General features: G+C 70.2%; 54 protein-coding genes and 4 pseudogenes (1 of these 58 only partly in view). 32 read left to right on the forward strand and 26 right to left on the reverse strand.

The annotated features are described in order from the left end of the window. Both FPZ47_RS04855 and ipdE1 read right to left on the reverse strand, forming a co-directional pair. Nucleotides 1-219: pseudogene (locus FPZ47_RS04855) on the reverse strand (hypothetical protein); the annotation flags it as partial. Next, nucleotides 216-1364, reverse strand: coding sequence for an acyl-CoA dehydrogenase IpdE1 (gene ipdE1 / locus FPZ47_RS04860; protein WP_144946572.1), 1149 nt, complete (start codon nt 1362-1364; stop codon nt 216-218). The gene ipdE1 and the pseudogene FPZ47_RS04855, both read right to left, overlap by 4 nt. An 83-nt stretch (nt 1365-1447) precedes the next feature. On the opposite strand from ipdE1, the gene fadD3 reads away from it, so the two are divergent. Genes fadD3 through FPZ47_RS04885 form a run of 5 tightly spaced genes read left to right on the forward strand, consistent with a single transcriptional unit; the run spans nt 1448 to nt 7185 of the window. Further along, nucleotides 1448-2983, forward strand: a complete 1536-nt coding sequence (gene fadD3 / locus FPZ47_RS04865) for a 3-((3aS,4S,7aS)-7a-methyl-1,5-dioxo-octahydro-1H-inden-4-yl)propanoate--CoA ligase FadD3 (protein ID WP_144946575.1) — start codon at nt 1448-1450, stop codon at nt 2981-2983. Next, nucleotides 2983-4128, forward strand: coding sequence for an acyl-CoA dehydrogenase family protein (locus FPZ47_RS04870; RefSeq protein WP_144946578.1), 1146 nt, complete (start codon nt 2983-2985; stop codon nt 4126-4128). The genes fadD3 and FPZ47_RS04870 overlap by 1 nt, the downstream gene beginning before the upstream one ends. Beyond that, complete coding sequence (locus FPZ47_RS04875; RefSeq protein WP_144946581.1) at nt 4125-5069, forward strand: acyl-CoA dehydrogenase family protein; 945 nt, start codon at nt 4125-4127, stop codon at nt 5067-5069. Before FPZ47_RS04870 ends, FPZ47_RS04875 begins: the two co-directional genes overlap by 4 nt. Further along, a complete protein-coding gene (gene ipdE2 / locus FPZ47_RS04880; protein ID WP_144946584.1) occupies nt 5066-6022 on the forward strand; it encodes an acyl-CoA dehydrogenase IpdE2 in 957 nt (318 codons plus the stop codon). Before FPZ47_RS04875 ends, ipdE2 begins: the two co-directional genes overlap by 4 nt. 44 nt (nt 6023-6066) lie before the next feature. Further along, nucleotides 6067-7185, forward strand: coding sequence for a pyridoxal phosphate-dependent aminotransferase (locus FPZ47_RS04885; protein ID WP_425461730.1), 1119 nt, complete (start codon nt 6067-6069; stop codon nt 7183-7185). Here the strand turns inward: FPZ47_RS04885 and FPZ47_RS04890 are convergent. Continuing rightward, nucleotides 7182-8009 (reverse strand): arylamine N-acetyltransferase family protein, encoded by an 828-nt coding sequence (locus FPZ47_RS04890; RefSeq protein WP_144946590.1) that lies wholly within the window; start codon nt 8007-8009, stop codon nt 7182-7184. The genes FPZ47_RS04885 and FPZ47_RS04890 overlap by 4 nt on opposite strands. 69 nt (nt 8010-8078) lie before the next feature. On the opposite strand from FPZ47_RS04890, the gene FPZ47_RS04895 reads away from it, so the two are divergent. Continuing rightward, complete coding sequence (locus tag FPZ47_RS04895) at nt 8079-8690, forward strand: mycothiol-dependent nitroreductase Rv2466c family protein (RefSeq protein ID WP_144946598.1); 612 nt, start codon at nt 8079-8081, stop codon at nt 8688-8690. Nucleotides 8691-8994: 304 nt separating this feature from the next. On the opposite strand, the gene FPZ47_RS04900 is transcribed toward FPZ47_RS04895, so the two are convergent. Further along, nucleotides 8995-11904 (reverse strand): AMP-binding protein, encoded by a 2910-nt coding sequence (locus tag FPZ47_RS04900; RefSeq protein WP_144946600.1) that lies wholly within the window; start codon nt 11902-11904, stop codon nt 8995-8997. Between the two features lie 471 nt (nt 11905-12375). Here FPZ47_RS04900 and FPZ47_RS04905 point away from each other — a divergent pair, with 471 nt between their 5' ends. From FPZ47_RS04905 to FPZ47_RS04920, 4 genes and pseudogenes are all read left to right on the forward strand, one after another. Then, a complete protein-coding gene (locus FPZ47_RS04905; protein WP_144946602.1) occupies nt 12376-13767 on the forward strand; it encodes a wax ester/triacylglycerol synthase domain-containing protein in 1392 nt (463 codons plus the stop codon). A 140-nt stretch (nt 13768-13907) separates the two neighbouring features. Beyond that, nucleotides 13908-14636: pseudogene (locus FPZ47_RS04910) on the forward strand (HAD-IB family hydrolase); the annotation flags it as partial. A 178-nt stretch (nt 14637-14814) separates the two neighbouring features. Further along, nucleotides 14815-15363 (forward strand): redoxin domain-containing protein, encoded by a 549-nt coding sequence (locus tag FPZ47_RS04915; RefSeq protein ID WP_144946606.1) that lies wholly within the window; start codon nt 14815-14817, stop codon nt 15361-15363. After that, nucleotides 15360-16271 carry a cytochrome c biogenesis CcdA family protein gene (locus tag FPZ47_RS04920; protein WP_144946608.1) on the forward strand — a complete coding sequence of 304 codons (912 nt, stop codon included), beginning with the start codon at nt 15360-15362 and terminating at the stop codon, nt 16269-16271. The genes FPZ47_RS04915 and FPZ47_RS04920 overlap by 4 nt, the downstream gene beginning before the upstream one ends. Here FPZ47_RS04920 and FPZ47_RS04925 read toward each other — a convergent pair. The 6 genes and pseudogenes from FPZ47_RS04925 to hsaA all read right to left on the reverse strand — a co-directional run bounded on the left by FPZ47_RS04925 (nt 16234) and on the right by hsaA (nt 20598). Next, nucleotides 16234-17169, reverse strand: coding sequence for a M56 family metallopeptidase (locus FPZ47_RS04925; protein ID WP_144946609.1), 936 nt, complete (start codon nt 17167-17169; stop codon nt 16234-16236). The two genes, FPZ47_RS04920 and FPZ47_RS04925, sit on opposite strands and share 38 nt — an antisense overlap. Next, nucleotides 17166-17543, reverse strand: coding sequence for a BlaI/MecI/CopY family transcriptional regulator (locus tag FPZ47_RS04930; protein WP_144946611.1), 378 nt, complete (start codon nt 17541-17543; stop codon nt 17166-17168). The genes FPZ47_RS04925 and FPZ47_RS04930 overlap by 4 nt, the downstream gene beginning before the upstream one ends. A 66-nt stretch (nt 17544-17609) precedes the next feature. Next, nucleotides 17610-18173, reverse strand: a complete 564-nt coding sequence (hsaB, locus tag FPZ47_RS04935) for a 3-hydroxy-9,10-secoandrosta-1,3,5(10)-triene-9,17-dione monooxygenase reductase subunit (RefSeq protein ID WP_144946613.1) — start codon at nt 18171-18173, stop codon at nt 17610-17612. 14 nt (nt 18174-18187) lie between these two features. Next, entirely contained in the window at nt 18188-19090 is a 903-nt protein-coding gene (gene hsaC / locus FPZ47_RS04940) for an iron-dependent extradiol dioxygenase HsaC (RefSeq protein WP_144946616.1), read from the reverse strand. After that, nucleotides 19090-19317: pseudogene (locus tag FPZ47_RS04945) on the reverse strand (alpha/beta fold hydrolase); the annotation flags it as partial. The gene hsaC and the pseudogene FPZ47_RS04945, both read right to left, overlap by 1 nt. A gap of 96 nt (nt 19318-19413) precedes the next feature. Then, nucleotides 19414-20598 (reverse strand): 3-hydroxy-9,10-secoandrosta-1,3,5(10)-triene-9,17-dione monooxygenase oxygenase subunit, encoded by a 1185-nt coding sequence (gene hsaA, locus FPZ47_RS04950; RefSeq protein WP_144946619.1) that lies wholly within the window; start codon nt 20596-20598, stop codon nt 19414-19416. A gap of 157 nt (nt 20599-20755) precedes the next feature. On the opposite strand from hsaA, the gene FPZ47_RS04955 reads away from it, so the two are divergent. Continuing rightward, entirely contained in the window at nt 20756-21838 is a 1083-nt protein-coding gene (locus tag FPZ47_RS04955) for a ferredoxin--NADP reductase (RefSeq protein ID WP_145039338.1), read from the forward strand. Nucleotides 21839-21887: 49 nt separating this feature from the next. After that, nucleotides 21888-22415 (forward strand): hypothetical protein, encoded by a 528-nt coding sequence (locus FPZ47_RS04960; protein WP_144946625.1) that lies wholly within the window; start codon nt 21888-21890, stop codon nt 22413-22415. An 80-nt stretch (nt 22416-22495) separates the two neighbouring features. Here FPZ47_RS04960 and FPZ47_RS04965 read toward each other — a convergent pair whose 3' ends face one another. After that, nucleotides 22496-24634, reverse strand: coding sequence for an acyl-CoA dehydrogenase family protein (locus FPZ47_RS04965; RefSeq protein WP_144946628.1), 2139 nt, complete (start codon nt 24632-24634; stop codon nt 22496-22498). A gap of 269 nt (nt 24635-24903) precedes the next feature. On the opposite strand from FPZ47_RS04965, the gene kstR reads away from it, so the two are divergent. Then, nucleotides 24904-25506 carry a cholesterol catabolism transcriptional regulator KstR gene (gene kstR, locus FPZ47_RS04970; RefSeq protein WP_144946737.1) on the forward strand — a complete coding sequence of 201 codons (603 nt, stop codon included), beginning with the start codon at nt 24904-24906 and terminating at the stop codon, nt 25504-25506. On the opposite strand, the gene FPZ47_RS04975 is transcribed toward kstR, so the two are convergent. Then, nucleotides 25503-26582 carry an Rv3575c family transcriptional regulator gene (locus tag FPZ47_RS04975; protein ID WP_144946631.1) on the reverse strand — a complete coding sequence of 360 codons (1080 nt, stop codon included), beginning with the start codon at nt 26580-26582 and terminating at the stop codon, nt 25503-25505. The two genes, kstR and FPZ47_RS04975, sit on opposite strands and share 4 nt — an antisense overlap. Nucleotides 26583-26746: 164 nt before the next feature. Between FPZ47_RS04975 and FPZ47_RS04980 the strand changes: the two genes are divergently transcribed. The 6 genes from FPZ47_RS04980 to FPZ47_RS05005 are packed head-to-tail and all read left to right on the forward strand — an operon-like array spanning nt 26747 to nt 32285. Continuing rightward, nucleotides 26747-27652, forward strand: a complete 906-nt coding sequence (locus tag FPZ47_RS04980) for a metal ABC transporter solute-binding protein, Zn/Mn family (protein ID WP_425461728.1) — start codon at nt 26747-26749, stop codon at nt 27650-27652. Then, a complete protein-coding gene (locus FPZ47_RS04985; RefSeq protein ID WP_210419835.1) occupies nt 27649-28479 on the forward strand; it encodes a metal ABC transporter ATP-binding protein in 831 nt (276 codons plus the stop codon). Before FPZ47_RS04980 ends, FPZ47_RS04985 begins: the two co-directional genes overlap by 4 nt. Then, nucleotides 28476-29339 (forward strand): metal ABC transporter permease, encoded by an 864-nt coding sequence (locus FPZ47_RS04990; protein ID WP_144946636.1) that lies wholly within the window; start codon nt 28476-28478, stop codon nt 29337-29339. Before FPZ47_RS04985 ends, FPZ47_RS04990 begins: the two co-directional genes overlap by 4 nt. Nucleotides 29340-29348: 9 nt before the next feature. Then, nucleotides 29349-30107 carry a LamB/YcsF family protein gene (locus FPZ47_RS04995; RefSeq protein ID WP_144946639.1) on the forward strand — a complete coding sequence of 253 codons (759 nt, stop codon included), beginning with the start codon at nt 29349-29351 and terminating at the stop codon, nt 30105-30107. Continuing rightward, nucleotides 30107-31030: an MBL fold metallo-hydrolase gene (locus FPZ47_RS05000; RefSeq protein WP_144946642.1), complete on the forward strand. Its 924-nt coding sequence runs from the start codon at nt 30107-30109 to the stop codon at nt 31028-31030. Before FPZ47_RS04995 ends, FPZ47_RS05000 begins: the two co-directional genes overlap by 1 nt. Before the next feature lie 13 nt (nt 31031-31043). Beyond that, nucleotides 31044-32285, forward strand: a complete 1242-nt coding sequence (locus FPZ47_RS05005; RefSeq protein WP_144946646.1) for an SLC13 family permease — start codon at nt 31044-31046, stop codon at nt 32283-32285. On the opposite strand, the gene FPZ47_RS05010 is transcribed toward FPZ47_RS05005, so the two are convergent. The 6 genes from FPZ47_RS05010 to carD are packed head-to-tail and all read right to left on the reverse strand — an operon-like array spanning nt 32282 to nt 37307. Further along, nucleotides 32282-33253, reverse strand: coding sequence for a glycerophosphodiester phosphodiesterase (locus FPZ47_RS05010; protein ID WP_144946649.1), 972 nt, complete (start codon nt 33251-33253; stop codon nt 32282-32284). The two genes, FPZ47_RS05005 and FPZ47_RS05010, sit on opposite strands and share 4 nt — an antisense overlap. Further along, nucleotides 33254-34186, reverse strand: coding sequence for a 23S rRNA (guanosine(2251)-2'-O)-methyltransferase RlmB (gene rlmB / locus FPZ47_RS05015; RefSeq protein WP_144946652.1), 933 nt, complete (start codon nt 34184-34186; stop codon nt 33254-33256). Further along, the gene (gene cysS, locus FPZ47_RS05020; RefSeq protein WP_144946655.1) at nt 34187-35605 is read right to left on the reverse strand and encodes a cysteine--tRNA ligase; all 1419 of its coding nucleotides are present in this window, start codon (nt 35603-35605) and stop codon (nt 34187-34189) included. A 49-nt stretch (nt 35606-35654) separates the two neighbouring features. Further along, entirely contained in the window at nt 35655-36134 is a 480-nt protein-coding gene (gene ispF, locus FPZ47_RS05025) for a 2-C-methyl-D-erythritol 2,4-cyclodiphosphate synthase (protein WP_144946658.1), read from the reverse strand. Then, nucleotides 36131-36805 (reverse strand): 2-C-methyl-D-erythritol 4-phosphate cytidylyltransferase, encoded by a 675-nt coding sequence (ispD, locus tag FPZ47_RS05030; protein WP_425461729.1) that lies wholly within the window; start codon nt 36803-36805, stop codon nt 36131-36133. The genes ispF and ispD overlap by 4 nt, the downstream gene beginning before the upstream one ends. A 13-nt stretch (nt 36806-36818) precedes the next feature. Further along, entirely contained in the window at nt 36819-37307 is a 489-nt protein-coding gene (carD, locus tag FPZ47_RS05035; RefSeq protein ID WP_007166539.1) for an RNA polymerase-binding transcription factor CarD, read from the reverse strand. A gap of 338 nt (nt 37308-37645) precedes the next feature. On the opposite strand from carD, the gene FPZ47_RS05040 reads away from it, so the two are divergent. From FPZ47_RS05040 to disA, 3 genes are read left to right on the forward strand one after another with little or no spacing between them, the layout of a single operon-like run. Beyond that, nucleotides 37646-38179 (forward strand): copper chaperone PCu(A)C domain-containing protein, encoded by a 534-nt coding sequence (locus FPZ47_RS05040; protein WP_144946664.1) that lies wholly within the window; start codon nt 37646-37648, stop codon nt 38177-38179. A 58-nt stretch (nt 38180-38237) separates the two neighbouring features. Further along, nucleotides 38238-39662, forward strand: a complete 1425-nt coding sequence (gene radA / locus FPZ47_RS05045; protein ID WP_144946667.1) for a DNA repair protein RadA — start codon at nt 38238-38240, stop codon at nt 39660-39662. Between the two features lie 27 nt (nt 39663-39689). Beyond that, nucleotides 39690-40763 carry a DNA integrity scanning diadenylate cyclase DisA gene (gene disA / locus FPZ47_RS05050; RefSeq protein WP_144946670.1) on the forward strand — a complete coding sequence of 358 codons (1074 nt, stop codon included), beginning with the start codon at nt 39690-39692 and terminating at the stop codon, nt 40761-40763. 4 nt (nt 40764-40767) lie between these two features. On the opposite strand, the gene FPZ47_RS05055 is transcribed toward disA, so the two are convergent. Both FPZ47_RS05055 and FPZ47_RS05060 read right to left on the reverse strand, forming a co-directional pair. After that, on the reverse strand, nt 40768-41574 hold the full coding sequence (locus tag FPZ47_RS05055) for a hypothetical protein (RefSeq protein ID WP_144946673.1): 807 nt from the start codon (nt 41572-41574) through the stop codon (nt 40768-40770). A gap of 125 nt (nt 41575-41699) precedes the next feature. Next, nucleotides 41700-42317, reverse strand: coding sequence for a carbonic anhydrase (locus FPZ47_RS05060; RefSeq protein WP_144946676.1), 618 nt, complete (start codon nt 42315-42317; stop codon nt 41700-41702). Between FPZ47_RS05060 and FPZ47_RS05065 the strand changes: the two genes are divergently transcribed. From FPZ47_RS05065 to FPZ47_RS05100, 8 genes and pseudogenes are all read left to right on the forward strand, one after another. Continuing rightward, nucleotides 42316-43227, forward strand: a complete 912-nt coding sequence (locus FPZ47_RS05065; RefSeq protein WP_144946680.1) for an HhH-GPD family protein — start codon at nt 42316-42318, stop codon at nt 43225-43227. The genes FPZ47_RS05060 and FPZ47_RS05065 overlap by 2 nt on opposite strands. Before the next feature lie 59 nt (nt 43228-43286). Further along, on the forward strand, nt 43287-43427 hold the full coding sequence (locus tag FPZ47_RS28260) for a hypothetical protein (protein ID WP_168209365.1): 141 nt from the start codon (nt 43287-43289) through the stop codon (nt 43425-43427). A 206-nt stretch (nt 43428-43633) separates the two neighbouring features. Further along, nucleotides 43634-45169 (forward strand): proton-conducting transporter transmembrane domain-containing protein, encoded by a 1536-nt coding sequence (locus tag FPZ47_RS05070; RefSeq protein ID WP_168209366.1) that lies wholly within the window; start codon nt 43634-43636, stop codon nt 45167-45169. A 74-nt stretch (nt 45170-45243) separates the two neighbouring features. Then, nucleotides 45244-46593, forward strand: a pseudogene (locus FPZ47_RS30175) (putative inorganic carbon transporter subunit DabA); the annotation flags it as partial. A gap of 220 nt (nt 46594-46813) precedes the next feature. Further along, nucleotides 46814-47899 carry a putative inorganic carbon transporter subunit DabA gene (locus FPZ47_RS30180; protein WP_428321241.1) on the forward strand — a complete coding sequence of 362 codons (1086 nt, stop codon included), beginning with the start codon at nt 46814-46816 and terminating at the stop codon, nt 47897-47899. Then, nucleotides 47890-48213, forward strand: a complete 324-nt coding sequence (locus FPZ47_RS05090; RefSeq protein WP_144946689.1) for a P-II family nitrogen regulator — start codon at nt 47890-47892, stop codon at nt 48211-48213. The genes FPZ47_RS30180 and FPZ47_RS05090 overlap by 10 nt, the downstream gene beginning before the upstream one ends. Before the next feature lie 25 nt (nt 48214-48238). Continuing rightward, entirely contained in the window at nt 48239-48871 is a 633-nt protein-coding gene (locus tag FPZ47_RS05095; RefSeq protein ID WP_144946692.1) for a carbonic anhydrase, read from the forward strand. Between the two features lie 9 nt (nt 48872-48880). Next, complete coding sequence (locus FPZ47_RS05100) at nt 48881-49744, forward strand: DUF6671 family protein (protein WP_144946695.1); 864 nt, start codon at nt 48881-48883, stop codon at nt 49742-49744. Between the two features lie 55 nt (nt 49745-49799). Here FPZ47_RS05100 and FPZ47_RS05105 read toward each other — a convergent pair whose 3' ends face one another. Both FPZ47_RS05105 and FPZ47_RS05110 read right to left on the reverse strand, forming a co-directional pair. After that, a complete protein-coding gene (locus FPZ47_RS05105; RefSeq protein WP_144946698.1) occupies nt 49800-50123 on the reverse strand; it encodes a helix-turn-helix transcriptional regulator in 324 nt (107 codons plus the stop codon). Between the two features lie 75 nt (nt 50124-50198). Further along, on the reverse strand, nt 50199-50969 hold the full coding sequence (locus FPZ47_RS05110; RefSeq protein WP_144946702.1) for an alpha/beta fold hydrolase: 771 nt from the start codon (nt 50967-50969) through the stop codon (nt 50199-50201). Between the two features lie 63 nt (nt 50970-51032). On the opposite strand from FPZ47_RS05110, the gene mhuD reads away from it, so the two are divergent. Together mhuD and FPZ47_RS05120 are read left to right on the forward strand one after the other, a co-directional pair. Beyond that, a complete protein-coding gene (gene mhuD, locus FPZ47_RS05115; protein WP_144946704.1) occupies nt 51033-51353 on the forward strand; it encodes a mycobilin-forming heme oxygenase MhuD in 321 nt (106 codons plus the stop codon). Further along, complete coding sequence (locus tag FPZ47_RS05120; protein WP_144946707.1) at nt 51328-52692, forward strand: serine hydrolase; 1365 nt, start codon at nt 51328-51330, stop codon at nt 52690-52692. Before mhuD ends, FPZ47_RS05120 begins: the two co-directional genes overlap by 26 nt. Nucleotides 52693-52709: 17 nt before the next feature. Here the strand turns inward: FPZ47_RS05120 and FPZ47_RS05125 are convergent, their stop codons facing one another. The 4 genes from FPZ47_RS05125 to lysS form a co-directional block, all read right to left on the reverse strand. After that, entirely contained in the window at nt 52710-53081 is a 372-nt protein-coding gene (locus tag FPZ47_RS05125; protein ID WP_144946710.1) for a YbjQ family protein, read from the reverse strand. A gap of 75 nt (nt 53082-53156) precedes the next feature. Continuing rightward, nucleotides 53157-55703, reverse strand: a complete 2547-nt coding sequence (gene clpC1, locus FPZ47_RS05130; RefSeq protein ID WP_144946713.1) for an ATP-dependent protease ATP-binding subunit ClpC — start codon at nt 55701-55703, stop codon at nt 53157-53159. A 262-nt stretch (nt 55704-55965) separates the two neighbouring features. Next, nucleotides 55966-56307, reverse strand: a complete 342-nt coding sequence (gene lsr2 / locus FPZ47_RS05135) for a histone-like nucleoid-structuring protein Lsr2 (protein WP_144946716.1) — start codon at nt 56305-56307, stop codon at nt 55966-55968. Between the two features lie 123 nt (nt 56308-56430). Then, nucleotides 56431-57138: the 3' portion of a lysine--tRNA ligase gene (lysS, locus tag FPZ47_RS05140; protein ID WP_144946719.1), read on the reverse strand. The gene runs 807 nt beyond the window's last position; 708 of the gene's 1515 nt are visible here — the last part of the coding sequence; its start codon lies beyond the right edge, outside the window; the stop codon is at nt 56431-56433.

The following is a 57138-nucleotide window of genomic DNA, read 5'->3' on the forward strand; positions in this document are numbered from 1 at the left end:
CCCCCCCCCCCCCCTCCCCCCCCCCCCCCCCCCGGCGCGGGGGGCCCCCCCCCCCGGGGGGGGGGGGTCCCCGCTCACCCCCACGTCGGCACCCTCGGCCAACGCCCGCCGCGCGGTCGCCGAACCGATGCCGGTGCCGGCGGCGGCGGTGACGATCACCACCTTGCCGTCCAGAAGCCCGTGTCCGGCAATCTCTTTCGGCGCTTCGGACAGCGTCATCCCTTCACCTCTCGGGGCAGGCCGAGCACCCGCTCGGCGATGATGTTGCGCTGAATCTCGTTGGACCCGCCGTAGATGGTGTCGGCGCGGGTGAACAGGAACAGCCGCTGCCATTCGTCGAACTCGCCGTCAGCCAAAATCACCGAAGACCTGCCGACCACGTCCATCGCCAGCTCGCCCAGGGCGCGATGCCAGTTGGCCCACAACAACTTCGACACGCTGTCCTGGCCGGGCTGCTCAACGTCCATGGTGGCCAGCGCGTACGAACGCATGGCCCGCAGCCCGGTCCACGCCCGGGTCAGGCGCTCCCGGATGAACGGGTCCTCGGCTGCGCCGTTGCGCTGCGCGAGCTCGGCAAGATTGGAAAGCTCTCGGGCATAGACGATCTGCTGCCCGAGGGTGGACACCCCGCGCTCGAACGTCAGCGTTCCCATCGCGACCCGCCAGCCGTCACCCGGCTCGCCGACCACCATCGAGGCGTCGGTGCGCGCGTCGTCGAAGAACACCTCGTTGAACTCCGCGGTGCCGGTGATCTGGACGATCGGCCGGACCTGTACGCCCGGCTGGTCCAGCGGCACCAGCAGGTACGACAGACCGGCGTGCCGCTTGGAGCCCTTCTCGGTGCGCGCGAGCACGAAGCACCACTGCGACAGGTGCGCCAGAGACGTCCACACCTTCTGGCCGTTGATCACCCACTGGCCGCCGTCGAGTTCGGCGGTGGTGGCCACGTTGGCCAGGTCGCTGCCCGCGCCCGGTTCCGAATATCCCTGGCACCACAGCTCGGTGACGTCGAGGATGCGCGGCAGGAACCGCTGCCGCTGCTCGGGGGTCCCGAACGCGATCAGCGTCGGACCGAGCAGTTCCTCGCCGAAGTGGTTGACCTTGTCCGGGGCGTCGGCGCGGGCGTACTCCTCGTAGAACGCCACCCGGTGCGCGGTGGAGAGCCCCCGGCCGCCGTGTTCGACCGGCCAGCCGAGGCAGGTCAGGCCGGCCTTGGCGAGATGCTGGTTCCAGGCGCGCCGTTCCTCGAACGCCTCGTGCTCGCTGCCCGGGCCGCCCAGACCCTTGAGAGCTGCGAATTCGCCGACCAGATTGTCGGCGAGCCAACCGCGGACCTCCGCCCGGAACTCCTCGACGTCCTGCATGCCCTGTAGGCTAACCTACCAAGCACTTGCTTTGTTAGGCCGCCGGTGCCGCGCGCCGCGGACCGGACACCGAGGAGCATCCGATGACCAACGATCCGCGCACGGTGCCCGCGGCGCTCGATCGTTTGGCGCTCCGGCTCCCCGACCACCCGGCCCTGATCACCGACGACCGGTCGTTCACGGCCGCCGCGCTGCGCGACGAGGTGCACCGCGCCGCCGCCGCCCTGATCGCGCTGGGCGTCCGGCCCGGCGACCGGGTGGCCATCTGGTCGCCGAACACCTGGCACTGGGTGGTGGCCTGCCTGGCGATCCACCACGCCGGTGCCGCCATGGTGCCGCTGAACACCCGCTACACCGCCGAGGAGGCCACCGACATCCTGGGCCGCACGCGCGCGCCGGTGTTGTTCGCGATGGGCCGGTTCCTGGGCGCGGACCGGGCCGCCGCGCTGGACCGGGGCGCGCTGCCCGCGCTGCGCCACGTCGTCCGGATCCCGATGGAAGCGGCAGACGGCACCTGGGACGACTTCGTGGCCCACGGCACCGATGCCGCCGCCGTGAGCGCCACCGCCGCCGCGGTCCGGCCCGACGACGTCAGCGACATCCTGTTCACCTCCGGGACCACCGGGCGCAGCAAGGGCGTGTTGTGCGCGCACCGCCAGTCGTTGTCGGCGTCGGCGTCATGGGCGGCCAACGGCAAGATCACCAGCGACGACCGCTACCTGTGCATCAACCCGTTCTTCCACAACTTCGGCTACAAGGCCGGCATCCTGGCCTGCCTGCAGACCGGCGCGACGCTGATCCCGCACGTCACGTTCGACCCGCTGGCCGCCCTGCAGGCCATCGAGCGCAGGCGCATCACCGTGCTGCCCGGTCCGCCCACCATCTACCAGATGCTGCTGGACCATCCGGCGCGCGGCGACTACGACCTGAGCTCGCTGCGGTTCGCGGTGACCGGGGCGGCCACCGTGCCCGTCGTGCTGGTGGAGCGCATGCAGACCGAGCTCGACATCGACATCGTGCTGACCGCCTATGGGCTGACCGAGGCCAACGGCATGGGCACCATGTGCCGCGCCGACGACGACGCGGTCACCGTGGCCACCACGTGCGGCCGCCCGTTCGCCGGCTTCGAGCTGCGCATCGACGCCGCGGCCGGATCGGAGTCCGGCGAAGTGCTGTTGCGCGGACCCAACGTGATGCTGGGCTACCTCGACGACGCGGCGGCCACCGCCGCCGCCATCGACCCCGACGGCTGGCTGCACACCGGCGACATCGGCGCCCTCGACCGGGCCGGCAACCTGCGCATCACCGACCGGCTGAAGGACATGTACATCTGCGGCGGTTTCAACGTCTATCCCGCCGAGGTCGAGCAGGTGCTCGCCCGGATGCCGGGGGTGGCCGACGCCGCGGTGATCGGGGTTCCCGACGAGCGCCTCGGCGAGGTCGGGCGTGCATTCCTGGTGACCCGGCCCGGCGCCGAGCTCGACGAGGAGTCGGTGATCGCCTACAGCCGTGAACATCTGGCGAACTTCAAGGCCCCACGGTCGGTGCGGTTCGTCGACACGCTGCCGCGCAACGCGGGCGGCAAGGTGGTCAAATCACAACTGCGGGAGCTGGCCTGATGGACCTGGACCTGGACGACGAGACACTGGCCTTTGCGGCCGAGGTGCGGAAGTTCTTGGCAGACAACGCCGATTCGATCCCGACGAGGTCCTACGACAACGCCGAGGGCTTCGCCCAGCACCGGCGCTGGGACCGGGTGCTCTTCGACGCCGGCCTGTCGGTGATCACCTGGCCGCAGAAGTACGGCGGCCGCGACGCGCCGCTGCTGCACTGGGTGGTGTTCGAGGAGGAGTACTTCCGCGCCGGGGCGCCCGGCCGGGCCAGCGCCAACGGCACCTCGATGCTGGCCCCGACGCTGTTCGCGCACGGAACCTCCGAGCAGCTGGACCGCATCCTTCCGAAAATGGCCAGCGGCGAACAGATCTGGGCGCAGGCGTGGTCGGAGCCCGAATCCGGCAGTGATTTGGCGTCCTTGCGGTCCACCGCGACCCGGACCGACGGCGGCTGGCTGCTGGGCGGACAGAAGATCTGGAGCTCGCGGGCACCGTTCGCCGAGATGGGGTTCGGGCTGTTCCGGTCCGACCCCACCGCCGAGCGGCATCACGGGCTGACGTATGTCATGTTCGACCTCAGGGCCGACGGCGTCACCGTGCGCCCGATCGCCCAACTCGGCGGCGACACCGGCTTCGGGGAGATCTTCCTCGACGACGTCTTCGTGCCCGACGCCGACGTGATCGGCACCCCCGGCGACGGCTGGCGCGCGGCGATGAGCACCGCCGGCAACGAACGCGGGATGTCGCTGCGCAGCCCGGCGCGTTTCATGGCGGCGGCCGAGCGGTTGGTGCGGCTGTGGAAGGACCTCGGGTCCCCACCGGCGCTCGCCGAGCGGGTCGCCGACGCGTGGATCGACGCGCAGGCCTACCGGCTGCAGACCTTCGGCACGGTGACCAGGCTCGCCGCCGGCGGCGAACTGGGCGCGGAATCCTCGGTGACCAAGGTGTTCTGGTCCGACCTCGACGTGTCCATACACCAGACCGCGCTCGACCTCCTGGCGGCCGACGGCGAGCTCGCGGGGCCCTGGACCGACGGCCTGCTGTTCGCGCTGGGCGGCCCGATCTACGCCGGCACCAACGAGATTCAGCGCAACATCATCTCCGAGCGGCTGCTGGGCCTGCCTCGCGAGAAGTCGGGGGGCAGGAAGTGAGATTCGCGCTCGACCAACAGCAGCGGGACTTCGCGGCCAGCATCGACGCGGCGCTGGGCGCCGCGGACCTGCCGGCCGCGGTGCGGGCGTGGTCCGCGGGCGATGTCGCGCCCGGGCGCAAGGTGTGGCAACGACTGGCCGAACTCGGCGTCACCGCGCTTGCCGTGCCGGAGCGGTTCGACGGCCTGGACGCCCATCCGGTGGACCTGGTGGTCGCGCTGGAACGCCTCGGGCGCTGGTGCGTGCCCGGACCGGTGGCCGAATCGATCGCCGTGGCACCGGTTTTGCTGGCCACTGAAGGCCAAGCTGACCGCTGCGCTCAGCTGGCGTCCGGCGAGCTGATCGCCACCGCGGCGCTGCTGCCGCACCAGCCGCGCGCCGTGGACGCCGGGGCGGCCGGGCTGGTGCTGCTGGCCACCGAGAACGGCGTGAGCGCGGCCGAACCCGGCCGACAGCACGAGTCCGTCGATCCCAGCCGGCGCCTCTACGACGTGGCGGCGACCGGCGAGGTCTGGCAGGCAGACATCCCGCGCGCCTACGAGTTCGGGGTGCTGGCCACCGCCGCCCAACTCGTCGGTGCCGCCGAGGCGCTGCTGCACGCCGCGGTCGACTACGCCAAGCAGCGGACCCAGTTCGGCCGGGTGATCGGCTCCTACCAGGCGATCAAGCACAAGCTCGCCGACGTGCACATCGCGGTCGAGCTGGCCCGCCCACTGGTGTACGGCGCGGCCCTGTCGCTGGCGCCCCGCGAGGTCAGCGCGGCCAAAGCCGCTGCCGCCGAGGCGGGACTGCTGGCGGCGCGCTCGGCGCTGCAGACCCACGGCGCCATCGGCTTCACCCAGGAGCACGACCTGTCGCAGTGGCTGCTGCGGGTGCAGGCATTGCGCTCGGCCTGGGGTACCCCGGAGGCGCATCGACGGCGGGTGCTGGAGGCGTTATGACCATCACGAAAGAACGGGAGATGCTGCGGCAGAGCGTGGCCGCGCTGGTCGCCAAGCACGCGACGCCGCCGGCGGTGCGCGCCGCGATGGAGTCCGAACGGGGCTACGACCCGTCGCTGTGGCGGCTGCTGTGCGAGCAGGTCGGCGCCGCCGCACTGGTGATACCCGAGGACCTGGGTGGCGCTGGCGGCGAGTTGGCAGACGCGGCAACGGTTTTGCAGGAGCTGGGTCGGACCCTGGCGCCCTCGCCGCTGCTGGGCACCACGCTGGCCGAGCTGGCGCTGCTGGCCGCGCCCGAGCCGGACACCGACGCGCTGGAACGCCTCGCCGAAGGCAGCTCGATCGGCGCGGTGGTCCTCGACGCCGACTACGTGGTCAACGGCGACGTCGCCGACGTCGTCGTGGCGGTGGCCGACGGGCAGCTGAGCCGGTGGACGCGATTCAGCGCCGCGCCCGTCGCCACCCTGGATCCCACCCGCCGCCTGGGCCGGATCCGGCCCGAGCAGACCGAAGGCATCGGCCCCGACCCCGGCCTGGCCGACGCCGCGGCCATCCTGCTGGCCGCCGAGCAGATCGGCGCCGCCGAACGCTGCCTGGAGCTGACCGTCGAGTACACCAAGAACCGCGTCCAGTTCGGCCGGCCGATCGGCAGCTTTCAGGCGCTCAAGCATCGGATGGCCAACCTCTACGTCGCCGTGTCCGCGGCCAAGGCGGTGGTCTCCGACGCCTGCACCGACCCCGGCCCGGCCAACGCCGCCACCGCGCGGCTGGCCGCCACCGAGACGCTGTGCGCCGTGGCCGGGGAGGGAATCCAGCTGCACGGCGGCATCGCCATCACCTGGGAACACGACATGCACCTGTACTTCAAGCGCGCGCACGGCGCCGCGCACCTGCTGGCCCCGACGCGAGAGCTGCTGCGCCGACTGGAATCCGAGGTGCTGACGACCCCGTGAACGGCCACGTCTCGCTGCGCGCCGGCATCCCGCCGTTCTATGTGATGGACGTGTGGCTCGCCGCCGCAGCGCGCCAGCGCAGCCACGGCGACCTGGTCAACCTGTCCGCCGGCCAACCCGGCGTGGGCGCGCCCGAGCCGGTGCGTGCGGCCGCGGCCGCCGCCCTGCACCTCAACCAGCTCGGCTACACCGTGGCGTTGGGGCTGCCCAAACTGCGTGCCGCGATCGCCGCGGACTACCGGCGCCGGCACGGAATCGAGGTGGAGCCCGACGCGGTCGTCGTCACCACGGGCTCGTCGGGTGGGTTTCTGCTCGCCTTCCTGTCGTGTTTCGACGTCGGCGACCGGGTGGCGCTGGCCAGTCCCGGGTATCCCTGTTACCGAAACATTCTGTCGGCGTTGGGCTGTGAGGTGGTGGACATCCCCTGCGGGCCGCAGACCCGCTTCCAGCCCACCGCACGGATGCTCGCCGAGCTCGACCCGCCGGTGCAGGGCGTGATCGTCGCCAGCCCGGCCAACCCGACCGGCACGGTCATCCCGCCGGACGAACTGGCCGCGATCGCGTCCTGGTGCGAGGCCTCCGGCGCCCGGCTGATCAGCGACGAGGTTTACCACGGCCTGGTCTACGACGGGGCGCCGCAGACCAGCTCCGCATGGCAGACGTCGCGAAATGCTCTGGTGGTCAACAGCTTTTCCAAGTACTTCGCGATGACGGGCTGGCGGCTGGGCTGGTTGCTGGTGCCGCCCGAGTTGCGGCGCGCGGTGGACTGCCTCGCCGGCAACTTCACGATCTGCCCGCCGGTGCTGTCGCAGATCGCCGCGGTCGCCGCGTTCACCCCGGAGGCGATCGCCGAGGCCGACGGCCACCTGCGGCAGTACGCGATCAACCGGTCGCGGCTGCTCGACGGGCTGCGCCGAATCGGGCTCGACCGGCTGGCCCCCACCGACGGTGCGTTCTACGTGTACGCCGACGTCTCGGGCTTCACCGACGACTCGCTCGGGTTCTGCTCGAAGTTGCTGAGCGACACCGGCGTTGCGATCGCGCCGGGCATCGACTTCGACACCGCGCGCGGCAACGCGTTCGTCCGGCTGTCGTTCGCCGGGCCCACCGCCGACATCGACGAGGCGCTGCGGCGCATCGGCCCCTGGCTTGCGGCGCGCTAGTCGAGAAGCCCGCGCAGGCGCGCCTCAAGAGCGGACCGGTCGCCGACGCCGGCCACGTCGATGCCGAACCGGTCGCGCAGGGCGTCGACGACGGCGGCCGCGTCGGGTAGTTCGATCTTCTCGCTGCCGTCGGCCCGGTGCCAGGTGAGCTCGCGACCGGCCAGGCTCAGCCGGCCGTCGTCGGTGACCAGCGCGGCCATCAGCCCGGTCACGAAGATCGACGACGGGTGCGTCGAGACGAACCAGCTGCCCACCTGCAGGTCGACATCCGGCTCGGTCCGCGTGCCGAACTCGTAGAGCGGTTGCCATGCGTCGCGGACCATGGCCTGCAACAACAGCCCGTCGCCACGGTCCTGAAGCCGGTACGGCTCGTGCGCGGTCTGCTGCACGCCGCCGGTCTCCATGCGCAGCGGCGAGGTCGGCGTCTGGCCGCCGAAGCCGACGTCGACAAGATAGGGCCCGCGGGCGCCCGGGAACCGCACCGCCAGCAGCGTGTGCGTGCGCGTCGGGTACGGCGCATCGGGCGGGCGCATCCACACCACCCGGGCGCCCAGGCGCCGCACCCGGAAGCCGAGTTCGGCCAGCACGTATCCCATCAGCCCGTTCTGCTCGTAGCAGTAGCCGCCGCGCCGCCGGCGGACCAGCTTGTCGTAGAGGGCCGCCGCGCTCAGGTCGTCGACGGGCATCCCCAGCAACGGATCGAGGTTTTCGAACGGGATCGCCCGCGTGTGGGCGGTCACCAGCTCCTGCAGCACCTGCAGGCCCGGCTCGGCAGGGCCCCGATAGCCGATGCGGTCGAAGTACCCGTGCAGGTCCAGAGTCATGGAGCCATTCTGCTGCCGGCACCGGCGGACCGCTTCGACAGCTGATACCCGTGGGGGTATTATCGGGACATGCCTGACGTCGACCTCTATCTCGATCCGGTATGCCCGTTCTCCTGGGTCACCTCGCGCTGGCTGCTGGACGCCGCGCACACCACCCACACCCCGGTCACCCTGCGGCAGATGAACCTGGCCGTTCTCAACGAGGGCAAAGACCTGCAGGACAAGCAAAAGCGCATGATGGAAAAGTCACGGCGGTTGGGCCGGCTGTTCGCGGCGGTCGCCGGCAAGCACGGCCCGGACGGGTTCGCCCGGCTGTACGACGCCCTGGGCACCCGCATCCACGTGCAGGACGAGGAGATGACCGCCGGCGAGATCGAGGAGATCCTCGGCGCGTGCGGCCTCGAGGAGTCACTGTGCGAGGCGCTCGAGGACAGCGGCCTCGACGAGGAGGTCGAGCGTGCCCACCAGGCCAGCCAGGACGCACTCGGCGGCTCCGCCGGCAGCCCCATCATCGCGGTGGACGGCCGCGGATTCCACGGCCCTGTCATGACGCGCATCCCCGGCCACGAGCACGGCGTCCGCCTGCTCGACGCGGTGCTCGTCGCCGCCCAGACACCCGAATTCGCCACCCTGCAACGGCCCGTCCAGGGCCCGCCGACACTCGAGGAGGCCCCCCGCTGATGTGCCACCCCGTCAAATGCCGCACCTGCGGAAAAACAACGTGGTCCGGGTGCGGAGCGCACGTGGAACAGGTCCGCCGGACCGTACCGGCGGCGCAGTGGTGCCCGGGTCACCCGAAGGAGCCCGGGCAACGCTGGTGGCAGCGCGGCCGGAGCTGACCGGATCATGCGGCGAACGGCCCCTGCCGACCGCCCGCCGCATGTCGCATTTCCGGCTACGTGACCTGTTGTCCGGAAGTACCGGTGGCGGCTCGCTCGATCTCGTGCATCGCCTTCGGCGGGCCGCAGGCCCCGGTCGCGTTCCCCTAACGCGACCGGGTCCCTCTCCGGCCGCCCCAGGTGGTGAATCGGGTGGCGACGGAGTCCCTGACAGCCGGCTTCGTGAAGCCGCGGACGTCGAGGAGCGGCTCTCCGGTCGCGTCGGCGATCATGCGCCGAATCTCCGCCCGCCCTTTCGCCAGCGCCGCCAAATCGGAGGGGTCGCACTCGAGCCGGACAGCGGGAAGCACCTCGACCTCCAACGCGGCGGGCCGGTATGGCCGCCCCCGCATCACCTCCCGGGGGCCCTTCAGGGCCAACGGGACGATCGGGATCCCCGCACTTGCGGCCAGCTTGAACGCGCCGAGCCGGAAAGGGTAGATGCCCGGGGCGTCGCGACGTTCACCCTCCGGGAATATGTGGATCGATTCACCCTCTTCCAGCAGCGCCTGCATTCGCCCGTATGACGCCAGCGAGGACTCCAACGAGCCCGGGTCGAGGGCTATGACGCCGAGACGCCCCGCGACCACCCCGAACAAACCGTTGAACAGCCGCCCCTTACCGGTCATCGAAACCGGCCGCTCGAACGCACTCACGAGGAGGAGGGGATCCATGTCGGTGGGGTGATTGCTGACGTAGAGCGCCTGCCCGTCCGGGAGCGGGACACCGGTGCGCCGGAACGACATCCCGGTCGCGGCGAACAACAGCGCGATTGTGTGCCGAGCGGAGCGCCACGCGGTGGCCCGGCCCCGAAGCCACACCGTCGAGCCGGCGGAGAGCAGCACGAGCAACATCGCCATGCCCGCGATGTAGGCACCGACGACCCTCTGGCGACACCGGTCGGCTGACGTCCGCGCTCGGTGCCAGCCCAACCGGGCCATCGTCGCGGCCAGCCGCCACCGTCCCGCTGTGCCCTTGCCCAAGGTTCCGTCCCGATAAGCCTGACGGGTCTCTTGGCGTCGCAGCTTGCCGCTGGACGTTTTGAGCACGCTGCCACGCGGTGCCAGCACGACATCGTCGACCGATGTGCCCGTCGTTTCGACAACCGCCGCCCGGATCAAGGCTTTGAGTTCGTCGTGCCCTGCAACGGCGGTCACGGTTTCGGCGACCACCACTATCCCTTCGCCCCCCTCTACCCCGTCGCCCTGGTCCGCCATGTCTTCGCCGAACGCGACCACGCACCCCTTGCGCACCCCGGGCAACTCGCCGACGGCGTGCTCGATGTCCTGCGGGTGGTAGTTGCGGCCCGCCTTGATGATGAGGTCCTTGACGCGTCCGGTGATGAACAGTTCCCCGTCGGCCAGGTAGCCCAGGTCGCCGGTGTCAAGCCAGTCACCGATCCGAACCGCCGCGGTGGCTTCCGGTCGGCCGAAATAGCCGGCCATCACAGACTTCCCCCGGATCAGCACACGGCCCTCGTGGCGCTCCGCTACCGGCCCATGCCCCGGATCCGTCGCCCCGACCACCCGGACCTGCTGACCACCGATCGGCGTGCCGACGGAGACCAGGCTGCGTACCCGCGCTCCGGGGCCCGCGGGCACGGCACGACGGTCCAATGCCAGCCGATCCGCGTCGACATTGTCCACCCGCGGTCCCTTCGGCCCACCGAGCGCGAACGTCACCGCAACGCACGTTTCTGCAAGTCCGTAGGCAGGCGTGAACGCGCTCCGACGGAAGCCGTAGGGCTCGAAGCGGCGGCAGAAATCGTCGATGGCGCTGACCCGGATGGGTTCCGCCCCCAGCGCCGCGAACTTGACGCTGGAAAGGTCGATTCCTGCGAGCTGATCGTCCGAGACCCGCCGCGTGACATGGTTGAGCGCGAACGTCGTGGTCGCGACGGCGTTCGCCCGGAACCTGTCGATGGCCCACAGCCACGACGCAGGCCTGGTCAGGAAATCTACCGGCGACATCATCACGATCGTGAGGCCTGCGCAGATCCCTACCCCCATCCAGGTCCCGATGAGCCCGAAGTCGTGATACAGGGGCATCCAGGACACCGCGACATCCGAGGGGCGGAGGCCGGCGCGAACAGCGGTCTCGCTGATCGCCTGGATGTTCGCCAGCAGATTGGCGTGGGTCAGCGCCACGCCCTTGGGGTCTCCCGTACTTCCGGACGTGTATTGGATAAGCCCGAGCTCCGGGGGCGACTCGACACAGAAGAATCCCGCACCGCCGTTGGTGAGGGAGTCCACCGTCGCGGATTCCCGCAGTGACGGGGTGGCCGTACACAGCAGCTCCGCTGCCGCCTTGAACTGCGGGTCTGAGACGATGAAGGCTGCCCCGGCACTTCGCAGGATCCGGCTCTGCCGCCGGACGTAGCCGTCCAGGTCGTCGAGTCGCACGGGCGGATAGATCGGTACGGGAACCCCGCCCGCACACAGCACACCCACGAAGGCGACGAAGAAGTCGGGCCCCGTCAGCGCTAAAACCGCGACCCTCTCTCCGGTTACCAAGCCAAGACTTGCCATGCCCGCGGCTGCGCGCCTTGCGCGGTCCCAGAGTTCGCCGAAGGTCAGCACACTCACGTGCCCATCCGCGGTGAGGAACTTCAGGTGGGGATGCCGGCCGTCCTTTTCGGCGCGGAAACGTAGCAGATCAAGCAGCGTCGACGCCTCGGGCAGCGTGTCGGACAGGTTCGATATCGACGCTGCCCGGGTCGATGCCTGCGGCAGCCGCGCGATGGCCGGGCGGCCGGTCGCCGCGGCGTCGCCGCCGAGCGCCTGCTCGACCGCCTCGAGGACATCACGCGGCCGGCGGAACCTGCCGACCCCGTCCGAAGGCAACTCCACCGCGTAGGCACTACCAACCCGGATCAACAGATCGGCGAGTTCGATGCTGCCCAGCCCGAGCTGCTCCTCAAAATCGAAGTCGAGGATATCGGGGGCGTCGATCTGCCCCAGACCTGCATCCCTCAGCACGCCTGCCAGCTCCTCGCGCAGACGTTGCTCGGACTGCATCCGGACCCCTTTCAGCCGTCGCCGGCTTCGCGCCGGTGTGCACGACACCATGTCCGGTTCCCGCAAAGATACGCCGGCAAAGGTATACGCCAGCAAAGCTATAGGGCGGACCTCCGCAAACCCTGTAAGCATCCACCATGACATCCACCATGAGCAGTGGCCATGCCGGAGACGGTGCGGTCCGCAAGGTCGGAAACTCCGGTAAGCCGATCGCCGGGCCGAGACCAGCCCGATGAGGGGCTTTCGACAACATCGCGCCGGCCACCGCGGGATAGGGGTGGCACACCACTAACGCCCGGATGACGGGCTCGGCTGCCGGGCACCGGCCGGGTCCGACGCCGACCTCACAGGAACTCCACGGGCACCTCACAGCCCGGATTCGCGTAGTTTCGGATGCACGAACGTTGTTTTGGGTCAATAAGGACAAACCGTTCACCGGAACGGCAGCACGGATGACGGCGAGGAACCGACATGGGTGAACATCGCAACACGCCCGACTACCTCAATCCGAGAGACGCCCATGCCTTTTTCCGTGGCGGGAACACCCAAAGCGAACTCATCGCGATCTGCTTTGTCGACCGCCCCGCCGACGACTCCGAACCCGTGTTCGACCAGGTGCGGGCGCGCCTCGATGCCCGCACGGCCTCTATTCCCCGACTGATGCAGCACGTAGTCACCACTCCGCTGAAGTTGGCCCCGCCCGCGTGGTTCGACGCGGCGCACTTGGATCTGGATTATCACCTGCAGAGCAGACGTGTTTGCGGGGGCGAATTCCCGGAGCTGATGCACGCGGTCGAGGACGCACTGGGACCACTCGACCTGCGGCGCCCACCGTGGCGGGTCTACGTCGTCGAAGGCTTCGACGACGGCAAGTGGGCCATCGTCGTCCAGGCCCATCACGTCCTGGGCGATGGGCAAGCATGCGTCGCGCTCTTCGGCATGGCGCTGCTCGACATCGAATTCACGGCGCCGCCCCAGGCGGGTCGCCCCAAGGTCTGCGCCCCGCCGATGCACCAACTCGTCCGGCAAGGCTTGGCGCGGCGGGGCCGCGGTGTCGCGTGGGGGTCCAGGAACACGCTCGCGGCGCTGCGTTCGCGTCACCGCGTGACGACCGCGGCGCGCGATCTGACCCGGCTGGCGGGGCTGGTGGGTCGGGAACTCCGGCACCCGTACAGGCCGGCCGCGATCAACCGGCCCGCGAGCGGCGAGTGGGTCTTCCGCACGACTTCGCGACCGCTCGCCGAACTCCGCGCCCTGGCTGAAAGCACCCCACGAGCGACGGTGAACACCGTGTATCTGGCGGCCGTGGCCCATGCCCTCGAGGAAGCGCTGGCGGCCCAGGACAGCCCGCTGAGCGCACCTCTGAAAATCGGGGTGCCCAAGAGCCTGCGGCAGGGCACGGACCACGTTGGCGTCAACTCTTCTACGCAGACGAGCAACCTGGTCATCGCAGCACCCCTTTCGCCGCAGCACCCGCTCGAACTTCTCCGCTCGATCACCGACCGGCTACGACACGCCCTCGACTCTGACGAACCCGCGATCCGTTCCATGCTCGGCAAGGGAGGGGCGGTCCAGACCTGGCCGATGAAGTGGAATGTCACCGCAACATTGCTCAATGGCCCACCCGACGGCATCAGCGGTCTCGGTGGCCGCCTCGATCAGTGCCTGCTCGCGGCCCTCCCCGGCGGCACGAAAGCCCTGGGGTTGATCGGGTCGGCGCACAACGGCAATCTCTCGATCATCGTTGTCGCAGACCGATCACTGGCCGCCCTCGCCGAGCGGGTCTGCACCGGCATACAGGTGTGGTTGGACGACCTCACCAAGCAGATCATTGCGGAGGACCACGGCCGTCTGGAAGCATAGGGCGCGCCGATAAAGCTTTGGGCCGCAACTGTATTGGCGTGTTCCCAGGATATTGGATCCCATCAGGCCCCTGCAGGTATCCCAGCGGCATTTCCGCGGAACATCGCCGCCCCGTCGGGCCGCCGACCTATGCTGGCCCGGTGAACGTCCCCGACCGGGCCGTGCCGCAGCAAACCTCCCTGCACGCGGCGCCCACCCCCGCCGCACGCACCGCCGCATTCTTCGACCTGGACAAGACCATCATCGCCAAGTCCAGCACACTGGTATTCAGCAAACCGTTTTACGATCAGGGACTGCTCAACGCCCGCGCTGTGCTCAAGTCGGGCTGCGCCGAGCTCATCTTCTTGCTCTCCGGCGCCAAACATGACCCGTTGGATCGGATGCGCACCCACATGGCCAACATGTGCACCGGTTGGGATGTGGCGCAGGTCCGGTCGATCGTCAATGAGAGGCTGCACGACATCGTGGCGCCGTTGGTGTTCACCGAAGCCGCCGACCTGATCGCCGCACACAAACGCTCCGGTCGCGACGTGGTCGTCGTCTCGGCATCGGGCGAAGACATCGTCGAACCGATCGCCCGTACGCTGGGCGCTACCCATGCGATGGCGACCCGACTGGTGGTCGAGAAGGGCAGGTACACGGGCGAGGTCGCGTTCCACTGTTACGGCGAACGCAAGGTGCAAGCGATACGCGAGCTGGCAGCCCGTGAGAGCTACCGGCTCGAACACTGCTACGGCTATTCCGACTCGATCACCGACTTACCGATGCTGGAGGCGGTGGGCCACCCCAGCGTGGTCAACCCGGGCCGCGGTTTACGCAAGGAAGCCGCCGAACGCGGTTGGCCCGCATTGACGTTCTCCCGGCCGGTCTTTGACCGGTAGCCCGGCGGCGTCGGCGCGTCTGGGATATGAGTATCAGCGGCGCGCAATGCCTTTCGCAGACCTCCGCATCGGCGGCGCGTACCGGAGCCGGCCACATACTATCTAGGTACGTAGGTAGTATGTTGGCATCATCCGTCCCCACACCCTCGACGGGAAGGACTCCTTCATGCCACGCCTTCCGGCCGCCCTGCTCGTCGCCGTCGCCGTCGCGACGGTCATCGCGGCCTGCGGCTCCCCGGAAAAGCAATCCGGAGCGACAAACGCCCCCGCCGCGTCCTCGCACGCTGCCGCCGGGCAGCCTACCGCCGTCCCGGCGCAGCTGCGGTTTTCCGCGAAAACGCTGGGGGGACAGACGTTTTCCGGAGAAAGTCTCGCCGGGAAGCCGGCGGTGCTGTGGTTCTGGGCGCCCTGGTGCCCGAAGTGCCGGCAGGAGGCGCCCGCCCTCGCCAAGGTTGCTGCGGCGAACCCGCGCGTGACGTTCGTCGGGGTGGCGGCGCGCGACCAGGTGTCGTCGATGCAGACCTTCGTCGACAAATACCACCTCGCGGGACTCACCCAATTGGCCGACACGGACGGGGCGGTGTGGGCCAAGTTCGGCATCACCCGGCAACCCGCGTGGGCGTTCGTCGGCGCCGACGGCACCGTCGACGTCGTCAAAAGCCAGCTCTCCGAACCCCAATTGAGCGAGCGGGTCAACGGGTTGGCCAACCGGTGATCGACACCGCCGCGCTCAGCTTTGCACTGGGCGCCGGGCTGGTGGCCGCGCTCAACCCCTGCGGCTTCGCCTTCCTTCCCGGTTACCTGGGGTTGGTGATCGCCGGCAGCCACGACACCTCACGCCCGGCGGCCCTGCTTCGCGCGGCCGGGGCCACCGCCGGCATGTCGCTGGGCTTCCTGACGGTGTTCGGCACCTTCGGTCTGGTCATCTCCCCCGTGATCGCCTCGGCGCAGAGGTACCTGCCGTTCGCCACCGTGGTCGTCGGGCTGCTGCTCGTCGGCGTGGGGATTCCGCTGGTGGCCGGCAAGGACGTCAGTGTCGTCCTCCCCACGCGCCTCGGGGGCACGCCGACCGGGCGGCTGGGATCGATGTACGGCTACGGCGTGGGCTATGCGATCGCATCGCTGTCGTGCACGATCGCACCGTTTCTCGCCGTGATCAGCATGACGTTCGACCAGGGCTCGGTGCTCTCGGGCGTGCTGGCCTTCCTTGCCTATGCCGCCGGCATGACCATCATGGTGGGGGTCGCGGCGCTGGCCGTGGCGCTGGCCGGCTCGTCGGCCACCGCGGCCTTTCGTCGTGTGCTGCCCTTCGTCGGCCGGATCGCCGGCGTCGTCGTGCTGCTCACCGGCCTGTATGTGGCCTACTACGGCTACTACGAAATCCGGCTCTATTTCACCGATGCCGACACCGACGACCCCGTGGTCCGGGCCGCCGGCAACGTGGCGAGCCGGCTGGCGGACTGGGCCAACGGACTGAGCCCATGGTTGCTGCTGGCCGTGGGCGTGGCGTTCATCGCCGCCGGGGTGGGCCGGCAGGCCCTGTCCCGACGGCGCGCCGGCCGGCAAGACGCCGACGACGGCGCCGTCACAGCCGGCAGGCCAGCCCCACCACCACAGGGCTGAAAACGGCGAAACATATTGCCGTGCAGAGCGACACGAGCTCCCGCCACCAAATGCCGCGAGACACCGGGGTCGCCAGGCGCGCGGCACGGGCCAGGGTCGCGGTGCCCGAGGCGCCCAACGCCGCCGGCGCCATTGCCGGGGAGTCACCGCTGAGAGCCAGCAGTCCGCGCAACAACGGCATCTTCCCGTGCACCCGCACCGCGGTGTCGTCGGCGCACATCTCGAGCAGGTCCGCCGCGACCCCGGCGGCCGCGGAGAACAACGCCGACCGCGGCAGGCCCGCGGCGATCGCCCGCAGCACCATGAGGACATCATGGTGGCGCCCGGCCAGGTGGGCGTTCTCGTGGGCCAGCACCGCGGCCAACTGCGGCTCGTCGAGCCGGCCCAGCGCCGCGGTGGTGACCACGACGATGGAGTGCGGCCGGTCCGTCACGCAGTAGGCCGCCGGCTGCGGCGCCGCAACCACGACGACGCCGGGCCGGTCACCGGGGATCCCGACCACCCGGGCGGCCGACGCGTGCAGCCGGCTGCGCGCTCGTTGCCGCCGCAACTGGCGGCCGATACGCCAGCCGACGACGACGGTGGCCGCCACACCGGCCACCCAGAGACCGGCGGCGAGCGCCGAGGCGAGCGCGCGCGGCAACCCCAGGCCGCCGGTGACGCCCAACGCCTTCAGACACAGGGTCAGTTCCCCGCGCCGCCACATGCTTTGCGCCGCCGCGACGCCCAGCACGGCCAGCGCGGCGAACCATGCGCCGAGGGCGGCGACCACCACCGCCAGCCAGGACGCCAGCGCCAGCCGGGGGTGCGCGCCGGTGCCGGTCACCCGCCGCAGCAGGTGCGGCCCGAGCCAGTTCAGCACGCACGCGTACCCCAGCAGCAACAGGGCGGCATTCACGATCCGGGCCCGTCGTCGACGATGCGCCGCAGAAAGTCGCGGACTCGCAACGACTCCCGCTCGTCCATCTGTTTGAGGAAATGCGCCAGCACCAGGTCCGAATTGCCGCCGGCGGCGTAGGCATCCCGCATCAGGGTGGCCGAATGCTCCTCGCGGGTCATGGTGGGCCAGTAGCGAAAAGCCCTCCCCGCCCGTTCCCGCTGCAGCCAGCCCTTGCGGTGCAGGTTGTCCATGGTGGACATGACGGTGGTGTAGGCGATCTGCCGGTCGCGCGCCAAGTCGTCGAAGATCTCGCGGACGGTCACGACCTCGCCGCTGCTCCACACGCGGTCCATGACGACCGCCTCGAGTTCACCGAAACGCCGAACGCGCACTGCCCCAATCCTTTGCCCGTGCCGATGTCGCTGCCAAGCGTACGCCCGCGCAGCCGACCGCTCCGGCTAGAGCCAGGTGTCCCGGGTGGTGGTGGTGAGGAACGCTTCCAGGTCGTCACGCCATTGGGCCGGAGTCGTCTTGTCGGGTTCGATGCCGGTGTATTCGCCGCGGTAGAACAGCAGCGGCCGCGGCTTGACGGTGGGCGCCTCCGACAGCGACCGGACCGCGCCGAACACCACGAAGTGGTCGCCGCCGTCGTGCACCGACGCCACCGTGCAGTCGATGTGGGCCAGTGATCCGCCGATGATCGGCGAGCCGAGTTCCGAAGGCTGCCAGTCGATCCCGGCAAACTTGTCCGGCTCTTTGGACCCGAACCGGGCCGAGACGTGCTTTTGCTTCTCGGTCAGCACGTTGACGCAGAACCGGCCGCTGGCCTCGATGGCCTGAAAGGACCGCGACACCTTGGTCGGGCAGAACAGCACCAGCGGCGGGTCCAGTGACAGCGCGGCAAAGGACTGGCAGGCGAAGCCGACCGGGACCTCGTCGTGCACCGTGGTGATGATGGTGATGCCGGTGCAGAACTGGCCCAGCACCTGCCGGAAGGCGCGTGGATCGATGGAATCCGCCACAATCAGCCCCCGGGTCAGCCGCTCATCCCGACCGTGAAGTCGTGACCCCACAGGCTCACCGCGGTGCTTTCCCGGGCGACCCAGTCGCGGTCGTCGACCTGCCTTCCCTCGCAACCGAACTCGATGTCGAAGCCGCCGGGTGTCTTCATGTAGAACGACAGCATCAGGTCGTTGACATGGCGACCCAGGGTCGCCGACATGGGCACCTTGCGGCGCAGGGCCCGGTCCAGGCACAGGCCCACGTCGTCGGCGTTCCGGACCTCCATCATCAGGTGCACGATGCCGCTCGGCGTCGGCAGCGGCAGGAAGGCCAGGCTGTGGTGGCGCGGGTTGCAGCCGAAGAAGCGCAGCCAGGCCGGCGCCCCGTCGGCGGGCCGGCCCACCACCTGCGGCGGCATCCGCATCGAGTCGCGCAGCGTGAAGCCGAGCACGTCGCGGTAGAAGTGCAACGCCTCGTCGTCGTCGCGGGTGGACAGCACCACGTGCCCCAGCCCCTGCTCCCCGGTGACGAACCGGTGGCCGTACGGGCTGACCACCCGGCGGTGCTCCAGGGCGGCGCCGTGGAACACCTCCAGGCAGTTGCCGGACGGATCGGAGAACCGGATCATCTCGGCCACCCGGCGGTCCGCCAGCTCTGCGGCCGTGGCCTCCTTGTAGGGCACGCCCTCCACGTCGAGCCGGTTGCGGATCTCCTGCAGGCCCTCGGCGTTCGCGCACTCCCAGCCGGCTTCCAGCAGCCGGTCCTGGTCGGCGGGCACGATCACCAGCCGGGCGGGGAAATCGTCCATGCGCAGATACAGCGCTCCCTCGCCTGCGCCGCTGCCCTCGACCATGCCGAGGACTTTGAGGCCGTACTCGCGCCAGGCCGCCATGTCGGTGGCCCCGATGCGCAGATAGCCCAGCGATCGGATGCTCATCACGCGCCTCCCAGGAGATCAACGGTCAGCTTGTTGAACTCGTCGAACTTCTCCACCTGCGCCCCGTGCCCACACTGGCCGAAGACGTGCAGTTGCGCACGCGGAATCGTCTTCAGCGCGACCAGCGCGCCGTCCAGCGGATTGACGCGGTCCTCGGGCGCCCCGATCAGGACCGCCCCGAGGTTCTCCCGGGCCACGGTCTGGTCGTTGCCCTTGAAAGACAAGCCGGCCTCGTGGTTGTGCAGCCGCAGCGGCCCATCCACATCCACGTCGACGAAGCGCGACGTGGACTCGAACGTCAACTCCCCCGTGACCGTCATGTCCTAGACCATGGTGTCGCCGGGGGGCAACCCGAACTCGTTGTTGCCGAAGATCACGTACGCCCGCTCGGGGTCGTTGGCGGCGTGCACCCGCCCGGCGTGGGCGTCACGCCAGAACCGCTGGATCGGAGCGTCATCGGCCAGCGCGGTGGCACCGGAGGCCTCGAACAGCCGGTCGATCGAGGCGATCGAGCGGCCGGTGGCGCGCACCTGGTCACGCCGCGCGCGGGCACGCAGCTCGAACGGGATCTCCTTGCCCGCGGCCAACAACGCGTACTCGTCGCCCACGTTGCCGATCAACTGCCGCCAGGCCGCGTCGATGTCGCTGGCCGCCTCGGCGATGCGCACCTTCGCGAACGGGTCGTCCTTGGCCTTCTCCCCGGCGAACGCCGCCCGCACCCGCTTGCCCTGATGCTGCACGTGCGCGTCATAGGCGCCGTAGGCCATGCCCACGATCGGCGCCGAAATGGTGGTGGGATGCATGGTGCCCCACGGCATCCTGTACACCGCGGCGGTGTTGGTCTCATATCCCCCGGCGGTGCCGTCGTTCATCGCCCGGTACGACAGGAACCGGTGCCGCGGCACGAAGACATCCTTGACCACCACCGTGTTGCTGCCGGTGCCGCGCAACCCGACGACACGCCACACGTCGTCGATGCGGTAGTCGCTGATCGGGATCAAAAAGCTGCCGAAGTCCACCGGCCGGCCGTCCTTGATCACCGGCCCGCCCAGGAAGGCCCACGTCGCGTGGTCACACCCCGACGACCAGTTCCACGAGCCGTTGACCACATACCCGCCCTCGGTCACCACACCGGCGCCCATCGGCGCGTACGACGACGACACCCGCACGTTCGGGTCGTCACCCCACACCTCCTCCTGGGCCCGCTGGTCGAACAGCGCCAGATGCCAGTTGTGCACGCCGATGATCGAGCTCACCCAACCGGTGGAACCGCACGCACTCGCCAACCGCCGGACCGCCTCGTAGAACATCACGGGATCGCACTGCAGCCCGCCCCACTGCTCGGGCTGCAACAGCGTGAAGAAACCGACCTCCTGAAGCTCCTGCACCGTCTCGGCGGGCAACCGCCGCAGACCCTCCGTCGCCTGCGCGCGCTCCCGAATCCGCGGCAGCAGATCATCGATGCCGGCCAAGACCGCCTGCGCATCACGCTGTTGAATGGACGTCACTTGGGGTGCCTCCTGAGCCAAAACCTACGCAGTGGACTTACACCAGAGACTAGAACACGTTCCGATTCGTGTCGAGCGGGGTATTCCTGCGGCTGGTAGCGATGCGAATCCACTTTTCTGTAACATGTTCTAGTTGTGACGAGAGGGAGGATGGGTCGTGCCCGAGGCCAATCTCGACGAGCCACTCGGTGACCATGTCCTCGAGCTGCAGATCGCCGACGTCGTCGAGGAGACCGGCGATGCGCGGTCACTGGTGTTCGCGGTGCCCGAGGGCTCGAGCATCCCGCCGGAGCGGCTGCGCTACGCGCCCGGCCAGTTTCTGACGCTGCGCGTCCCCAGCGACCGCACCGGCTCGGTGGCCCGTTGCTACTCGCTGTGCAGCTCGCCGTTCACCGACGACGCGCCGGCGGTCACCGTCAAACGGACCGCGCAGGGATACGCGTCCAACTGGCTGTGCGACCACGCCCACAAAGGCATGCGGATCCACGTCCTGGCGCCGTGGGGGGACTTCGTTCCCCGGACGCTCGACGACGACTTCCTGCTGCTGGCCGCCGGCAGCGGCATCACGCCGATCATGTCGATCTGCAAGTCCGCCCTCGCCGAGGGCAGCGGGCAGGTCACGCTCGTCTACGCCAACCGCGACGAGCGCTCGGTGATCTTCGCCGCCGCGCTGCGCGAACTGGCCGGCAAGTATCCCGACCGGCTCACGGTGGTGCACTGGCTCGAAACGCTGCAGGGGCTGCCCGGTGCGGCCGCGCTGGCGAAGATCGCCGCCCCCTTCACCGACCGGCCCGCGTTCATCTGCGGACCGGGCCCGTTCATGGACGCGGCGCGTGCGGCCCTGGAGGCACTGCACGTGCCCGCGCGGCAGATCCACATCGAGGTGTTCAGGTCGCTGGACTCCGACCCGTTCGCCGCGGTCAAGCTGGACGACGGCGGCGAGGGCTCCGGCGACGGGGAGCCGCCGGCCACCGCCGTGGTGCAACTCGACGGCCACACGCACACCCTGTCGTGGCCGCGCAACGCCAAGCTGCTCGACGTGTTGCTCGCCGGCGGTCTGGACGCCCCGTTCTCCTGCCGGGAGGGCCACTGCGGCGCCTGCGCCTGCACCCTGCGCAAGGGCAGGGTCACGATGGAGGTCAACGACGTCCTGGAGCAGCAGGATCTCGACGAGGGACTCATCCTGGCCTGCCAGTCCCATCCCGAATCCGATTCGGTGGAAGTCACCTACGACGAGTAGTCGCGGAGTTAGATTCACCCTGAAATCGGCAACCCGGGAAGGGGAGCACATGAAGTGGCTGGTGGCGGGATTGGCAGTCGTCGGCGCCGCGCTCGCGCCCGCCCCGCCCGCCGACGCGGCGAGCAACACGGCCACCACCCTGTTCCCCCTGGACGGCCCCAACCAGCTCGAGACGCACACCTTCCTCAACTGCTTCAAGTCCGACGGGCATTGCGACTTCACCGCCGGCGCCGACATGCGCACGCCCGACGGTGTCACCGGCTTCCCGCCCGGACTGTGGGCCCGCCAGACCACCGAGATCCGGTCCCCGAACCGGATGGCCTACCTCGACGCGCACGCCAACGGCCAGAACGAGCGGGTCATGAAGGCCATGGGCACCGACGAGATCACCGACGTCTACTTCGGCGAGGGCCCGCCGGACAAGTACCAGACGACCGGCCGCATCGACTCCACCGACTGGTCGACCGGCCAACCCAGGACCGACGTCAGCGTCATCGTCTGCACCCACGTGCAGGTCGTCTACCCCGGGGTCAACATCACCTCGCCCAGCACCTGCGCGCAGACGATGTTCTCCTAGCGGACCGCCCGTCGGTGGACGCCGCCGCCCGCCGTCAGCAGCCACGAGTCCCGGGCCGCATGGCCGAAAGGCCCTCCCCGTCAGCGCGGCAGGCCCAGCAGCCGCTCGGCGGCGACGGTGAGCAGGATCTGCTCGGTGCCGCCGGCAATGGTGAGGCAGCGGGTGTTGAGGAAGTCGAACACCGCCTGGTTGTGGACCAGGCCGCCGCCCTCGCTCACATCCATCATGTATTCGGCCAGCGCCTGCCGGTAGCGCACCCCGATCAGCTTGCGCACGCTGGACTGGGCCCCGGGGTCCTGGCCGCCCACGGCGAGCTGGGCGATCCGCTGGTCCAGCAGCGAACCCGTCTGGGCCAGCACGATGAGCCGCGCCAGCCGGTCCTGCCGGGCCGCGTCGAGATCGAGCTCGGCCAGCACCCCGAGGAGCTCTTCCATCGGGTTGCCCAGGGCGGTGCCGGTGGCCATGGCGACCCGCTCGTTGGCCAGCGTGGTGCGGGCCAGCCGCCAGCCGTCGTTCACGGCGCCGACCACGAGCTCGTCGGGCACGAACACGTTGTCCAGGAACACCTCGTTGAACAGCGAGTCACCGGTGATCTCGCGCAGCGGCCGGATCTGGATGCCCGGCGATTTCATGTCCACGAGGAAGTAGGTGATGCCCTGGTGTTTCGGGGCGTCCGGGTCGGTACGCGCCAGGCACACGCCCCAGTGCGCCTTGTGCGCCGCCGACGTCCACACCTTCTGCCCGGTCAGCAACCAGCCGCTCCGGGAGTCCGGTGCGCGCACCGCCTTGGTGCGCAACGAGGCCAGGTCCGATCCGGCGCCCGGCTCGGAAAACAGTTGGCACCAGAGGACTTCGCCGCGCGTCGTGGCGGGCACGAAGCGTTCGATCTGCGCCTGCGTGCCGTGCTCGAGGATCGTCGGCGCCGCCCACCACCCGATCACCAGGTCCGGGCGGACCACGCCGGCCGCCGCCATCTCCTGGTCGATCAGCAGTTGTTCGGCCGGGGACGCGCCGCGCCCATAGGGCGCCGGCCAGTGCGGTGCCTGCAGGCCCGCCTCGGCCAACGCCACCTGGCGCCGGTCGGAGGGCAGCGCGGCGACCTCGGCGACGGCCGCGGCGATCTCCGGCCGCAGACCCTCGACGTCGGTGAGGTCGATCCCCAGCCGGCGGCGCACCCCGCCCTGGGTCAGTTCGGTGATGCGGCGCAGCCAGTGTTCGGCGCCGCCCAGGAAGCGCCCGGTGGCGTGGGCCCGGCGCAGGTACAGGTGCGCATCGTGCTCCCAGGTGCAGCCGATGCCGCCGAGCACCTGGATGCAGTCCCTGACGTTCGCCGTCGCGGCGGCAATACCCTCGCCGGCCGCGACGGCCGCCGCGATCGAGAACTGGGCCCGATCGGGGTCCCCGGCGGCGCGCGCGGCGTCGGCGGCGGCCACCTCGGCCTGCTCGGCGCGGCACAGCATCTCCGCGCACAGGTGCTTGACGGCCTGGAAGCTGCCGATCGGCTTGCCGAACTGCTCGCGCACCTTCGCATAGGCGACCGCGGTGTCCAGCGACCAGCGGGTCACGCCGGCCAGTTCGGCGGCCAGGACGGTCGCGGCCAGCTCGCGGACGCGGCCCCGGGGCGCTTCGAGCACGGTGACCGGCGCCGACGCCAGCACGAGCCGCGCCAGCGGCCGGGAGAAGTCGGTGGCCCGCAGCGGCTCGATTCGCACGCCGTCACCGCCGGTGTCGAGCAGCAGCCACGTGTCCGCGGCCGGGAGCAACACCACGCCGCCCGCGGCGGCGCCGAGGGCCCACGGCAGCGTGCCCGACGCGCGCTCGCCGTCCAACCGCACGTCACCGTGCAGCGCCAGCCCCGCGAAGCGGTCACCGGAGGCCAGCGCGGCCAGCATGTCGTTGTCCGGGGCCGCCTCGGACAACACCACAGTGGCCAGCGCGGTGGTGGCGACCGGCCCGGGCACCAGCGCCTTGGCCGCCTCCTCGACCATCGCGCACAGGTCCTCGATGCCGCCGCCCGCGCCCCCGCATTCCTCGGCGACGGCCACGCCGAAGATGCCGAGGTCGGCCAGGCCCGCGAACACCGGCCGCCACGCGTCGGCGCTACCCTGCTCGACGGCGCGGATGGCCGCAGTCCCGCCCGGACCCGAGCTCGCATTGCGGGCCCAGTCGCGCACCAGCTCACGCGCCGCGAACTGCTCGTCGGTGACGGTCGCTACCACGTATGCGCCCCTCCGTGTCGTGTTTCGTTCCGACGAATCCGGTCGTGACCGGACTAGAACGTGTTCTAATAGTGCCAGCGATCGACCGTCAAGTAAAACTGCATCACAGCAGCACACGTGGCTGTCCCGGCGGTACGGAGGTGGGAAATTCACACGCAGCGTGCGTATCGTTTGCAGACGAGCCACCCACCAGAGGAGCAATCCGTCAGATGCCAGCCAACACGAACTCGGGCCGCGTCTCCGACTCGCAGCCGCGCGAGGTCGTGAACGTGGCGGTCCTGGCCGAGTCCGAACTCGGTTCGGAGGCGCAGCGGGAGCGCCGCAAGCGCATCCTCGACGCCACCATGGCCATCGCGTCCAAGGGCGGCTATGAGGCGGTCCAGATGCGGGCGGTGGCGGACCGCGCCGACGTCGCGGTGGGGACGCTGTACCGGTACTTCCCGTCGAAGGTGCACCTGCTGGTGTCGGCGCTGGGCAGGGAGTTCAGCCGGATCGACGCCAAAACCGACCGCTCCGCGGTGGCGGGGGCCAGTCCGTTCCAGCGGCTGAACTTCATGGTCGGCAAGCTCAATCGGGCGATGCAACGCAACCCGCTGCTCACCGAGGCGATGACCCGCGCCTATGTCTTCGCCGACGCGTCCGCTGCCAGCGAGGTCGACCAGGTCGAGAAGCTCATCGATTCGATGTTCGCCCGCGCGATGGCCGACGGCGAACCCACCGAGGACCAGTACCACATCGCGCGCGTCATCTCCGATGTGTGGCTGTCGAACCTGCTGGCGTGGCTCACCCGGCGCGCCTCGGCGACCGACGTCAGCAAGCGGCTCGACCTGGCGATGCGGCTGCTGATCGGCGACACCGAACCGAAGTCTTAGCCGGGCGGCCCGACGGTCCGGCCCCGGATCAGCTCGGTGTCCAGCAGTTCGACGGTCGGCAGCCCCGACCGCGGTGGCCGCAGCAGCAGCTCACCGGCGCGGTGGCCCTTGCGCAGGCTCGGCTGCACCACCGTGGTCAACCCGCGGCCGATCGCCTCGGGAACCCCGTCGAAACCGGTGACGCTGATCTGGCCGGGCACGTAGATGCCGTGCGCCCGAAGGTAATCCATGGCGGACAGGGCGAGCACGTCCGCGGTGCACATCAGCGCGGTGATCCGCGGATTGGCCTCCAGCGCCACCCTGGCCGCGTCGCCCCCCGACTCGGGCAGGTGCTCGTAGCTTTCCACCACGGTCAGCGACGCCGGGTCCAGACCGGCGTCGGCCATCGCCTCCCATACGCCGAGGATGCGTTCGCGCTGCACGTCGAACGCCGGTGAACGCAGCCGCTCGGCGTCCACCAGGCCCTGCCGGCGGTCCCGGCTCAGCCGCATGGTCAGCAAGCCGATCTCGCGGTGCCCCAGCCCCACCACGTACTCGGCCAGCTCGCGCATCGCCGCCCGGTCGTCGATGCCCACCCGGGACACCCCGGACAGGCCCTTGGGCTGGTCCACCACCACCACGGGCAGGCGGCGCTGCAGCACCACCTGCAGGTTGGGGTCGTCGTCGCAGACCGAATACACGACGAAGCCGTCCACCCCGGCGGCGAGCACCGCGGCGGTGCCCTCCTGCAGGCTGCGGGTCGGACCGACGGCCACCAGCAGCAGCCCCTGCCCCAGCTCCTCGCAGGACTGCGCGACCCCGGCGACCAGGTCCCGCGCCGCCGGGTCGCTGAAGAAGTACGTCAGCGGTTCGGCCATCACCAGGCCGACGGCCCCGGCTTTGCGGGTGCGCAACGATCGCGCGACCGGGTCGGGTCCCGGGTAGCCCAGCCGCTTCGCCGCGGCCAGCACCCGTTCGCGCAGGTCGGCCGAGAGTTGATCCGGCCGGTTGAAGGCGTTGGAGACGGTGGTGCGCGAGATCTTGAGTTCGTCCGCCACCGAGGCCAGAGTCGCGCGCCGGCGCGGGGTGGGGCTCACGTTCGGTGAGGCTACAGCGAATCAGCGTGGGCGCCCAAGCGGCTTCGCGACGCCACTTTGTGATGGAAACGATTTTCATTAGTATTACGGGTCGGCCGATCGGGCCGCGAAGAACGACCCGGAGACGCGCCAGCGCCGCCGGGACAAACATGGCAGGAGTCGACGTGCGGCGTCTTTGGCGGTCGGTCGTGTCGATTGCCCTGGCCGGCGCGACCGCGCTCACCGGGTGTTCGCAGCCGGGACACCCCGGCGCGAACATGGTGGTCGCGTCCACCGACGTGTGGGGCAGCGTCGCGCGCGCGGTCGCCGGCCGCCATGTCGCCGTCACGTCCGTCCTGAGCGGTGCCGACGCCGATCCCCACGCCTACCGGTTGAGCCCCTCGAAAGCCGCCGCGCTCGCCGACGCCGCCCTGGTCGTCTACAACGGCGGTGGTTACGACCCCTGGGTCAATCAGGTGCTGGCAGGGCATCCGCGCGTCGCGGCGGTCGACGCCTATTCGTTCGCGGCGTCTCCGGCACCGGGCCGGCAACCACCCGACGAGCACGTCTTCTACGACATGGATGTCGCCAGGTCGGTCGCCGCGTCCATCGCCGACCGGCTGGCGGCCATCGACCCGCCCAACGCCGCCGACTACCGCGCCAACGCCGCCCGGTTCTGCCGTGCGGCCGACGGCATCGCCATCTCCGAGCACGCCATCGCCAGCGCGTATCCCGGCACCGCGGTGATCGCGACCGAACCGGTGGTGCACTACCTGCTGGCCGCCTCGGGCCTGGTGAATCGCGCCCCGGCCGCTTTCACCGCGGCCAACGAGACCGAAACCGATCCCGCGCCGGCCGACATGGCCACCGTCCTCGACCTGATCGAGCACCACGAGGTCTCGGCGCTGCTGGTCAACCCGCAGACGTCGACGCCCGCGATCGACGGCCTGCAAAAGACCGCACAACGCGCGGGTGTACCGGTGACCGAGGTGACCGAGACCCTGCCGGACGGCACCGACTACCTGACCTGGCAGCGCAACACGGTCAACCAGCTGCTCGCCGCCCTGCGCACCACCCGGCGGGCGCCGTGAGTCTGCAGGCGGCGCCGGCCGTCGACCACCCCACGCCCACGGTCCGCATGACCGGCGCCCGGCTGGCATTCGGTGAGCGGACGCTGTGGGACCACCTGGACCTGTCGGTGTCCGCCGGCGAGTTCATCGCGGTGCTGGGCCCCAACGGCAGCGGGAAGACGTCGCTGCTCAAGGTGCTACTCGGGCAACTGCCGCTCAGTGGCGGCGCGGTGCTGGTGGACGGCAGGCCCGTCACCGCCGGCAGCGACCGGATCGGATATGTGCCGCAACATCGTCCGATCGACCGCGACGTGATGTTGCGCGGGCGCGACCTGGTCCGGCTGGGCGTCGACGGGCGTCGCTGGGGGCCGGCGCCGCTGCGGTCCGCCGAGCGGGCCCGCCGCCGCGTGGCGGTCCAGCGCGCGCTGCGCCAGGTCAACGGCGAACATCTGGCCGACGCCCGGGTCGGCGTGCTGTCGGGCGGCGAACTGCAACGACTGCGGATCGCGCAGGCGCTGGTCAGCGACCCGACGTTACTGCTGTGCGACGAACCGCTGCTCACCCTGGACCCGGCCAACGCCAAGCTGGTGTCGGCACTGATCGACCGCCGGCGCCGGGACGCCGCGACCACCGTCATCGTCGTCACCCACGAGGTCAATCCGATCCTGCCGTACGTGGACCGGGTGCTGTACCTGGTCGACGGCCGCTTCGGGATCGGCACCGTCGAGCAGGTGATGACCACCGAGACGCTCTCGGCGCTGTATCGCGCCGACATCGAGGTGGTGAAGGCCGGAGGCGGCTACGTGGTGGTGGGCGAGGCGGCGCCCGGCGACGGGTACCTCCGGTGAACCAGCGCCTCGCCGACATGCTGGGCCACCTGTTCTCCTTCGACGTCACCGCCCACCTGCTCAGCCACGACTTCGTCCAGCAGGCCCTGCTGGCGGCCGCCCTGCTGGGGCTGGTGGCCGGCCTGATCGGCCCGTTCATCGTCATGCGCCAGATGTCGTTCGCCGTGCACGGCTCCAGCGAATTGTCGCTGACGGGAGCCGCGTTCGCGCTGCTGGTCGGGGCCCAGGTGGGACTTGGCGCGCTGGCCGGCAGCGCTTTGGCCGCCGCGCTGTTCGGCTTCCTCGGCCAGCGCGCCCGGGAGCGCGACTCGGTGATCGGCGTGGTGCTGGCGTTCGGGATGGGGCTGGCGGTGCTGTTCATCCACCTCTACCCCGGACGGACCGGCACCAGCTTCGCGCTGCTGACCGGCCAGATCGTCGGCGTCGGCTACACCGGCCTGGCGATGCTGGGACTGGTGTGCCTGCTGGTCGCCGCCGTGCTGGCGGCGTGCTACCGCCCGCTGCTGTTCGCCACCGTCGATCCGGAGGTGGCGGCCGCGCGGGGTGTGCCGGTGCGCGCCCTGGGAGTGGTGTTCGCCGCCCTGGTCGGCGTGGTGGCCGCCCAGGCGGTGCAGATCGTCGGGGCGCTGCTGGTGATGGCACTGCTCATCACGCCGGCGGCCGCGGCCGCCCGGGTGGTCGCCTCGCCGCCCGCCGCGATCGCGGTCTCGGTGGTCTTCGCCGAGGTCTCCGCCGTCGGGGGCGTCGTGGCATCGCTGGCGCCCGGCGTCCCGGTCTCGGTCTTCGTCGCGACCATCTCGTTCGTGATCTACCTGCTGTGCCGCCTACTCGGGGGGCGCCGCGGTCCGCCGCTTCCCTAAGCTGGGCGGGTGGCCGGAATCGACCTGAACGCCGACCTCGGCGAGAGCTTCGGTGTCTGGCGTCTCGGCGATGACGAGGCGATGCTCGAGATCGTCAGCAGCGCCAACGTGGCGTGTGGATTCCATGCCGGCGATCCCGCCGGCCTGCTGCAGGTCTGCCGGTCGGCCGCCGAGCGCGGGGTGCGCATCGGCGCCCAGGTGAGTTACCGCGACCTCGCCGGGTTCGGCAGGCGCTTCATCGACGTCGACGCCGAGGAACTCCTCGCCGACGTCGTCTACCAGATCGGCGCGTTGCAGGCGATCGCCCGGGCGTGCGGTTCGACGGTGTCCTACGTCAAACCCCATGGCGCCCTGTACAACGCGATCGTGGCCAACCGTGAGCAGGCCGCCGCCGTCGCGGCGGCGGTACACCTGGTGGACGCCGGGCTGCCGGTGCTGGGCATGGCGGGTTCGGCGTTCTTCGACGAGGCGGCCCGCCTGGGCCTGCGCACGGTCGCCGAGGCGTTCGCCGACCGCGCCTACCATCCGGACGGCCGCCTGGTCTCCCGTCGGGAACGCGGTGCCGTACTCGACGACCCGGCGGCGATCGCCGAGCGTGTGGCGACCATGGTCGCCTCGGGGCAGGTCACCGCCATCGACGGCGCCCAGATCGCCGTCGAGGTGGAATCGGTTTGCGTGCACGGAGATTCGCCCGGCGCGGTGCAGATCGCGACGGCGGTGCGGGACCGGCTGAGGGCCGCCGGCGCCGACATCAGGGCGTTCTGCTGATGCGGCTCCGACTCGGCCGGCCCGATATCACCCGGTATGCGGACCGATTCGACGTGCCCGCCGCCGAATCCGGGCTCTCGGTGACGTGGCTGGGGGTCTCGACACTGCTGGTCGACGACGGGTCGTCCGCGCTGCTGACCGACGGCTACTTCTCCCGCCCCGGCCTGGTGCGGGTCGGCCTCGGGAAAGTGGCGCCGTCACCGGCCCGCGTCGACGGCTGCCTCGCCCGCGCCAGGGTGTCCCGGCTCGCGGCGGTGATCGCGGTCCACACCCACATCGACCACGTCCTGGACTCCGCACTGGTCGCCGACCGCACCGGCGCCCAGTTGGTCGGCGGCGAGTCGGCGGCCAACGTCGGGCGCGGGTACGGCCTGTCCCCCGACCGGCTGGTCGTCCCCGCCGGCGGCGAGCCGATCCGGTTGGGCGCCTACGACGTCACGCTGATCGAGTCGCGGCACTGCCCGCCCGACCGGTTCCCCGGGGTGATCGCCGAACCGCTGATTCCGCCGGTGCGGGCGTCGGCCTACCGCTGCGGGGAGGCGTGGTCGGTGCTGGTGCACCACCTGCCGACGGGGCGGCGGCTGCTGATCCAGGGCAGCGCCGGTTTCGTCGAGGGCGCGCTGGCGGGTCACCGGGCCCCAGACACCGGAGCGGTCTACCTCAGCGTCGGCCAGCTCGGCCTGCAGCCGCGGTCCTACCTGGTCGACTACTGGACCGAGACCGTGCGCGCGGTGGGAGCGCGCCGGGTGGTCCTGGTCCATTGGGACGACTTCTTCCGCCCGTTGTCCAAGCCGTTGCGGGCCCTGCCCTATGCGGGAGACGACTTGGACGTGTCCCTCCGCGTTCTCGACGAACTGGCCGCACGGGACGGCGTCGCGCTGCACCTGCCGACGGTGTGGCGACGCGAGAACCCGTGGATGTGAAGCGAATCGCACTGTGACGCTGGTCCTGGCGCTGTTGCTGCTTGCTGTTGTCCTCGGGTTCGCCGTGATGCGCCCGAAGGGTCTGCCGGAGGCCCTCGCGGCGGTTCCGGCGGCCGTCATCCTGGTGGCGGTCGGCGCGATCTCCGTGCGCCAGGCGTCGGCCCAGGTCGTCGACCTGTCCGGTGTGGTGGCATTTCTTGGCGCGGTGCTGGTGCTGGCCAAACTCTGCGACGACGAGGGCCTGTTCGAGGCCGCCGGTGCGGCCATCGCGCGGGTGCGCGTCGGTTCGCACGGATTGCTGCGCCAGGTCTTCGTCATCGCGTCCGCCATCACCGCCGTGTTGAGCCTGGACGCCACCGTGGTGTTGCTGACCCCGGTGGTGCTGGCCAGCGTGCGGCTGCTGCGCACGCCGGTGCGCCCGTACGCCTACGCCACCGCGTCCCTGGCGAACGCCGCGTCGCTGCTGCTTCCGGTGTCGAACCTGACCAACCTGTTGGCATTTCACCTGGCGGGCATCTCGTTCACCAGGTTCACCCTGGTGATGGCGTTGCCGTGGCTGGTCACCATCGCCGTGGTGTACGCGATCTTCCGCTGGTTCTTCGCCGCGGACCTGCGGGTCACCCCCCATCCCGAGGAGCGGGAACCCGCGCCGCGCCCACCGGTTTTCGTCCTGGTGGTGGTCGGACTGACGCTGGCCGGGTTCGCGGTCGGCCAGTCCGTCGGGGTGGCCCCGGCCTGGGTGGCGGCGGCCGGCGCCGCGGTGCTGGCGGTGCGCAGCCTGCGCCGCGGGCACACCTCGGTGGCGGAGATCGTGGGCTCGGCGAGCGTGTCGTTCCTGGTGTTCGTGCTGGCACTCGGCGTGGTCGTGCACGCGGTCATGCTCAACGGCATGGACACCGCCATGTCGAAGGTGCTGCCGTCCGGCTCGGGCCTGCCGGCGCTGCTGGCCACCGCCGCGGTGGCCGCGGTGCTGGCCAACATCGTCAACAACCTGCCCGCCACGCTGGTGTTGTTGCCGCTGGTCGCGCCGGCCGGGCCGCTCGCCGTCCTCGCGGTACTGCTCGGCGTCAACATCGGGCCGAACCTCACCTATGTCGGATCGCTCTCCAATCTGTTGTGGCGCAGCGTGTTACGCCGCCACGATATCGAGTTCGGCGGCGGGGAGTACACCCGGCTCGGGTTGTGCACCGTGCCGGTGAGCCTGGTGGCGGCGGTGCTGGCGCTGTGGGCGAGCGCGCGGCTGCTGGGGTTCTAGCCCCGGTGGTAAGCCGGCGGCAGCGGCATCCCGAGTTCGGCCAGCACGCCGCGCAGCAGCGTCGGGTAGTCGGTGATCAGCCCGTCGACGCCGTCGGCGATCTGCTCGCGCATGGTGGCGGCAGCGTTGACCGTCCACGGAATGACCCTGAGCCCCAACCAATGTGCGCGGTCGACGAAGGCTCTGTCGACCATCGCATAGTCGGGTGAGACGATGTCGGCACCGATCGTCGCGGCCCCGGCGACCGGGTCACCGACCACGGCGGGGTCGACACCGGCCAGCCAGGGCGAACCCCGTACCCATGTCGTCTCGTCCCACAACGCCACCAACGGGATCGACGGCTCGGCCCGGCGCACCAGGGGCAGCGTCCGCCAGTCGAAGCTCTCGATCTCGACACGGTCGGTCTTGCCCGCGGCCCTGACCGCGGCCAGGATCACGTCGACGAACTGCCGGGGGTCGGCCGATTCCGCGGGTTTGTCGGCCGCCACCTTGGTCTCGATGTTGTAGCGCACGTCGGCGCGATAGGAGTCGGCGAGCGCGAAGACCTCCGGCAGGACCGCGATCTTGTTACCCGGCACCACCTCCGCGCGTGGGAACTCCTCGAGCCGACGGCCGCAGTCCAGGGTGCGGAGCTGCGCGAGCGTCAGGTCGTGCACCAGCTTGCCGACATAGGGATAGTCGGGGTCACCGGGAAAAGCGGGCGCGGTGTCGGCGCACTTCTCGGGCTCGATCGTCGGGTCGTGCCACACCACCGGCTGACCGTCCTCGGTGATTTCCACATCGAATTCGATTGTGGTGACGCCGATTTCGATCGCCTTGGCGAAACCTCGCAGGGACTCCTCGGTGGTCTCGCCGCGGCCGCCGCGGTGGGCCTGCAGGTCGAAGCCGCCCGGTTGTGCCGAAGCCGGCGACGCCACAAGCAGCCCGAGCCCGAGCCCCAGCAGTGCAGCGGCGAGGCGAGTTGTCAATTAATGCCTGCGCTGGCGCGCGATCTCGGCGAGCACCACCCCGGCCGCCACCGAGGCGTTCAGCGATTCGGTGTCACCCGCCATGGGAATCGACACCACCTGGTCGCAGTTCTGCCGCACCAGACGGGACAGCCCTTTGCCTTCCGAGCCGACGACCACCACCAGCGGGTCGGTGCCGTCCAGGTCGTCGAGGGGTGTGTCGCCGCCGGCGTCCAGGCCGACCACTCGCAGGCCCCGGCCGGCCCAATCCTTCAGTGTTCTGGTGAGATTGGTGGCCCGTGCCACCGGGAGCCGGGCCGCCGCCCCGGCGCTGGTGCGCCAGGCGACCGCGGTCACCGACGCGGAACGCCGCTGCGGGATCAGCACGCCGTGGCCGCCGAACGCCGCCACCGAACGGACGATGGCCCCCAGGTTGCGCGGATCGGAGATGTTGTCCAATGCGACCAACAGCTCGGGCGGCGAGGTGCCGGCGGCCGCGAGCAGGTCGTCCGGGTGGGCGTAGCGGTAGGGCGGCACCTGCAGAGCGATGCCCTGGTGCAGGTGGTTGGCGGTCATGCGGTCCAGGTCAGGGCGCGGCACCTCGAGGATGGAAATGCCGAGATCGGCTGCGCGTGAAACGGATTCGGTCAGCCGCTCGTCGGCTTCGACGCCCAGAGCGATGTAGAGGGCGGTCGCCGGAACACCGGCGCGCAGACACTCCAGCACCGGGTTGCGCCCCAGCACCGTTTCGGCCTCATCGGTGCGCCTGGCCGGCCGGCGCGGCTGCGGCTGCTGCGTACGCCTGGCGGCGGGATGGTTGGGCCGCAGGTGCGCCGGCGGGGTGGGACCGCGTCCCTCCAGCGCGCGGCGGCGCTGGCCGCCGGACCCGACGGTCGGGCCCTTCTTGCTACCGGATTTGCGCACCGCGCCGCGGCGCCGCGAGTTGCCGGCCATCTACGTGCCGCGGTTTTCTTCGCGGGCCAACAGTTCCCACTGCGGCCCGTCGGCGGTGTCGGTGACCTCGATGCCGGCGTCGTTGAGCCGGTCCCGGATCTCGTCGGCGAGCGCCCAGTCGTGCTGCTCGCGCGCCCGCTGCCGGAGTTCGAGTTCGGCGCGCACCAGCACGTCGACGGCCTTCAGCGCGGCCGACGTCTCGTCGCGGGTTTCCCAGCGTTCGTCGAGCGGGTCGCAACCGAGGATGCCCAGCATCGCCCGGATCGAGCCCGCGTGGGCGAGGGCGCTCTCGTGGTCGCCGGCGTCGAGCGCCCGGTTGCCTTCCGCGCGGGCGTGATGCACCTCGGCCAGCGCGATCGGGACGGCGAGGTCGTCGTCGAGGGCCCCGGCGAACCGAGGGGTCGGTTCGCCGGGCTCGACGGCACCCACCCGGGTGCGCACGCGGTGCAGGAACTCCTCCACCCCGACGTAGGCCTTGACGGCGTCCTGCAGGGCGGTTTCGGAGAATTCCAGCATCGACCGGTAGTGCGCGCTGCCCAGGTAGTAGCGCAGTTCGGCCGGACGCACGCGCTGCAGCATCGCCGGTATCGACAACACGTTGCCCAGCGACTTGCTCATCTTCTCCCCGCCCATCGTCACCCAGCCGTTGTGCAGCCAGTAGCGGGCGAATCCGTCCCCGGCCGCGCGGCTCTGCGCGATCTCGTTCTCGTGGTGGGGAAAGACCAGATCCATTCCACCGCAGTGGATGTCGAACTCCGGGCCGAGGTAGGTGCGGGCCATCGCCGAGCATTCCAGGTGCCAGCCCGGGCGTCCGCGACCCCACGGTGTGGGCCACGAGGGCTCCCCGGGCTTGGCGCCCTTCCAGAGGGTGAAGTCGCGCTGGTCCCGCTTGCCGGTGGCCGCGCCCTCACCCTGGTGGACGTCGTCGATCCGGTGCCCGGACAGCCGACCGTAGCCGGGGTAGCTGAGCACGTCGAAGTAGACGTCACCGCAGGCCGCGTAGGCGTGCCCGGTGTCGACCAGGCGCTGCATCAGTTCGACCATCTGGGTGATGTGCCCGGTCGCCCGCGGCTCCGCGGACGGCGGCAGCACGTCCAGGGCGTCGTAGGCGGCGATGAACGCGCGCTCGTAGGTGGCCGCCCATTCCCACCACGGCCGGCCCGCCGCGGCGGCCTTGTTGAGGATCTTGTCATCGATGTCGGTCACGTTGCGGATGAACGCGACGTCGTATCCGCGGGCGGTCAGCCAGCGGCGCAGGATGTCGAAGGCCACCCCGCTGCGCACGTGCCCGATGTGCGGCTGACCCTGGACGGTGGCGCCGCACAGGTAGATCGAAACGTGGCCTGCGCGCAGCGGGACGAAATCACGCACGGCCCCTGCCATGGTGTCGTAGAGCCGCATGCGGGCACGATCGGTCACGACGTGCCAGCTTACCTGCCGGTTACGGCCGCCCGGCCCGCAGCGGGCACTAGCCGAGCGGGACCACCAGCGCTGTGGCGATGGCAGCCAGGCCCTCGCCGCGCCCGGTCAGACCCAGCCCGTCGGTGGTCGTCGCCGACACCGACACCGGCGCCCGCAGCAGACCCGACAGCACCTGCTGCGCCTCCGCGCGACGCGGACCGATCTTCGGCCTGTTGCCGATCACCTGCACGGCGGCGTTCCCGACCCGGTAGCCGCGCCGCGAGATCAGGTCGGCGACGTGAGCGAGCATCCCGGCCCCGCTGACACCCTTGAAGCGCGGATCGTCGACCCCGAACACGGCGCCGATGTCGCCCAGCCCCGCGGCCGACAGCAGGGCGTCGCACAGGGCGTGCGCCCCCACGTCGCCGTCGGAGTGGCCGGCGCAGCCGTCGGCGCCGGGGAACGACAGTCCCACCAGCCAGCAGGGCCGCCCGGGTTCGATCGGGTGCACGTCGGTACCCAGACCGACTCGTGGCAGCGGGATCATCGGCGCACGATCGCCTCGGCCAGCAGCAGATCGAGCTGGGTGGTGATCTTGAACGCCAGCGGATCGCCGTCGACCACCTGCACCTGGCCGCCGACGTACTCGACGAGCGACGCATCGTCGGTGAAGCCGGTGCCGCCGGTTGCGCACACGGCCCGGTAGGCGCGCAGCAGCAGGTCGGTGGCGAAGCCCTGCGGCGTCTGCACCGCGCGCAGCCCGGCCCGTTCCGGCGTGCCCAGCACCACCCCGTTGGCATCCACGGCCTTGATCGTGTCGTGCAATGGCAGCGCGGGCACAACCGCGGGGTGGCCGGCGCGCAGGGCCTCGACCACCCGCACGATCAGTGCGGGCGGCGTCAGCGCGCGGGCGGCGTCGTGCACGAGCACGTAGTCCGGGTGATCCGTTTCCCCGAGTGCCGACAGCGCCAGGCGCACCGACTCGTAACGGTCCGCTCCGCCGGCCACGACGGTGGCCTGCCCGGCCAGCGACTGCGCGGCCTGCCCGACGCGGTCGGGGGGAACCGCCGCGACCACGTGGTCGACGACCCCGGACTCCAGCAGGCCGGCCACGGCGCGTTCGAGCAGGGTGCGACCGTCGACCTCACAGAACGCTTTGGGCAGGCCGGCGGCCAACCGTTGGCCCGATCCCGCTGCCGGCACGACCGCGACCACCACAGCTTCATGGCCTTCAGGAAGCGGCGGCAAGGACCTCGTCGAGGATGGTTTCCGCCTTGGCGTCATCGGTGCTCTCCGCCAGCGCCAGCTCGCCGACCAGAATCTGGCGGGCCTTGGCCAGCATGCGCTTCTCGCCGGCGGACAGTCCACGCTCCTGGTCCCGGCGCCAGAGGTCACGCACTACCTCGGCGACCTTGTTGACGTCACCGGAGGCGAGTTTCTCGAGGTTGGCCTTGTACCGGCGCGACCAGTTGGTCGGCTCCTCGGTGTGGGGCGCCCGCAGCACCTGGAAGACCTTGTCGAGTCCTTCCTGTCCGACGACGTCGCGGACGCCGACATACTCGGCATTATCCGCGGGAACGCGAACTGTCAGGTCGCCCTGCGCCACTTTCAAGACGAGATACTCTTTTTGCTCCCCCTTGATGGTCCGGGTTTCGATCGCCTCGACTAACGCAGCACCGTGGTGGGGGTAAACAACGGTGTCGCCGACCTTGAAGATCATCTGATTCGAGCCCCTTTCGTTACTTCATCCTAACACGGCGGCCCAACACCCGCGAAGCAACAGTGCAGGTCAGAGGCACGACACGCGCAGATTAGGGGTTGACAGGCGGAGCAAGACGTGCAATAGGACACACATTCATCTCCTCGCATCTCCGCGTTTTGCCCTATGGGTACGATACGCCGGCCCCGGTTGCGCAGGTCACGGCACCTGTCTTGCGCCCCGCGCTACCGCGGCCGCCGGGTCCCTACTACTCTGCATAGTTGCAAAGGCGAGGCGCATCGTTGCAAAGTCGAACGCGCATCGTTGCAAAGTCGAACCGGCCCGCCAGGAGGCACCGAGTGAACCGTCCCCAGATCCGCCTCCCCCGTGCCGTCATCGCGCTTCTGGGCCTGGCCGCCCTGCTCAGCGGTTGTGGGGCCGGCCAGGTCTCGCAGACGGCCCTGCAGGATCCCGCCATCAACGGGAACAAGGTGACGGTCAAGAACCTGGCGCTGCGCAACATCCGCATCCAGGCCGTGCAGCACGGCGACTTCCTGCAGCCGGGCCGGACCGTGGACCTGGCGCTGGTGGCCGTCAACCAGTCCCCGGACACCACCGACAACCTGGTGGGCATCACCAGCGAGATCGGCACGGTGACCGTGTCCGGCGACACCCGCATCCCCGCCGGCGGAATGCTGTTCGTCGGCGAACCCGAGGCCAAGTACGTCGCCGCGGGCCCGATCGACTCCAACACCGCGGCCAGGGCGACCGTCACCCTGGCCAAGCCGATCACCAACGGCCTCAACTACCACTTCACCTTCAATTTCGAAAAGGCCGGACAGGCCAGCGTGCTGGTGCCGATCTCGGCCCCGGTGACGTCCCCGCGGGTCTGACCCGCGTCCTGCGGCCTGTCACGCCGGGCTTGTCGTACCGGCCCGATACCTTCAGGACGTGGCAAACGCACGCTCCCGATACCGCTGCTCGGAATGCCGCCACGTCACCGCCAAGTGGGTGGGCCGCTGCCTGGAATGCGGCACCTGGGGGACGGTCGACGAGGTCCCCGCGCTCAGTGCGGTCGGTGGCGCGCGCCGGGGGCCGCCCGCCAATCCGGCCGTTCCGATCACCTCGGTGGCACCCGACACCAGCCGGCACCGCTCGACGGGTGTCGACGAACTGGACCGGGTGCTCGGCGGCGGCGTCGTGCCCGGGTCCGTCACTCTGCTGGCCGGCGACCCGGGCGCGGGAAAGTCGACGCTGCTGCTCGATGTCGCCCATCGCTGGGCGCAGTCGGGCCGGCGCGCGCTGTATGTCTCCGGTGAGGAGTCCGCCGGCCAGATCCGGCTGCGCGCCGACCGCACCGGCTGCGGCGCGCAGGAGCTCTACCTGGCCGCCGAGTCGGACCTGCACGCGGTGCTGGAGCACATCGCGACGGTGAAACCCGCACTGGTCATAGTGGATTCGGTGCAGACCATGTCCACGACGGAGGCCGACGGCGTCGCCGGCGGCGTCACGCAGGTGCGCGCGGTCACCGCCGCGCTCACCGCGGCCGCGAAGGCGGGGGGCGTCGCGCTGATCCTGGTCGGCCACGTCACCAAGGACGGCGCCATAGCCGGGCCGCGGTCACTGGAACACCTCGTCGACGTCGTGCTGCATTTCGAGGGCGACCGCAACGGCCCCCTGCGGATGGTGCGCGGAGTCAAGAACCGGTTCGGCGCCGCCGACGAGGTCGGATGTTTCATGCTGCACGACAACGGCATCGAGGGCGTCGCCGACCCGTCGAACCTGTTCCTGGACCAGCGGCCCGCGCCGGTCCCGGGGACCGCGATCACGGTGGCGCTGGACGGGAAGCGCCCGCTGATCGGCGAGGTCCAGGCGTTGCTGGCCGGCAACGCCCACAAGCCCTCCGGCGGGTCCCCGCGCCGGGCCGTCAGCGGCATCGACCACTCGCGTGCCGCGATGATCACCGCCGTCCTGGAGAAGCACGCCAGGTTGAACATCGCCGTCAACGACATCTACCTGTCGACCGTGGGCGGCATGCGGTTGACCGACCCGTCTTCGGATCTGGCCGTGGCGCTGGCGCTCGCGTCGGCATACGCCGACCTGCCGCTGCCGGCGACGGCGGTGATGATCGGCGAGGTCGGCCTCGCGGGCGACCTGCGGCGGGTCGGCGGGATGGAACGGCGGCTGGGCGAGGCCGCACGCCAGGGTTTCACGATCGCCCTGATCCCCGACGGGGACGACCCTCGACGCGGGATCGTCCCGAGCGGGATGCGCGCGCTGCGGGCACCGACCATCGCCGCGGCGCTCGAGCACATGATCGACATCGCCGATCACCGCACCGGGACCCCCCCGGGGCCACGGCGGCTGGACGCATAACGCGATGTGGCCGCAGAATGACACGCTGTGACTGGTCCGAGTCTGCGTGAGACTGTCGCCCGCCTGGCCCCGGGGACCGGGCTCCGGGACGGCCTGGAGCGCATCCTGCGCGGCCGCACGGGCGCGCTGATCGTGCTCGGCAACGACGAGAACGTCGAGGCCATCTGCGACGGCGGCTTCGCGCTCGACGTCCGGTACGCGCCCACGCGGCTGCGTGAGCTGGCGAAGATGGACGGTGCGGTCGTGCTGTCCACCGACGGCAGCCGGATCGTGCGGGCCAACGTGCAGTTGGTCCCGGACCCGTCGATACCCACCGACGAATCGGGAACCCGCCACCGCTCCGCGGAGCGGGCCGCGATCCAGACCGGCTACCCGGTGATCTCGGTCAGCCACTCCATGAACATCGTCACCGTCTACGTCGGCGGCGAGCGGCACGTGGTGGCCGATTCGGCGACCATCCTGTCGCGCGCCAATCAGGCGATCGCCACGCTGGAACGGTACAAGGCGCGGCTGGACGAGGTCAGCAGGCAACTGTCGCGGGCGGAGATCGAGGACTTCGTGACGCTGCGCGACGTCATGACGGTCGTGCAGCGGCTCGAGCTGGTACGCCGGATCGGCCTGGCGATCGACAACGACGTCGTCGAGCTCGGCACCGACGGGCGCCAGCTGCGGCTGCAGCTCGAGGAGCTACTCGGCGGCAACGACGTCGCCCGGGAACTGATCGTGCGTGACTACCACGCCAGCCCGGAGCCGCTGCCGGGTGCGCAGCTGACCGCCACCCTTGACGAGCTGGACGCGCTGTCGGACGCCGAACTGCTCGATTTCACCTCTCTGGCAAAGGTTTTCGGATACCCGACGACTGCCGAGGCGCAGGATTCGGCACTGAGTACGCGGGGATACCGCGCGATGGCCGGCATTCCGCGGCTGCAGTTCGCCCACGTCGATCTGCTGGTCCGGTCGTTCGGGACGCTGCAGGGGCTGTTGGCGGCCAGCGCGAACGACCTGCAGTCGGTGGACGGCATCGGCGCGATGTGGGCCCGCCACGTGCGGGAGGGGCTCTCGCAATTGGCGGAGTCGACCATCGTCGACCCCCTCGGCTGAGTCCTCAGCCCGTGTGGGCCGGGGCGAACTGCGGCCCCTCCGGCGGGGGCGCGGCGGCCGGACCCGGCGCGGGCACCGGCCCCGGCGGGGGCGGCGGCGGGTTGAGGATGAACGGAACCGTCTGCGAGCGCAGATTGCCCAGCTGCACGACCAGGTTGTAGGTGCCCGGCCCGATCGCGGGCCGCGGCAGCGGGCAGTGCGGCGCCGACCCCATGCCGGTCCACGTCACCGCCGTCGTCACCTGCTCACCGGGCGTGAACGTCTTGATCAGGGTCTCGTTGGAGGGCGCGCAGTCCAGGTTGGACCACAGCCGCTTGTTGTCCAGCGAGTAGACGTATGCCGCCAGCACCGCGGCACCGACGTCCCGCTTGCAGGACACCAGGCCGATGTTGGTGACGACCATGGTGAACTTCGGCTGGTCGCCGATGAAGTACTGGGGCTGGTTGGTCAGACCCTTGACGGCCAGGGTCGAGTCGGGACAGTCGTCGCCCTCCTTGAGCACCGGCGGCGGCTGGACCGCCGCGGTGGGTGTGGGCATTTCCAGGTTTTGCCCCGGCCCCGGCGCCATCGGGTTGTTGCCGTCCTGCCCCGGCGCCGACGGCGGCGCCTGCGGCGCGGGCGAGCCGGGCTTGCCCGCAGCGGAGTTGGGTTTGTCGACGCTGGCGGGTTTGGCACCCGCGCTGCCATCCATGAAGGCGACGACGATCGCGACCACGATTCCGATCACGACGACCGCGATGCCCAGCGCCAGGCCCCTGCGCCGCCAGTAGATCTCCGTGGGTAGCGGGCCACGCGGTTCCAGATCCAACACGTTCACACCGTATGCCCAGGTCATCCGGATCTGCCCGACCCGCCTCGGCGTGTCGCGGAGTTAGCCGGCCGACCGCCGTGTTAGTGGGGTGCTCCCCACCCGACCGTGGGCCCGCTGTTCCCCCGCTATTCGCCTATGTCGCCGACGTGGCCGCGCAGCGCCGCGCGCCCGTCGGCGAGGTGGTAGGTGACGCCCGCTATCGCCAGCGCGCCCGCGGCGACGCGCTCGGCGATGGCCGACGAGCGCGACATGAGCTGCGCCACCGTCTCGCGCACGTGCCGTTCCTCGAACTCGTCGACGCGGCTCAGGCCCTCGCGGCGGCCCATCAGGATCGAGGGCGTAACCCGCTCCACCACGTCGCGCACGAAGCCGCCCGGTATCACGCCGTCGTCGATCGCGCCCAGCGCCGCCTTGACGGCGCCGCAGCTGTCGTGTCCCAGCACGACGATCAGCGGCACGTCGAGCACCATCACCGCGAACTCGATGGAACCCAGCACCGCGGCGTCGATGGCCTGCCCGGCGGTGCGCACCACGAACATGTCGCCCAGGCCCTGGTCGAAGATGAGCTCGGCCGCCACCCGGCTGTCCGAACAGCCGAGCACGACCGCGGTGGGCTTCTGCCCGTCCGCCAGGCTGGCCCGGTGCGCGACGCTCTGGCTGGGATGCTGTGGCTTGCCGGCGACGAACCTCTCGTTACCCTCTTTGAGTGCTTTCCACGCGGTTACCGGACTGGTGTTAGCCATGGCCCACATCATGCCCCACCCGCCGGTGAACGGGCAGCCAACTGTCCGTGCCGACGAGTTGCTGCCGTGGTACGACCGGTGCCGCCGCGACCTGCCGTGGCGGGAGCCCGGCGTCAGCGCGTGGCAGATATTGGTCAGCGAGTTCATGCTGCAGCAGACGCCGGTGTCCCGGGTGCTGCCGATCTGGACCGACTGGGTGCGACGCTGGCCGACACCCTCGGCCACCGCCGCCGCCGGCGCGGCGGACGTCTTGCGCGCCTGGGGCAAGCTGGGCTATCCGCGGCGGGCCAAGCGGCTGCACGAGTGCGCCACCGTCATCGCCCGTGACCACGGCGACGTGGTCCCCGACGATGTCGAGACTTTGCTGACCCTGCCGGGCGTCGGCGGCTACACCGCGCGGGCGGTGGCCTGCTTCGCCTACCGGCGGCCGGTGCCGGTGGTGGACACCAACGTGCGCAGGGTGGTGGCCCGGGCCGTGCACGGGCGGGCCAACGCCGGCCCACCGGCGGCGGCCCGCGACCACGCCGACGTTGCGGCGCTGTTGCCCCAAGACGCAACGGCGCCCCGGTTTTCGGTGGCCCTGATGGAACTCGGTGCGACGGTCTGCACCGCGCGCGCCCCGCGGTGCGGGCTGTGTCCGCTCGGCGAGTGCGGTTGGCGGCACGCCGGTTACCCCGCTGCGCAGGAGCCGCAGCGCCGCGCACAGGCCTACGCCGGCACCGACCGTCAGGTCCGCGGGCGGCTGCTGGATGTCCTGCGCGGCAGCGATGCTCCGGTGACCCGCGCCGAACTCGACGTGGCGTGGCGAACCGATCACACCCAGCGCGAGCGGGCGCTCGACTCGCTGCTCGCCGACGGCCTGGTCACCCGGACCGCGGACGGGCGGTTCGCGCTGGCCGGCGAGGGGTAGCAGAAACAGGTCGTTGCCGGCATTGGGACGATTGAAACTCGACGATTGAAACTCGACGATTGAAACTCTCTGTGGCCAAAGAGAAGTCGGGGACGCTGGCGTCGTTCGTCGCGACCTGCAGCGGGGGCCGGTGCAACCGGGGACGGGTCGACGACCCTGGCGCGGGTGATGCGATGGCCGGCGTGGCGTCCACCGCGTGACAGCCTGGGCCACCGCCGTTTTCAATCAGGCGGCAGGCCCGTCGAAACCCGTTGCCCAGCATCGCTTCCGCTAGCTCCGCACACCCGGTCGTTTCGGGATATTTACGAACTGTATTTCCTGATTATTGACACGCGTATTGCATCTCACGTACTGTCTCTCGCATGTACAGCGTCCCTTCGGCGGCACCACCCGGGCGTGCGGACCGGTGAGCGCCGTCCTCGTCGGTGTCTTGGCACTGCCCCTCCTCGCTTCACTGAGCGCACTGCTGGCCGGCTCGCGATCGCCCCGCGTCGTGGGGAGAGTCGGGGCCTGCGCCGCCGGTGCGGGATTCCTCGGCGCAGTCCTGCTCGGGCTTCACGTGACGGTCCACGGCTCCGTGTCGGCCGCGTTGGGCACGCAGCACGGCAACCGGATCGTCGAGCTGGAAGCCAACAGGCTCAGCGCGCTGCTGCTGGTGCTGGTTTACGGGGTGAGCACGGTGGTCCAGGTCTTCGCCCTGCGCTACCTCGCGCACGACAGACGGTCGCGTTGGTTCACCGCCGGTAGCGGTCTGCTCACCACCGCCTCCGCCGGCCTGATGGCCGCGGGAACCCTCGTCGGGCTGGCCGTCAGCTGGACGTTGGCCGGCATCGCGCTGTGCCTGCTGCTGGCCACCTACTGGGAGTTGCCCGCTGCCCGAGAAGGTGTGCGGCGCACCGCCACAGCGTTCCTGCTGGGCGACCTCGCCCTGTGGCTGGCGGTCGGACTGCTCACCGCACCACGGGGCAACGTCAGCCTCTCGGCCCTGGGCCACAGCGGATTCGAACAATCGCCGCTGCTGCCGGCGGCGGCCGCCCTGATCGTCGTGGCGGCACTGTCGCGATCAGCTCAGATTCCGTTCCAGCGCTGGCTGCCCGCGACCCTGGCCGCACCGACGCCCGTCTCGGCGCTCCTGCACGCCGGTGTCGTCAACGCCGGCGGTGTACTTCTGGTCCGGCTCAGCCCGATAGTCAGCGGATCTGCCCTCGCCATGGCCCTGGCGTTCGTCGCCGGCATGCTGAGCATGATCTACGGCAGCGTCGTGATGCTCACCAGAGCCGACATCAAGGGGTCGTTGGTGTACTCGACGATGTCCCAGATGGGCTTCATGATCTTGACGTGCGGCCTGGGGCTGTCAGCCGCGGCGGTGTTCCACCTTGTGGGCCACGGCTTTTACAAGGCCACGCTGTTCCTGTCCTCCGGCTCGGCGATAGCGAGGCGTCGCCGGAAGGCCGCCGGGCCACCCGCTCCGGGGGTGACTGCGGCCCGGTGGACGGCGATCCGATTCGCGGCGATGCTCCTGTCCGCCGCCGCGCTGTACGCGGCCGGCAACATCGTGCGGGTGCCCCGCGTCGAGCACGCCTCGGCATCAGCACTACTGATCTTCACCTGGGCGGCCGCCGCGGTGGCGTTGATGGGCTGGCTGACACGGGTCCCGGGCGCAAGGGCCGCCCTCCTCGGCGCCGCGGCGCTGCTGGTGGCGGCCGTCGGATACGTGGCGCTGATGCGCGCCGTGACCGGATTCCTGGCTCCCGACCTGCCCGCGGTCACCGTGCCCGCGGCGGCGTCGCCGGGCCTCGCCGCGGTGGCCGTCATCCTGGGCGGGCTGGCCCTTCTGCGCCAGCCGCCCAACGGCCGCGCCGGTCGGCTGCAGCGCGCCCTGTATACGAAAGCGCTTGTAGCGGGACAGATTCCGATGAAAACGACAGGAGTGCTCCGGTGACCACGGTGGCTGAACACGTCTCGATCGAAACCCGCCGCGCGCGGTTGCGCAGTGAGGTCAACCTCGCTGCTCGCGTGATCCCGACGCACTACCCGCTGGAGACGTTCATCGCGGTCAACCCGCTGGCCGGGCTGGAGTCGATGCCCTTCGCGCAGGCCGTCCGGCGCGCCGGTGATCTCTACGGCATTCGAGGCGTGCTGGACGAAATGACCTACCGCGATCTGCACCACCGCGCACGGATTACCGACGCCGACCTGGAATCTGTTCTGCGGCAGCGCTATCCGGCACTGCTCGACGGGAATCCCGTCCGAATGGGGAACCGCTCGGTGACGCCTGCGGAATTGTTGCGCGCCGACCTGCTCAACGGCGACCCCGCCCCGGGGCCTGCGCGGCGCAACATGACCCGCAGCGAGAAGGCCGCGCCGCGGGTGGCCCGGCAGGTCGACGACCAGGCCGCCAAATGGTGCGCGGCGTACTTCGGCTCGTCGTCGGCGGGCTGGCAGATGCCCGGTCGGCAGGACGGCTTCTACCACGCTTGGCGGACACTGGCCGCCGGGGACCACACGGTGAGCAGGAGCATCCGGGCCGCACTGCGGAAGGTGCCTCACCGATCCGACGATGCCGCGTTGCACGCCCTGCAACAGTTGGCTGTCGCCGACGACGAACGGATCACCTACCTGCAGGCGCACCTGACCCGGCTTCCGGGCTGGGCCGCTCACGTCCGGTGGTCCGCGGAGCGTGCCACCGGTGTGGACCTGCTGGACTACCTCGCCATGCGGCTGACCTACGAAGCGGTGTTTTTGTCGCACCGCCGTTCCGGGCCGGACGGCGGACCGGGTGGGACCGTTGATCGGCCGATTCCCTCGGCCCGCGAGCGGGCCGCCGCACTGGCCCGGGCCTGGCAGCTGGACGAGGTGCACGACGGCGATCTGGGGGCGGCCGCGCGGGTGTTGTCGGCATTGCCCGTCACCGCGCGGCCCATGGTCTGGCAGCAGGCCTACGAGGGGCACTATCGCGACGCGCTGCTGCGGTCGTTGGCGCAGAGCGCGCCGGCACGAAGCGATGGGCGCCCGCATGCCCAGCTCGTGTGCTGCATCGACACCCGGTCCGAGGGACTGCGTCGCCGCATCGAATCACTGGGCGGCTACCAGACGTTCGGCTTCGCCGGTTTCTTCGCCGTCGCCATCCGGTTCACCGGCCTCCTCGGCGGAGCGCCCGACGATCTGTGCCCCGTCCTGATCAGCCCGGAGCACGAGGTCAGCGAGGCACCGACACCGTCCGCCGCGCGCGCGGCGCGGCGTCGGCGGGACGGCAGCCTGACGATGGCCGGCGCCGAGGCGGCGTTCCACGCGGCCAAGCAGGACCTGCTCGCGCCGTTCGCGTTGGCCGAGGCCGCAGGCTGGGCCGCCGGTCCCTGGGCAGCCGCGAAAACGCTGAGCCCGAAAGTCGCCCGCGCCCAGCGCCCGCGCCAGCGCGCCCCGCGGGCGCCCCCCCCCCCCCCCCGGTTTTCGCCGCCGGGGGGGGCCGCGGGCCGCGCCCCCCCCGGGGCCCCCCGGGCCCCCCCCCCCCCCCCCCCCCCCCACCCGCCCCCCCCCCCCCCCCCCCCCACTGCGCGACCGGCTGGCGCCCCCCGCGCCGACCGTGTTGTCGATCAACGACACGGCCGAACTGGCCCGTCGCGCCCTGTACGCGCAGGTCGCACTTTCCACGATGGGCCTCACCGAAAAATTCGCCCGCCTGGTCGTCTTGTGCGGGCACGGCAGCGTCACCGAGAACAACCCGTATCAGGCGGCGCTGGACTGCGGAGCCTGCGGCGGGCAGGCCGGCGGCCCGAACGCGCGCACCGCCGCGGCGATCCTCAACAACGCCGATGTCCGCGGCGAATTGCGGGACCGGGGCATCGTGATTCCGGACGACACCTGGTTCGTCGCGGCTGCACACGACACCGCGACCGACCGGGTCACCGTCCTGGACGAGCACCTGGTTCCGGGCGGCCATCGCCACGACGTGCGCAGGCTCAGCACAGATCTGGCCATCGCCGGCGCCGAACTGGCCGCCGAACGCTGCCCGGGTCTTCCCGGCGCCCCCACCGCGCCCCGCCCGGCACGCGCCGCACGCCACGTCGCCAAGCGATCCCTCGACTGGGCGCAGGTCTTCCCCGAGTGGGGCCTGGCCGGCAACGCGGCATTCATCGTGGCACCCCGCGCGATCACCCGCGGAATCGACCTGCACCGGCGGGTTTTCCTGCACTCCTACGAGGCCGATGTCGACCCCGACGGGAGCGCACTGGAAACCATTCTGACCGCGCCGATGGTGGTCGCTCAATGGATCAACTGCCAGTACTACTTCTCGACCGTGGCTCCGGAGGTCTTCGGAGCGGGGACCAAGACCATCCACAACGTCGTCGGCGGTGTGGGTGTGCTGGCGGGCTACGGTGGCGACCTTCGGCTGGGCCTGCCGCTGCAGTCGCTGACCGATGGCCGGTCCTTCGGGCACGAACCCATGCGCCTGTTGACCGTCGTGCAGGCCCCGCTGCAGCGCATCGACATGGTGGTCCAGCGAAACCCTTCGCTGGACCACCTGTTCGGAAACGACTGGGTGTGCCTGGCCGCCCGTGAGCGCGCAGACCAAGGCTGGCAGCGCTGGACCCGCGGGGGCTGGCGGAGCTGGGACGCGGCCGCTGCGGCCGGTCCCCACCCGATCGAGCAGGAGGTAACGCCATGTCAGTAGAGGGACTGACCAAGATGACGAAGATCGAAGTCGTCGTCGCCGGAGAACACGCACCCGCGGTTCGCGAGCAGTTCCGCAGCGCCGGGGCAACAGGTTTCACCAGCGTGTCCGGCGTGTCGGGGCTGGGTCACAACGGCTACCACCAGGGTCGGCTGCTTTTCAATCAACAGGCCGCCCTGGAGCTGCTCATCACCGTCGTCCCGGATGCGAGGTCGGGGGCGCTGATCGCGGGACTGCGCCGCCTGCTCGAGGACTCACCCGGGGTCATGTTCGTCACCGACACCTACGTCAGCCGACCCGAGTACTTCAGCTGAAACCCCCACCAGGAAAGGAAAACCCATGTCCAACCCCCCGGCCGCATCCAACCCCTCGGCCGCCTGGCAGCGGCTCCGGGCCGGCAACGAACGTTGCTGCGCGGCCCTGACTTCCAGGGCGGATGTCGCCACCGAGCGGCAAACCCCCAGGGCGGCGGTGTTCCGCTGTGCGGACTCCCCCATGGCAAGCGAGGCGGTATTCGGCCAAAGCCGCGGCTCACTGGTCGAGATCAGCAACTGGGGCCACGTCGTCGACACCGGCGTGCTGGCCGGCCTGGAGTACGCCGTCGGCACGCTCAGAACACCGGTGATCGCCGTCCTGGGCCATCCGGACTGCGCCGCGATGCATACCGCACTCAACGCCTGGAAAAGTGTCAGCTTCCCCGACGGGGCGGTCCGCGCGGTCGTCGAGCACGGGATATCGTCGCTCACCCGGCTCAACACCACCATCGGCACCGCCGACGAACTGTCCGCGGCGCACGTGGCACAAACCGGCGTCACGCTGTTGCACAAGTCGCCGCTGATCGCCAAGGCCGTCGACGGCGGACAGACCGCCATCGTGTGCCTCGTCAGCGACCGCAACGACGGCCGGCTGCGCGTCTGCGCGACGTTCGGAGACGTTTCCGAGACCGCGTCACCGCTGTTTGAGTGCGTGTGAGCGCGCCACATGGAAGCCGATGACGCCGGCGCGTCGGGCGGCTACGCCGGGGCGGTGATCGCGATGGGCACCATGCACGGCAAGGAGCGTCAGGTGGCACCGCCGTTCGCCGACGTGCTCGGCGCGCGCGTCGTCGCGCCGCCCGGTATCGACACCGATCAGTTCGGCACTTTCACCGGCGAGGTGGCCAGGACGTCGGAGCCGCCGGCCGCGGCCACCGCCAAGGCGCGGCTGGCAATGCGGGCCCTCGGAGTGCCCTACGGCTTGGCCAGCGAAGCCAGCTACGACGCCTGGCTCGGCGTGCTGGCCGTGCACGAAGAAATCCTGGTCTTCGTCGACGACGTCCGCGGCATCCGGGTCGTCGAGGGCCTGCGCACCCCCGGCGCTCCCGGGCCGCCCCGCCTGGTCCACGGCGCCGACGACGCCGTGGATGCGGCGCGAGGCTTCGGGTTCCCCCGGCAGGGCGCCGCGGTCAAGGCCGCCGTCGAAGATCGGGTGCGGGTATTCGGCAAGGGGATCACCGACCCGGCGACGCTCGTCGAGGTCGTCGGTGCGGCGCTGGCGGTCGCCGACGGCAACCGGGCCTGGGTCGAACCCGACCTGCGTGCACATCACAACCCGAGCCGCCGCGATGTCCTGGCCGCCCTGGCGGGCCGGCTCGCCCGCCGCCTCGCCACACCTTGCCCCGGGTGCAAAAGTCCCGGATACGGCAAAGTCGCGGTTCGCGAGGGGCTTCCGTGCCGGGCCTGCGGATGTCCGACCACACTGGCCGCCGCCGATGTGCATGGGTGCCCGACATGCATGCACCGGAGCGCGGTGGCGCGCAGCGGGGCCGGCGCAGAGCCGCGCTTCTGCCCGGCATGCAACCCCTGAAGGGCGGATCTGGGTGCGGTGTCACGACAGGGCCGGTGTCACGACAGGGCCGGTGTCACGACAGGGCCGCGACGAGTTCGCCCACCGAATGACTGGCTTCCAGCGGGTGGCGCAGCTTTCCCTGCGGATTGAGCTCATAGACGTTGCGGCGGCCGACCTTCGACTTGATCAGGTAGCCCTCGTCGGTCAGATCGGTCAGAATCGCCTGCACGGAACGCTCGGTGATGCCGATGCGCAGGGCCAACTCGCGTGCCGTCAGCGGTTCGCCGGACGATACGCACAACAACACATGCCCGTGGTTGGTCAGGAACGTCCACGTGCGATCAGAAACCTCGGCAGCGGATCGCGCTGCCGACCTCCCTTTCCGGGCACCGTCCACCGAGCCATCTTACTACGCCGCGATTTCGCGTAAAAGAATTCGCCAATAGGTCGGCGCACGCAGTGCGCGGAGTACTCAGCTGCCCGGGCCGAGACCCGCGAAGAAGGACTCGACGACGGCGCGGTAGGCGTGCGGAGCCTCGTCGTGCACCAGGTGACCGGCCTGGGCGACGGCCAGATAGCTGGTGGGACAATCCCGTTCGGCCATCGCGCGCATCTGGCCCGGCGGCGTGACCGAGTTGCCGGCCTCGACGAGCAGCGCCGGCGCCCGCGCCGCCGTCCACTGCGCCCAGTAGTCGCGGGTACCCCACTCGGCGGCGATCTCTATCCATCGCGCGGTGTGACCGTGCAGCCGCCAACCGGTGGCGGTGCGGTCGAAGGCATCCATGAAGTACCGCCCGGCAACCGGCCCGAACTCCCCCAACACCTGATCGGCGGAGTCGAACTCGACCGGAAGGGCATGCAGCCACGGCTCCCACGGCCCGGTGGTGCGCCCGCGGAAGTCCGGCGCCATGTCCTCGATCACCAGCGCCGAGACCAGGTCGGGGCGTTCGGCGGCCAGGCACCACGAATGCAGGGCACCCATCGAATGACCGACCAGCCGCACCGGCGCGCCCAGCCCGCCCACCGCGTCGGCCAGGTCGGCCACGAACCGCTCGGTGTTCACCGGGTGCGGATCCGCGACGTCACGGCCGCGGTGCCACGGCGCGTCGTAGGTGTACACGGTGCCCAGCCGGGTCAGCCATGGCAGCTGCCGCGACCAGGTGGTGCCGCGCCCCATCAGGCCGTGCACCAGCACCAACGGGTCGCCGTGTCCACCCTGGCGGGTCAACAGGTCGGCGGGCATGCCCCCATCTTGCGCGACCCGACCCGCAGACGGGCAGGGCGGGCCGCGCGGTAGCCTAGCGGCATGCCGCCAGTGGTGAAGATCAACGCAATCGAAGTGCCGGCCGACGCCGGCCCCGAGTTGGAGAAGCGGTTCGCCCACCGCGCCCACGCGGTCGACAACCAGCCCGGCTTCCTGGGGTTTCAGCTGCTGCGTCCGGTCAAAGGAGAGAACCGCTACTTCGTGGTGACGCAATGGGCGTCGGAGGAGGCCTTCCAGGCGTGGGCGAAAGGTCCCGCCATCGAAGCCCACGCCGGCGAGCGGGCCAACCCCGTGGCAACCGGGGCGTCGCTGCTGGAATTCGAGGTTGTGATGGACGTTGTCGGGAAAGACCAGACCAAGTAGCAGGCGCCGGGCCCCGCATCGTCTGCTGGCGCTGAGCGCCTCCGCCACGCTGATCGTGGCCCTGGCGCCAGGCTGCGCCCCCACCCCACCGCCGCGGGCGAGCGCCTCGGATCCCGGGCGGGCGATCGACACCCGGACCCCTCCGGGTCTGCGGGCCCAGCAGACCCTGGACATGCTCGACTCGGACTGGCCGATCGGCCCGGTGGGAGTGCGCACCCTCGCCGCTCCCGACGACGTCAAGCCGGTCGAAGCGACCATGGAACAGCTGTGGTGGGATCGGCCCTTCGCGCTCGACGGCGTCGACATCAGCGCCAGCGTGGCCACGCTGCACTTGACCTCGTCCTACGGCGCGCGCCAGGACATCCGCATCCACACCGACGAAGCGGGCCGGGTCGACCACTTCGACCTGGACACCCGCGCGCCGACCATCAACTCGTTCCACGATGTCGACGCCGTGTTGAGCAAGACGGGCGCCCGCTACTCCTACCAGGTCGCCAAGGTCGACGACGGCCACTGCGACCCGGTGGCGGGCACCAACACCGCCGAACCCCTGCCGCTGGCATCGATTTTCAAGCTGTACGTCCTGCACGCCCTGGCCGGGGCGGTCCGGAACGGGACGGTGTCCTGGGACGATCAGCTGACCGTCACCGACAAGAGCCGCGCGGTGGGCTCCTCGGGGCTGCAACTGGATCCCGGGGCGCAGGTTTCGGTTCGCACGGCCGCCGAGAAGATGATCGCCACCAGTGACAACATGGCCACCGACCTGCTGATCGGGCGGCTGGGCACGCACGCCGTCGAGCAGGCGCTCGCCACGGCCGGCCATCACGACCCGGCCAGCATGACCCCCTTCCCCACGATGTACGAGCTGTTCTCGGTCGGCTGGGGCAAGCCGGACCTGCGCACCCAATGGGAGCATGGCTCCCCGCAAGTCCGCGCCGAGCTGCTGGCGCAAGCGAATTCGAATCCCTACGAGCCTGATCCGACTCGCGCGCACACGCCGGCCTCCAGTTACGGGGCGGAGTGGTACGGCACCGCCCAGGACATCTGCCGGGTCCACGCGGCGCTGCAGGCCGACGCGGTCGGCGCGGCGACGCCGGTCCGGCAGATCCTGTCCGCCGTGTCCGGGATCCAGCTGGACCGCGACGTCTGGCCCTATATCGGCGCGAAAGCCGGCGGCCTGCCGGGCGACCTGACCTTCAGCTGGTACGCCGTCGACAAGACGAGGCAGCCCTGGGTGGTCAGCTTCCAGCTGAACTGGCCCCGCGATCACGGGCCGACCGCGACCGGCTGGATGCTGAAAATCGCCAAACAGGTCTTCGCGCTCATCGCCCCGCGCTAGGAGATCCCGGGGCGGTGCTATGCCGGGCCGCTGTAGCGCAATTGGCTGGCCGTGTATTTCGCGGCGTCGGTGACCGGGGTGGCCTGCACCGCCGTACCGTAAGCGCAGATCTCGGTCCACACGTCGCCGATCTCGGTGGTGTCGAAGCGCATCCCGACGATCGCGTTGGCCCCGCGGTGGTGCGCCTCGGTCATGAGGCGCTCCATCGCCTGGTTGCGGCTGTCGGCAAGGTTCTTCGCCATGCCCTGCAGCTCGCCACCGAAGATGGACTTGATGCCGGCCCCGAGTTGGGAAATCGCGTTCCGCGACCGCACGGTCAGCCCGAACACCTCGCCGAGCACCCGCTGAATCTCCCAGCCCGGGATGTCGTTCGTGGTGACGATCAGCACAGGCCGGGCCCCCCTGGTCACAGCGAAACGGGCGGTTACTCCCGTCAGAGAGTAACCGCCCGTTTGCTGCAATCGCTAGTGCGCGTCCGGCCCCGTCGCGCCCGCGCTGTGGGCTCCGGCCTTCGCCAGATCCGGCTCGACGGGCGGCTTGCGGGCCCCGGTGAACGTGAACACGGCGTCCTCGCCGGGCCCCTCGCCGTCCCAGTTGTCCACGTCGACGGTGACGACCTGGCCGGGTCCGACCTCCTCGAAGAGGATTTTCTCGGACAGCTGGTCCTCGATCTCGCGCTGGATGGTGCGCCGCAGCGGGCGTGCACCCAGCACCGGGTCGAAGCCGCGCTTGGCCAGCAACGCCTTGGCCTTGTCGGTCAGCTCCATGGCCATGTCCTTCGCCTTGAGCTGGTTGCCGACCCTGCCGACCATGAGGTCGACCATCTTCATGATCTCGTCGCGGGTCAGCTGGTGGAAGACGATGATGTCGTCGATGCGGTTGAGGAACTCCGGCCGGAAGTGCTTCTTGAGCTCGTCGTTGACCTTCTGCTTCATCCGCTCGTAGTCGTTCGCGCCGCCACCCTGGGTGAACCCGAGGCCGACGGCCTTGGAGATGTCGGATGTCCCCAGGTTCGACGTGAAGATCAGCACGGTGTTCTTGAAGTCGACCGTGCGGCCCTGCCCGTCGGTGAGCCGGCCGTCCTCGAGCACCTGCAACAGGCTGTTGTAGATCTCCTGGTGCGCCTTCTCGATCTCGTCGAACAGCACCACCGAGAACGGCTTGCGCCGCACCTTCTCGGTGAGCTGGCCGCCCTCCTCGTAGCCGACGTACCCCGGCGGGGCACCGAAGAGCCGCGATGCGGTGAACCGGTCGTGGAACTCGCCCATGTCGATCTGGATCAGCGAATCGTCGTCGCCGAACAGGAAGTTGGCCAGCGCCTTGGACAGCTCGGTCTTACCGACCCCGGAGGGGCCGGCGAAGATGAACGAGCCCGACGGGCGCTTGGGGTCCTTCAACCCGGCACGGGTGCGCCGGATCGCCTTGGAGACGGCCTTGACGGCGTCCTCCTGGCCGATGATCCGCTTGTGCAGCTCGTCTTCCATGCGCAGCAGGCGCGTCGTCTCGGCCTCGGTGAGCTTGAACACCGGGATGCCGGTCCAGTTGCCCAGCACCTCGGCGATCTGCTCGTCGTCGACCTCGGCGACCACGTCGAGATCACCTGAGCGCCACTGCTTTTCGCGCTCCGCGCGCTGCGCGACGAGTTGCTTCTCCCGATCGCGCAGGCTGGCCGCCTTCTCGAAGTCCTGCGCGTCGATCGCGGACTCCTTCTCGCGGCGCGCGTCGGCGATCTTCTCGTCGAACTCGCGCAGGTCCGGCGGCGCGGTCATCCGGCGGATCCGCATCCGGGCCCCCGCCTCGTCGATCAGGTCGATCGCCTTGTCGGGCAGGAACCGGTCGTTGATGTAGCGGTCGGCCAGGGTGGCCGCGGCCACCATCGCCGAGTCGGTGATCGACACCCGGTGGTGTGCCTCGTAGCGGTCGCGCAAACCCTTGAGGATCTCGATGGTGTGCTCCACCGTCGGCTCGCCGACCTGAACCGGCTGGAAGCGTCGTTCCAGCGCGGCATCCTTCTCGATGTACTTGCGGTACTCGTCGAGCGTGGTGGCGCCGATGGTTTGCAACTCGCCGCGGGCCAGCTTGGGCTTGAGGATCGACGCGGCGTCTATTGCGCCCTCGGCGGCGCCCGCCCCGACGAGCGTGTGCAGCTCGTCGATGAACAGGATGATGTCGCCGCGGGTGTTGATCTCCTTGAGCACCTTCTTCAGACGCTCCTCGAAGTCACCGCGGTAGCGGGAGCCGGCGACCAGCGAGCCCAGATCGAGGGTGTAGAGCTGCTTGTCCTTCAGCGTCTCGGGGACCTGGCCGTGCACGATGGCCTGCGCGAGCCCCTCCACGACGGCGGTCTTGCCGACGCCCGGCTCCCCGATCAGCACCGGGTTGTTCTTGGTGCGCCGGCTCAGCACCTGCATCACCCGCTCGATTTCCTTCTCGCGGCCGATGACGGGGTCGAGCTTGCCCTCCATCGCGGCGGCCGTCAGGTTGCGCCCGAACTGGTCGAGCACCAACGACGTCGAAGGGGACCCGGACTCGCCGCCGCGGCCACCGGTGCCGGCCTCCGCGGCCTCCTTGCCCTGGTAGCCGGAGAGCAGCTGGATCACCTGCTGGCGCACCCGGGTCAGCTCGGCGCCGAGCTTGACCAGCACCTGAGCCGCCACGCCCTCACCCTCGCGGATGAGGCCCAGCAGGATGTGCTCGGTGCCGATGTAGTTGTGGCCCAGTTGCAGCGCCTCGCGCAGGCTGAGCTCGAGAACCTTCTTGGCACGCGGCGTGAACGGGATGTGTCCCGACGGGGCCTGCTGTCCCTGGCCGATGATCTCCTCGACCTGGCTGCGGACGCCCTCGAGCGAGATACCCAGCGACTCCAGCGACTTCGCCGCGACGCCTTCGCCCTCGTGAATCAAACCCAACAGGATGTGCTCGGTGCCGATGTAATTGTGGTTGAGCATCCGGGCCTCTTCCTGCGCCAGGACGACGACCCTGCGGGCACGGTCGGTAAATCGTTCAAACATCGGTGGTTACCTGCTCTCCCTCACCATCGGTACAACCTCACCAGCGGTCCGGTGGGGCTCGAATCGCGTACCTGCCGTCCACTGTAATGGTCGGCCCGCCGGGCGGCCTAACCTTGCGGTTCGGGGACGGCGGTCGCAACTGGAGAAACGAGGCGAACGCCCGATTGGTTTCCCGCGAACGCCCCCGACCATTTCGCCGTCGGCGAAAGTGTCAAACGACCGGCGCCCGGGCCGTGGGGCCCGGGCGCCGGTGCGCGGTTCGTCAGTTCCCCGATGCGTGGAAGGCGTCGATGACTTCGGCCGGGATCCGACCGCGCGTCGAGACGTTGTGCCCGTTGCGGCGGGCCCATTCACGGATCGCGGCGCTCTGTTCGCGGTCGATGGCGCCGCGCCCGCGCACGGAGCCGGTCCGGCCGCGACGCCGGCCGCCGACCCGGCGGCTGGCTGCGACCCATTGCTTTAGATCACCGCGCAGTTTCGCGGCATTCTTGGTCGAAAGATCGATCTCATAGGTCACCCCGTCAAGCCCGAATTCGACCGTTTCGTCGGCTGCGCCCGCACCGTCGAAATCATCGACCAAGGTGACGGTCACTTTTTTTGCCATTGGCTTACCCTCGCGTTTCGTTCTGAACAGTTGCCGAGCAGATTGGTAAGGACCTCCCCGTCCACTAATGTGCCATAATAACGCAGCATACTCAATCGCGACGCGGGTCGTACAGCGGAAGTTTCAGCTCGAGTGGGGCCGAACAATCGGGAACAAAACCGTCTCCCTAATTGACAGCCCGGTCAAAGACATCAACAACCGATCGACACCCATTCCGGTTCCGGTGCACGGCGGCATCCCATACTCCAGCGCGGCGAGGAAATCTTCGTCGAGCAGCATGGCCTCGTCGTCGCCGGCGGCCGCGGCGCGGGCCTGTGCGGCAAATCTCTCGCGCTGCACCACCGGATCGTTCAATTCCGAGTAGCCGGTGGCCAACTCCACTCCCCGCACATACAGGTCCCACTTCTCGGTGACACCCGCGAGGCTGCGATGCTGGCGTGTCAAAGGTGTTGTCTCGACCGGAAAGTCCTTGACGAACGTCGGCGCGGTCAGCGTGTCGCCCACCTGGTGTTCCCACAGTTCCTCGACGAGCTTGCCGTGCCCGAAACCGCGGCTTTCAGGAATCTCGACCCCGAGCCGACCGGCGATCGAGGTGAGCCGTTCGACCGTCGTCTCCGGGGTGATCTCTTCGCCGAGCGCCGCCGACAGCGAAGGATACATTTGTATCGACGCCCATTCTCCGTCTATGTCGTACACACTGCCGTCGGGCAGCGGGAGTTGTCGGGTGCCGATCGCCTCGTCGGCCACCTCTTGAATAAGCTCGCGGGTGACCACCGCCGAATCGTCATACGTCCCATAGGCCTGGTACGTCTCCAGCATCGAGAATTCCGG

It is taken from the genome of Mycobacterium helveticum (assembly GCF_007714205.1).
Lineage (GTDB): Bacteria > Actinomycetota > Actinomycetes > Mycobacteriales > Mycobacteriaceae > Mycobacterium > Mycobacterium helveticum.

Bases quoted from the DNA above. Each gene is read 5' to 3' on its own strand.
- ipdE1 (WP_144946572.1), bottom strand. From the start codon at position 1,364: ATGCAGGACGTCGAGGAGTTCCGGGCGGAGGTCCGCGGTTGGCTCGCC.
- fadD3 (WP_144946575.1), top strand. From the start codon at position 1,448: ATGACCAACGATCCGCGCACGGTGCCCGCGGCGCTCGATCGTTTGGCG.
- FPZ47_RS04870 (WP_144946578.1), top strand. From the start codon at position 2,983: ATGGACCTGGACCTGGACGACGAGACACTGGCCTTTGCGGCCGAGGTG.
- ipdE2 (WP_144946584.1), top strand. From the start codon at position 5,066: ATGACCATCACGAAAGAACGGGAGATGCTGCGGCAGAGCGTGGCCGCG.
- FPZ47_RS04885 (WP_425461730.1), top strand. From the start codon at position 6,067: ATGGACGTGTGGCTCGCCGCCGCAGCGCGCCAGCGCAGCCACGGCGAC.
- FPZ47_RS04890 (WP_144946590.1), bottom strand. From the start codon at position 8,009: ATGACTCTGGACCTGCACGGGTACTTCGACCGCATCGGCTATCGGGGC.
- FPZ47_RS04895 (WP_144946598.1), top strand. From the start codon at position 8,079: ATGCCTGACGTCGACCTCTATCTCGATCCGGTATGCCCGTTCTCCTGG.
- FPZ47_RS04900 (WP_144946600.1), bottom strand. From the start codon at position 11,904: ATGCAGTCCGAGCAACGTCTGCGCGAGGAGCTGGCAGGCGTGCTGAGG.
- FPZ47_RS04905 (WP_144946602.1), top strand. From the start codon at position 12,376: ATGGGTGAACATCGCAACACGCCCGACTACCTCAATCCGAGAGACGCC.
- FPZ47_RS04915 (WP_144946606.1), top strand. From the start codon at position 14,815: ATGCCACGCCTTCCGGCCGCCCTGCTCGTCGCCGTCGCCGTCGCGACG.
- hsaC (WP_144946616.1), bottom strand. From the start codon at position 19,090: ATGAGCATCCGATCGCTGGGCTATCTGCGCATCGGGGCCACCGACATG.
- FPZ47_RS04960 (WP_144946625.1), top strand. From the start codon at position 21,888: ATGAAGTGGCTGGTGGCGGGATTGGCAGTCGTCGGCGCCGCGCTCGCG.
- FPZ47_RS05000 (WP_144946642.1), top strand. From the start codon at position 30,107: ATGCGGCTCCGACTCGGCCGGCCCGATATCACCCGGTATGCGGACCGA.
- rlmB (WP_144946652.1), bottom strand. From the start codon at position 34,186: ATGGCCGGCAACTCGCGGCGCCGCGGCGCGGTGCGCAAATCCGGTAGC.
- ispF (WP_144946658.1), bottom strand. From the start codon at position 36,134: ATGATCCCGCTGCCACGAGTCGGTCTGGGTACCGACGTGCACCCGATC.
- carD (WP_007166539.1), bottom strand. From the start codon at position 37,307: ATGATCTTCAAGGTCGGCGACACCGTTGTTTACCCCCACCACGGTGCT.
- FPZ47_RS05065 (WP_144946680.1), top strand. From the start codon at position 42,316: ATGGCCCACATCATGCCCCACCCGCCGGTGAACGGGCAGCCAACTGTC.
- FPZ47_RS05060 (WP_144946676.1), bottom strand. From the start codon at position 42,317: ATGGCTAACACCAGTCCGGTAACCGCGTGGAAAGCACTCAAAGAGGGT.
- FPZ47_RS05090 (WP_144946689.1), top strand. From the start codon at position 47,890: ATGTCAGTAGAGGGACTGACCAAGATGACGAAGATCGAAGTCGTCGTC.
- FPZ47_RS05095 (WP_144946692.1), top strand. From the start codon at position 48,239: ATGTCCAACCCCCCGGCCGCATCCAACCCCTCGGCCGCCTGGCAGCGG.
- FPZ47_RS05100 (WP_144946695.1), top strand. From the start codon at position 48,881: ATGGAAGCCGATGACGCCGGCGCGTCGGGCGGCTACGCCGGGGCGGTG.
- FPZ47_RS05110 (WP_144946702.1), bottom strand. From the start codon at position 50,969: ATGCCCGCCGACCTGTTGACCCGCCAGGGTGGACACGGCGACCCGTTG.
- mhuD (WP_144946704.1), top strand. From the start codon at position 51,033: ATGCCGCCAGTGGTGAAGATCAACGCAATCGAAGTGCCGGCCGACGCC.
- clpC1 (WP_144946713.1), bottom strand. From the start codon at position 55,703: ATGTTTGAACGATTTACCGACCGTGCCCGCAGGGTCGTCGTCCTGGCG.
- lsr2 (WP_144946716.1), bottom strand. From the start codon at position 56,307: ATGGCAAAAAAAGTGACCGTCACCTTGGTCGATGATTTCGACGGTGCG.